Here is a 57671-nt window from a genome sequence, read left to right on the forward strand (position 1 = left end):
CCACGCAGCATTCATCCTCATATTTTCCGTGAGAGGTTTCCTTGCCTCTATTCTCTCATGACGGGCGGATTCGCTTCAAATTGACCGAGAATGCTGCATCAAAACCAATGGCTTAGGGATTCGCGCGCCTATCCCGATAGCCGGGTGCGGTGAATAGGGGCATTATTCGCCGCATCCCTCGCGGTGAATAATCTTGCATTTTGCGGCGAATAGAGCCTATAATCGCCGCAGAAGGTGCGGTGATTATGACGTATATCTATGAACAAGCCGATTGGCCCAACCTGCGCTGGAGCGACGAACAGCTCGCCCAGCGACTTGCCGCCGTGCGTCACCGTCAAGGGCGACTGATCGGGCATATGGAGGCACTAGGCTTCCCCCTGCGCGAGGAAGCCGTGCTGCAAGCCCTCACCGAAGATGTCATCAAATCCAGCGAGATCGAAGGCGAGGTTTTGGACCGCGAGCAAGTGCGTTCCTCCATCGCCCGCCGCCTCGGTATGGACATAGGCGGATTGGTTCAGGCTGATCGCAACGTCGAAGGCGTTGTCGAAATGATGCTCGATGCCACCCAGAACTATGCCGCGCCGCTCACCGCCGAGCGGCTGCATGACTGGCACGCCGCCCTGTTTCCGACAGGGCGCAGCGGCATGAGCAAGATCACCGTGGGCGCTTGGCGCACAGGCGTCGAAGGCCCCATGCAAGTTGTATCTGGGCCGATTGGCCGCGAGCGCGTCCACTATGAAGCGCCAGAGGCCGAACGCCTTGACGCCGAAATGACGCGCTTTCTCGAATGGTTCGAAAGCGCGCAGCCCGACCCCGTGCTAAAGGCGGGCGTTGCCCACCTGTGGTTTGTCACCATCCACCCCTTTGACGACGGCAATGGCCGTATCGCCCGCGCCATCGCCGACCTTGCACTGGCGCGCGCGGAAGGTACCGCGCAGCGGTTTTACAGCATGTCCGCGCAGATCAGGGCCGAGCGCAACGCCTATTACGACATGCTGGAATCCACGCAAAAGGGCGATACCGACATCACGCCGTGGCTGCTGTGGTTCATCGGTTGCCTTGACCGTGCTTTCGACGGTGCGGAAACCATCCTCGCCAGTGTTATGCGCAAAGCGCGGTTCTGGGAGTCGGTTGCAACCCAGCCGCTCAATGAGCGCCAGCGCAAGGTCATCAACCGATTGCTCGATGGATTCGAGGGCAAGCTCACCAATGCCAAGTGGGCGGCGCTCACCAAGACGTCGCCCGATACGGCGCTGCGCGACATCAACGATCTCGTCCAGCGCGGCATCTTGGTCAAGGAGCCGGGGGGCGGACGCAGCACCAGCTATGCCCTTGCATCTGGCACCATTGACAAACCAGCGTGATGAAGCCCTGATATTGCCGATGATAGGTCGCCATCCGCACCTTACGGGCGCGGCATCCCATAGTTGTCACTTTCTAAACAACGCACCGACGAGGGGGTGATTTCGGGTTAGTCGCCAATTTCTCCGCAACTTCAAGTCATGGCCGCGTTCAGTCCATTACGGCCTCTTGATGGGTCGTTTCTGGCACAGCCCCGCCGTTCGTCAATCGCCTGCGCTTCCGCGCCTCTCGCTGCGCTTCCGGCTTGTGCAGCTTGCACGTGTCGTGCGGGCTTCGCCCGACGTTGACCAACGGCTCGACGGGCCGCGCCAACTTCTCCCCATGAGGTCGCAGATGGTCTGCGCAAACCTCGACTTTGAGGAGAAATTCAATGACGACTGTTCAACAAAATTCACCCGCTTTCATGCTCTGGTGCGTGGAGGGTGACGGCAAGGATGCCCGCTGGACCCGCATCGGGGCTGCATGGCTGCATCAAGACGGCAAGGGCTTCAACATGCGCTGCAACGCGATCCCGTTGCAGGGCCGCTTGGTCGCTCGCGCCTTTGTCCCCAAGGCCGACCGCGATGCGGCGCAGGGAGAACTGGTATGAGCGCGCCCCTTCAAACCGCATCGCGCATCCGCGAGCTGAATGACCTGTTCCGCACTTGCTTCATCGGTGGGCGCGTCCTGATCACCGAGGGCATTGTTGCCCTCGGTGACAGCTTCACCAGCGGCTGCGTGGAGGCGGTGCAACGCTTCACCGATTTCAGCGCCGATAACGACCCTTACGGTGAACACGACTTCGGCTGTGTCACCGTCGATGGCCGCAAGGTCTTTTGGAAGATCGACTTGTATGATCCGGGCCTTGTCAAGATCGCATTGAACGGTTCCTTCTGTTGACGCGTTGGGGGCCCCACACGCAATGCTCAAGGATTGGCTTCATTCGTTCCGAGGTCAGCTGATGCACTATCCGTGCATAGACTTGTATGATCCGGGCCTTGTCAAGATCGCATTGAACGGTTCCTTCTGTTGACGCGTTGGGGGCCCCACACGCAATGCTCAAGGATTGGCTTCATTCGTTCCGAGGTCAGCTGATGCACTATCCGTGCATAGACTTGTATGATCCGGGCCTTGTCAAGATCGCATTGAACGGTTCCTTCTGTTGACGCGTTGGGGGCCCCACACGCAATGCTCAAGGATTGGCTTCATTCGTTCCGAGGTCAGCTGATGCACTATCCGTGCATAGACTTGTATCCGGTCGCGGCCGTTCCCGCGCACCATAATCCGTATTCATATCCCCGGATCGAGCAAAGGCGGATGCGGACCAAACTACTACTGGGCGTTTTCAGGCGCCATCAACTTTCCCGGTCACGCATCACACCAATCCGCGTCGCCTTATCGAGCCTGTTGCAACATAGGCATCAGGCGGCGCGGAGCTCGGCACCTTGAGGGACCAGACCGGTCTCCACAAAGCGCCAAAGCGCGATCAACAATTTTCGGGCGAGCGCAACGATCCCCACCTTTGCCGCGCGAGCGCCGTTGCCTTTGAACCGGTTGCGATACCAAACGGTCAGTTCGCTACTTGGCTGATATTTCAACCAACACCAGGCAAGTTCCACCATCTGCACACGTGTGCTTCGGTTACCGGCTTTGCTGATGCCCTGATCACGCGACACGTCGCCGCTGGCGAAGGGCGCCGGAGCTAACCCAAGGAAGGCCGCGACGTGTCGTCGGCTTTCGAACTTTCGGCAAAAAACCTCAGCAACCAACATTGCCGCGCTGTTCGGACCAATGCCCTTCAGCTGCTCAAGGCGAACCGCTTTCTCTCGGCATGGGAAGGTAGACTCCTCATGGAGCACAACTTCAGCGCGGTCCCGCTCGATGTCCTTGATCTGATCGTTGAGCAACGCGAGCCGTTCGAAACAGCGCTCAATTTGTCGACGAAGGTTTGGTGGCAAAGGCCGCCCATCGCCGGTGCGCATGTCGTCGAGCTGTTTTGACCAGTCACCGCCCTTGATGGCTTTGACAGATCGTATGCCCTGTAATGCAAGTAGCCCCCTGATCCGAGAGATAATTCGGGTGCGCTCGTGCACGAGATCGCCGCGCTCCCGCATTACTCTGCGCGCGTCCTCCTCCTCGGGGGAGGGCACGTCCACGACACGGCACACGCTTTTGTCGCCAGCGAGATAGGCTTTGAGGATTCCGATCATTGCTTCGGCGTCGATCCGGTCGGTTTTTGCGCGCCTGCCTCGCCGCGACACGAGGAAGCTGGCGGGATCCAGCACATATGTATCGATATCGTTCGACCGCAGTAGCCTTGCGAGCCAGAAGCCATCATATCCAATCTCGAAGCACAGGCGAATGGCGGCAGGTTCACCGATACGATCAGCGGCCTTGCACTCAAGATTGCGAAGGTGACTGATCAGTGCCGCGCTGTTCCCGGCAGGAATTGTCCGTAGCGAAGGCTTCGCGGCTCCTGGCGAGAGCGAAGCAACAAGCCAGTTGCGCTTGCTGAGCTCAACGCTGACAATGACAGAAGTCTTGGGGCAGTAATCTGACGACGAGTTCTCCATTTAGCGTTCTCCGTGGGGTTTGACGGAACAACGGCATAGCCGATCCGGCCTGCATAGGATCTACTATGACCGCGATTGCCGCTATGGCTCCGAGTGTCCGGCCGATCCTGCCCAGACCACCCGCGTGCTGACCATCATGCTGGCCAGTGAATACTAGGCCAGCGCGCGCCGCCGGCCATGTCGGCGGCGCGCCGCTATGGTTTTTCTAATATTTATCATACCCATACAAAAAGTTTCACCGCCTACGCGGCAGAATCATATAACATTATAGCAATAGGTCTGCTTCAGCAAAATAGGGGGTAGGTGTGGACAATAACAGTTCTCTAAGTCTGAATTCGGTAAGCCAATTTAAAAAGGGCGATTTGCAAAATGCCTTTGCAAGAGCCGCGTCCATTTCTGCTGGTGTTGCCGTATTAGGGTTTTCCGTAGTTTTGGCAGTTGCTGCATCTACAGCAACGTTGCCAGGCATTTTAGGAGCTACCGCAATTGGCTACGTAGGTGGCGAACTTGCAGGTAAAGTGGCAAAGGTGACCTATAACAAACTTCGGCCAAAAGATCCCTGATACATTTCCATGTGATTATAATTGCGCGCCGCTAGCCTCGCTATCGGCGCATTTCATTACTGAAAATTCGTCGCTTGTTATCTCGGACCCTGCGGGGGACGCGGGCGTTGCGCGAGGCGGGCCAGAGCCTGCTCGACGTGGCGCAGTGAAACGTGAACGTCAGAGGTCAAGAAGCGAGACTGCGGGTTACGGCGCAGATCGCTCAGCAGGCGACCGTATAGAGCGCGGAGTTCCTGTTCGTTCATACCGACCAGCTCGGCGGGGGTGATAAACTGCGACATGGCTTTTCTCCCTGTCTTGAGCCGCGACCATCGCGGGCCTTCATGGCAGACAGAGAGCAGGGCGTTCGCGACTGCCGCACCGATGGCTTTGCCTCGGTCGAAACGTCAGTGGAGAAGCCTTTAGGCTTGCGGCGTGAAAGCGCGAATCCCCTGCAAGGATGCCCATGACGAAGGCCTCGCATGGCTTGGGCGACGGGAGAAACCGTGCCGCCTGTTGCCCCGCAATAGAATTGCTTGAACAAACACGGAAATGACGCTGAAAAGGACGCCTGAATCTTATGCGTTAGGAACTGCTTGAATCGCGTTGTTCGTCTTTGGCTGTTGATTGCCTTTTGCCTTGCCTGGCCCGCTGCCAGCCACGCCCAAGACCGTGCACAGATCACGCGCCAGATTGCAGGTGCTCTCACTGAAATCGCCCTGATCGAGCGCGAGCGTGCGCGGCCCGATGTGGCCGACGATTTCGCAGCGTTCATGCTGACGACCAACCGCCAGCGACTTGCTGAAGGTTACGCGCAGGCCGATCACTCTGGGCAAGGCCGTGCCATTCGGCAAGATGCCCAGCGCACGGCCAATCGCATTATCGGTGCGACGCCGCGCACCGATTACCTGCGCTATTATCCCGATCCTGTTCGGGTGCGCGCCGACATAGACGCTGACGCAGGAGCCACCGGTGTTGAACGGGAAGGCCGCAAGGCTGGACGCTTGCTGATGCTCGAAGGCTCGCTTGCTGGATTTCAGGGCAACAACTGGCAAGCGGAGGAGAGGTGGCCACCAGACGTGGCGCAGCGTGCGCGCATCTACCGGCTCCATTTTTACGATATCCGAGACAGAGTTGAGCCGCAATTAGAGCCGATCAGTGAAGGATGCTCGCGCCTCCCATTCACCCCCTGTTTGCGGCGCACCTTTCACGAAACGCGCGCGCGTTACCGGCACGATCTTAGCCGGGCGCAGGAAACGGCCTCGCTGTATTTCCCGACCCGCTTTCACGCGCGCTTCGTCGATTCAACCGGCATTGGCGGCAGCCGCGAAGACTACGAGCGATACCAAGCCGAGCAGCGCACCGAGCGTAAGCAGCAGGAGGAATGGCGTTCCGCTCAAGACCCGACGTGGCGCAGCATCAAGATCGGGCTGATCGGCTTCGTCATCATTATGGCTGTTTGCGGCTTGATGATCTGGTTGTCGCGTGAAGGGAACAAGGGAGGCGGGACGAGCGGTAACTACGGCACCGCAGATTTCGCCAACCCGCTGACGCCGAAGTTTGACGACAGCGTTTTCAGGGGCGTGTTCTTCGGCCCCGCCGCCCACCCGAACGTCAAAGGCTCAATCTTTGCGCCCGTGGTTTCCGCGCCGGAATCCCACGCGCTGATTGTGGCACCGTCCGGCACCGGCAAAGGCACCAGGGTCATTATCCCCACGCTGCTCTTATACCGAAGCTCTCTGATAACCATCGACCCGAAGGGCGAGAATGCGGCGATCACCGCCCGCTACCGCCGCGATCAGCTCGGACAAACGATCCATATCGTGAACCCGTGGGACGTGCACGGTGCGCTGTTCAAATCCTACGGTTTAGACAACGCTACCTTCAATCCCCTCGATGTTCTGGACCCCAAGGATCGCAATATCGTCGGTATCGCCAACAGCATTGCCACCACTATCTGCCACCAAGGCTCGGTCAACGACAGCTTCTGGCAGGACAATGCCAACGCCATGCTGGCGGGCATCCTGCTTTATGTCGCGGACGCCCAAGACCCAATCCGCGAACCCAAGACCCTTGCGCATGTCGCGGACATCGTGAGCGGCGGCGAGACCGCAGCCGATCTGCGCAGCACCCTGTTTCCCAAGATGGTCGCCAGTTCATCCTATCGAGGGGCCATGCGCAAGCTCGTCGGGCGCTTCGTGCAGATGGACGACAAGACCTACAGCGGGGTGATTGCGCAGCTTTCGAAGTCGCTGCAATTTCTGGCGGACGACCAGATCGCCGCCGCAACCGACCATTCCAGCTTCAACCTGGCCGATTTGGTCAATGGCCGCACCACCCTCTACATCGTCATCCCCGATGACCAGATGCAGGCACAGGCCATCTGGTTGAAGCTGATGGTCACTGCCGTGACCCAGACCTTCAAGCGCTATCGGCCAGCCGCGCAAGGGGTGCGCGGCATGTTCCTGATCGACGAGTTTCCTGTCCTCGGGCGTGTCGATAGCATCGTGACCGACATCGCTTTGGTGCGCGGGGCTGGCCTTGACGTGACCCTGATCGTGCAGGGGCTGGACCAGCTTCGCGCCCTTTATGGCGCGTCCGCTGACACCATCATCGGCAACTGCGGCTACAAGTGGTTCTGTAACATCAAAGACCTGCAAACCGCTGATTACGTCAGCAAGGCTCTCGGCCAGATGACCGTGCGCACCGTCAGCGAAACCGTAAGTTCCGCCAACGGGCACACCTCCCGCAGCGCCAGCTACGGCGAAATGGGGCGCGCCCTGTTCCTGCCCGACGAGCTGCTCTCGATGGGCAGGCAGGTCGCTTTTGCCTTCCAGCCGAAGGGGCGGCCTTACTACGTCAAGCCGCTCGACTACTGGCATATGCACGCGTTTTTCAGCTTCCGCGTTGCCGGTATGCCCGATCTCAAGGCCTACGATAACAACCCGTTCCACCAGCAAAACCACTATGGCCAGAACGACGGTGCCAAGGGCGGCAGCAGCGGCGGTGGAGGTGCGGGAGCCGGTAGCGACGGTGGCACATCTTCCCAATCGCAAGGCCGCATGGATAGAGCCGAAGCCCTCGCCATGCTCGGCCTTGATGAAGGCGCAAGTGCCGATCAGGTCCGCGAGGCCTACAAGAACCTGATGGCCAAACTGCACCCGGATCGCGGGGGCACCAATCGTCTCGCCCAGCTCCTCAACGAAGCCCGCGACCTCCTGCTCGGAAAGAAGAAATAGACGTCGCTCACGCGACTCAGCTAATGTGTCACTTTAGCCCAATGACGCAGCCCGTTAATTTTGTTAACGATTTCTGCGCAGTCCTCTGTTATGCTAATAACAGGAGATGCAAGCCATGTGCGGACTAACCGTCCACACGGGAACCTGACGGTTCCGGCTTGGCAAGGGGTCTATTCTACCCCGTTGCATCCCCACGACCAATGGGAGCCTTCGTGCCCCCGTTGGAACCCCCAGAGCAGGAGCCTTCCCGCCCCTGCACCCTGGACAGGGCCGCTGCCATCGCCGCCACAGGTGGACATGACATCGACCCCGCCAAAGGAGATTTCATTCTCCCTTGGAAACCCATGACCGCTGATTGCAGCGGCCACAACCAAAGGGCTTTCATGCCCCTTGGAACCCTGACCGGAGCTTTCGCGCCCCGGACCACGAGCAGGAGCCTTCATGCCCCTGCACCCTGACGAAGGGAGGGAGGTTACCCCTCGATCCCCGGCGTATTTGTTGTCGGGGCTGTAGGAGAGGCCACATTATGGCCAACGACGAGCAAACGCCGCCGCGCGAACCTTCGCCCGGCACCCGGCGCAAGTCCGATAAACGGCAGCGCACGGAAGTCCTTTTTGCTCGCGTCACCCCCGACGAAAAATCCGCCTTTGCCGCCCGTGCGGAACGCGCTGGCATGGCATCCGCCGCCTTCATGCGCGCGCTAGCATTAGGCGATGCAGGCCCGCGCGCGCGCCGCCGCCGCCCCGTCGAACATCAGGCGCTGATCCAAACGCTCGCCGCCCTGAACCGCGTGGGCAACAACCTCAACCAGATCGCCCGCAACAGCAATCTCGGCATCGACATCGGCGTCCCCGAACTGCGTGACGCGCTGCAACAATACCACGCGGTGATTGCCGCGATTTACGACGCCCTCGGTATGGAGCCTGCCCGTGATCATCAAGGGCAAGAGCCGGGCTGGCCCTAGCCAGCTCGCCCGACACCTTGGCCGCGCCGACACCAACGAGCGCGTCGAAATCCTGCAACTGGATTCCGCTGGCACGACCGAGCAAGCCTTCCGTGACTGGCAAACCTACACCCTCGCCACCAAGGGCAAGCTTGGCCTTTACCACGCCAACATCGACCCCGATGCCAAGTATGACATGACCCGCGACCAATGGTTGCGGGCGGTCGAGGTCTTGGAGGAGGAGCTTGGCTTGCAAGGCCAGCCCCGCGCCATCGTCATGCACGAGAAGAACGGGCGCGAGCATATCCATGTGGTTTGGGCACGCACCGACATGGACACCATGAAACTGCGCTCCGACAGCATGAATTACCAAGCCCACGAGCGCGCCAGCTTGCGCCTAGAGCAGGAGTTCGGGCACGAGCATGTTCCCGGCAAACACGCCAAGCGTGATCGGGAGGCCCAGCCCGAGTTTCCCACCGCCGAGGCACAACACGATGAATGGCAACAGGGCGAGCGCGGCGGCATGAACCACCGCGAGCGCAAGGCGCAGGTGAAAGGACTATACGAGGCCAGTGACACCGGCCCAGCCTTCAAAGCTGCGCTTGAAGATGCCGGATATGTCCTGGCGCGCGGCGACCGCCGCGACTTCGTGATCCTCGACACGGACGCCAAGGTCCACAGCCTTGGCCGTCAGCTTCCCGGCGTGACCGCCAAAGACCTTCGCGCCTTCATGGCCGACATCGACCCCGATAGCCTGCCCAGCGTCAGCGACGCACGCGCCGCCATGCGAGAGAATGCGCGAGCAGAGCCAACCCCAGACCGGCCCCAACCTGACCCGCCCGCGCAAGAGCCACAGCAGGATTCACCTGCGCCAGACGACACCGAGGCCGATCGCCAGCGCATCGACACGCTTCGCCAAGCCATTTTGGCGCGCCACGGCGCGGAGCTGAAAGAGCAGGAACTGCGCCACGCCCGCGAAGTGATCGAGTTGCAGGCCAGCCAGCAAGCAGCCGCCGATAAGGCCATTGAGTCCTTCTCGAAGGAGCAGGCACGGCGCACGATCACCGAGCGCCCACAAGAGCCGGGCGGATTTGATCGCCTGTGGCGCAGCATCCGCGAGACTGTGAATGAGGAGGCGCGCATCCAGCGGCTCGCCGATGAAGCACGGCAAGCCCGTGACGCCGAAGATCGCCGCTCCGATGAAATCCGCATCATGGTCGGCGGGATGCAGGTCGCCCAGCGGCAGGAGATCGACGACCTCATCAAGCGGCAGGGGCAGGAACGGGCCGACTTGCTGGACGAGCACGGCAAAGACCTTGACCGTCGTATTGCCGACGAGCAGCGGGCTATCGCGCTTGAGCGCGAGTATGAGCGCCGCCGCATTGAGGCCCAGACACGCCAGCGCGACGGGCCGGAGCGCGATGACCGCGCACGCTGACAGGCTCGCGTTTCCTGCAATCAAAACCGGGCCTGCTGATAAAGCAGATTGCCAGCCTCGTGCCTCAAACCGCCACTGCGGTATCGCGTTTTGCGCGCAGCATGGCAGCCGCCATACTGCCGAGCCTTGTTTCACGGTTCATGGCGGTCGCGCGGCGCGAAAAGAAAAGCGACGACGGCAAGGGCAGCGCGAGCCATAGCGAGGCCACATCGAAGTTCTTTGGAGCATCCGGCAGGACCACCAGCGATGCCGCTGATGGTGCAGATTTTGGTTCGATGTTCCTGGCACCCCCGATGGCACCGCGACCCAGCCCAAGGCCGCGATCCATCCGCCGCTTGCGGGCACGTTTCCGTGCCCGACACTTCATGAAGCCGCTGTGGATGCAGTAGTCAGAACGTATGAAAATTATTGTCCTACGACCAGAATATCTAAGGAATTTCCACTTGGGTGCGACGTGCTGAATAGCCCAGAGATTGTCCCGTTAGCCGTGGCACCGTCGAGCCGACCGCCAAAGTAGAGATCATCTCTTGTAGTGTTCTGGAACACGAACGTTGTGGCTGCCGCTCCGGTAATCCCGTTGCAAAGTGCGCCCGTTCCAAACGCCCCTCGTGATGTCTCTGGCGCCACCTGAATACTGTTCATGGTAATGAACGATGTCCCGGCGAGATTGCGTAGCTGGGCTGTCGCATCGCAGTATATCTCGTAGGTCGTCCCATTGACGCCGCCGGAAAGACGGACAGCACCGGCAGTGCCAGAACCACTACCCGCGAAATCGCCTGCATAGGTAATGCTACCGTTCGTGCCAATGCTGGCTTGATCACCCGCACCGACAGTTCCGCCGACTTCGATGTCTGCAAAGTCCAAGTCAGCAAGCGGCGTGAGGGTCAGTGGCCTGATGAAATTGCTGCTGAAATCGACCGTGACCGTTATCTCGACGGGTGGACCGCCCCCTTGCTGTCGAACCTTTATCTGAAAGCGGCCATTCGGGTGATTGCTCAGTCTGTAGTTGCCACCCGCGCGCACGTTGTTGGCTGCTAGATTGGCACCAATGTAAATCGTGCGTGCGGATGCCGCTGCGGGAAGGGATACATCGATCACATTGTTGTCGATCCCGTTGCATGTTGCGCCAACACCAGGACCACCAGTGTTGGCGCTCCCGAGAACAACGAATATCTGGAAGTTCTCGATGTCGAGGTTACCGCCAGCGCCACCCACGTTGCGCGCAGTCTTGTCGCGCTGGCAGCTAATGAGGGTACGCCTTCCGACGGTCCCATTGATCAGAACCTGTCCAGGCGTTCCGCTCGGACCGCCTGAATATCCTCCGGGATAGGACATCGAGCCATTGGTGCCGATCCCCACCGTGCCGCTGGCAGCGGCAGGGGCTTCAATCGTGGGCATGTCCAGATTGACTTGCGTTACCGCAAGCTGGGCGTTGACCGCCTTTGGCAGCATAGGAAGTAAAGAAGCGATGAGAAGGAATGAAAGACGACCCATCGTCTAATCTTAGACAAATAACTGCATTTCTGCTATCATCTATTGATGGACATGGTGCCCGTGCGCACTATGTTTAGCTGACAGCGGTGCCCTTCCCAAGAATTGGGAAGGGCATTCGTTTTCCTTATTGCAAAAAAACGGGATCATACATGGGCGACATCATTGCGCGACGCTTGGGCAATTTCATGGTCTTTGAAGGTGGACACCCGCAAAAACCCCTCGCGTTTGGGGCCATGATCTGATTCACTCTGTGCATTGGACGGAGAGGTTTGATGCACTCACGCAGCCTGTTTTCGCTGGCGGAGCACCTGGAGCGGCTGAGCAAGGACGGCGACCCGCTGGAGGTTTTGGCGGGCACGGTGGAGTTCGAGCGTTTCCGGCCGCTGTTGACCAAGGGCCTCGGTTATAGTGACGGCGCCAAGGGCGGCCGGCCAGCCTTCGATCCTGTGGCGATGTTCAAGGTACTGGTGGTTCAGGCGCAGCATAATCTGTCGGATGCGCGGATGGAGTTCATGATCCGGGATCGGCTGAGCTGGATGCGCTTCTTCGGCTTCGACCTTGGCGGCGCGATGCCAGACGAAAACACCATCCGCCACTATCGCAACCGGCTCACACAGAGCGGCACGCTCGAGGCTTTGATGCAGGCGTTCGAGCAGCAACTGCGCGAGGCGGGATATCTGGCGATGGGCGGTCAGATCGTCGATGCCACGCTGGTGCCCGCGCCCAAGCAGCGCAACACCGAGGACGAGAAGGCCGCGATCAAGGCGGGCAAGTCGGCAAGGCAGATCTGGCGCGGCAAGCCGAACAAGGCGCACCAAAAGGATGTCGACGCGCGCTGGACGGTGAAGATAGGGGGCAAGGTCCGCCATCGTCCCGATGGGACGCCGCTGCCGCAGATCGCCACGCCGGTGTTCGGCTACAAGTCGCATATCAGCATCGATCGGCGCTACGGCTTTATCCGCAAAGCAACCGTCACCTCGGCAGCCGACAGCGACGGGCGCCAGTTGCGCAGGGTGATCGACACGAGCAACACCGCTGGCGATGTCTGGGCAGACAGCGCCTATCGCAGCAGCAAGAACGAGGCATGGCTCAAGGCCAACATGCTCAAGAGCCGCATTCATCGCCGCAAGCCCAAGGGCAAGCCGATGCCCGAGCGCATGGCGCGGGCCAATGCGGCAAAGTCAGCGATCCGGGCACGGGTCGAGCATGTCTTTGCGCACCAGAAAAACCGCTATGGCCTGTTCATCCGCACCATCGGCATTGCCCGTGCTCAGGCCAAACTCACGCTCGCCAACCTCGCCTACAACTTCGACCGCCTGATCTTCCACGAACGGCGCGCAGCCACGGCATAGGTGCGCCCGAAATCCGCAGCAGCGGATGAAAAGCCCATCAAAACCAGCGCAAAAAGGACAATCTGTCCGCACAAACGGTCATCCTGTAGGCATCATGCCGCACCGCGGCCAATCAAGTCGCCAAAATCACGGTTGTTGCGGGTGTCCAGGTGTCACCGCCCCGGCGCGGACATGGCTCGGCTCGCTCTATGGCGACAACATCGTGCAGTTCGACCTGATTGCGCACCAAGCTATGGCTCAGAAGTTCCTGCGGGATGCGCATTCCGCGCGTCTCAAAATCGCTGAGGCCGTTGTTATCGACACGGACCCTGTTGAGCACTGATAGCACCTATCCCGCCAAAGCCACTCTGACGGGGAGGCGACAATCCCACTTGTAGGCTAAGCGGCGGATCACGCAAACACCCAGCGGGTCACGACTTGCTGCCCAATCTGCGGATTTTCTAAGCCAATCACGCGACCCCAAGCTGAATGACAGCCACGCATTTGCCCTATCGACTTTTCCATAAACTTGGTGCAAGTCGGTGCAAAGGGGTGCATATTGGCGAAGGCACTGAGACAAAAGCGGTTTACCGTCTCCCTTGACGTTGAGGACTATGAGTCCTTGCGCGCCATTGCCCACAATCATCGCCCGCCGCTCAAGCTGCAATACGTCGTCAACGTCGCCGTCAAAAACCTGCTTGAGCGCCAAGCCGCCAAGCAACTGACCTTCCCGCTGGACGACTAGCGTGTGAGCGGGCTGCGATTCATTGACCTCTTTGCAGGGCTTGGTGGCTTCCACCAAGCCCTTGAGCGTTTCGGTCACACCTGTGTGTTCGCGTCGGAACTCGACCCGGCCCTTGCCGATCTTTACGAGTTGAACTTCGGCATCCGCCCGCATGGCGACATCCGCGAAGCCTTCGCGTCGGTGCCAGCACACGACATTTTGTGCGCCGGATTCCCCTGCCAGCCGTTTTCCAAGGCTGGCGACCAACTCGGGTTCGATTGCCCCCAATGGGGCGACCTGTTCGATTACGTGCTCAAAATTCTCGACACGCATAAGCCCGCCTATCTGCTGATCGAGAACGTCCCCAACCTTATTCGTCATGACGAAGGCAAGACGTGGACCAAGATCAAAACCCGGCTGGAATCGCTCGATTACACCGTCGATCTCGGCAAGCTCTCGCCTTTCATGTTCGGTGTGCCGCAAGTGCGCGAGCGGGCCATCATCGTCGGTGCGCGCAATGGACTTGATGATTTCGCCTGGCCCGAGGCCACGCACCGGCTCGATCAGGTGTCCATCACCAGCGTGCTCGACAAGAACCCCAATGACGCGCGCCCGTTGGGACCGCGCTTCATCCAGTATCTCGAAACATGGCAGGAATTGCTCGACGCGCTTGCCCGCGACAAGGAGCTTCCCTCGTTCCCGATCTGGGCAATGGAGTTCGGGGCGACCTACCCGTACCGCGACCAGACGCCGCACGCGATCGGATTTGGCAACATCGAGAGCTTCAAGGGCGCACTCGGGCGCTCGCTCAATGTCCGTCGTCAGAACATTTGGCACAACTCGCGGCGTAAATTAGCGGAGTGCGGGCCTCGTCAGGGGCTGGATTTTAAGCGGCGAGCTTGCGGTGTTGCAAGCGCCGATATTCGATGGTCTGTCGTTTGATCCTTTCACGCTGTTTGATGATGGCTGGTGCCCTGCCGAAGTAGGCGTCGGCGGGCGTCACGTTGTTCAGGCTCTCGTGGTAACGTTGATTGTTGTAGTGCTCGACGAAGGCTTCGATCTGGGCCTCGAGGTCGCCGGGCAGGAAGTAGTTCTCCAGCAGGATGCGGTTCTTCAGAGTCTGGTGCCAGCGCTCGATCTTGCCCTGGGTCTGAGGGTGGCACGGTGCACCGCGCACATGACTCATCTGCTGAGCTTCGATGTATTCAGCCAGTTCGCCAGCGATGTAGCTGGGACCGTTATCGCTGAGCAGCCTGGGTTTGTGCAGCACGGTGGCGCTGTCGCAGCCCGAGGCAGCCAGCGCCATGTCCAGCGTGTCGGTGACGTCCTCGGCCCGCATGTTGGTGCACAGTTTCCAGGCGATGATGTAGCGCGAGAAGTCGTCGAGCACGGTCGACAGGTACATCCAGCCCCACCCGATGATCTTGAAGTAGGTGAAGTCGGTTTGCCACATCTCGTTCGGCCGGGTGGTCTTGGTGTGGAACTGATCGGCGGCCTTGATCACGACATAGGCCGGGCTGGTGATCAGATCATGGGCCTTCAACAGGCGGTAAACCGTGGCTTCCGACACGAAGTAGCGCTTCTCGTCGGTGAACCGCACCGCCAGCTCGCGCGGTGACAGTTCGCTGTAGTCCAGGGCCATCTCGACGATCTGGTCCTGGATATCATCGCCGATGCGGTTCCACACCCGGGTCGGCGCCGACGGCCGATCCTCCAAGGCCTCCGGGCCGCCTTCGAGGAACCGGTCATACCAGCGGTAGAAGGTCCGACGGGCGATGCCGAGCTGGTCCAGCGTGCGTTTGGCGGGCAGGTGCGACTGCTCGACGATCCGGATGATCTCGAGCTTCTCCGAGGCGGGATACCTCATTCGTCGTCGCCCCCATCCGCGATCATGCTTTTTTTGAGCAGGCGGTTCTCCAGGGTCAGGTCGGCAACGCATTCCTTCAGGGCGCGGGCTTCGCGGCGCAGATCCTGCACCTCGCCAGTGGTCGCGGCACGGGCGGTGTCGCCGGCCAGGCGGCGCTTGCCGGCTTCCATGAACTCCTTCGACCAGGTGTAATACAGGCTCTGGGCAATGCCTTCCTTGCGGCACAGCTCGGCGATGCTGTCCTCGCCGCGCAGGCCATCCAGCACGATGCGGATCTTGTCTTCGGCCGAGAAGTGCCGGCGGGTTGCACGCCGGATGTCCTTCACCACCCGCTCCGCAGGGGCCTTGGTCGGCGATTTTGCATTGGAGGATTTGGGCTTCATCTTCGTTCCTTCGTCACTACGACGAAGCCCAAATCCTCCTTAAATCACAACCTCAAATCTGTGCCATTGGTGCTGACGGGGAGCACCACCGCTATACCAGAGGCACTCCGCTACTATGTCGATTATGACGCGATGGCGCGAGACGCCGAACTCAATGGCGACCTATTCACCATCCAGACCGCACATGATGCTGTTCATGTGTTTGCGGGGTGCTGACCATGACCCAGCCCCAAATCTACCGCTTCCAATGGCAAGGCATCGAGATTGAGGCGATCTATAGCCCCATCAAATGGGGCGTAATCGCCCATCTTGAAATTCGCAGCATCAAGCCCGAGTGCGCGCCGCTGCCAATCACGGAAACAGGTTACAAATCCCACTTCCATCCTTGCGGCACCGTTGAAGCCAACGGGGGCGACGTAGTGGCGCAGATTAACGCATGGCTAGACGAGGAGGCGACAAAGCCCGAGTGGCGCGCCTATGTCGCCAAGAGCCGCCAAGGCGAACTGTTCTAGAGAGGGGAAACCCGCGTCCAAGGCGCGGCTTTCCCTTCCGCCCCAAGCCCCGGAACCCCTCCCGAGAATCGCGGCACAGCCGCTTCACGATTTTGATGTCGATAGACGGCGGGCGGAACGAGAACGATTCCGCAAATTTTTCTGCACAGTTCCTACACAGGCAAAAATCGCTGATTTTTGCCGATATATTTCAATGCTTTATTGGAATCCAAAGATTTACGGCGGGTGAAGGGAATCGAACCCTCGTCGTAAGCTTGGGAAGCTTCTGCTCTGCCATTGAGCTACACCCGCGAGGGTTGCGCGATTGGCACAGCTGCGCGCGACGGTCAATCACCTCCGTCAGCGGGCCGATTCGCAGATCGTTTCCATCGCCACGAAGGTCGAAGTGCTGGCGACGTGCGGGAGGCTCGAGATTTTTTCGCCGAGCACGATGCGATAGCGGCGGATGTCGGGGGTGCGGACCTTGAGCAGATAGTCGAAGCTGCTGGCAATCATATGGCATTCCTCGACTTCGGGAATCTGCCGCACCGCAGCATTGAACCGTTTGAGCGCCTCCTCGCGCGTGTCCGACAGCTTGACCTCGGTGAAGGCGACATGGTCGAGCCCGACCTTGGCGGGATCGACGATCGCGCGAAAGCCGGTGATCAACCCGCTGTCGACGAGGCGCTTCACCCGCTGCTGGCACGGCGTTTTCGACAGGCCGACCCGTAGCGCAAGCTCGGTGAAGGTGATCCGCCCGTCGCGGCCCAGAATCGCCAGGATCTTTCGATCGAACTCGTCCAGATCGACTGCATTACGGCTATTTTTCATTTTATTCGACCATCTGATGCCACAAACTTGGTCGATTTGCACATTGCTGCGATCGAAACAAGTCGGATCGCCGTGCGACGATATGCTAAACCGGCGCCATGATCCACGACCCCGATCGCGCCGCAATCCGCGCCCTTGCCCGCCGCAGCGAAACCGATATCGTCGCCGAGCTGCGCGCCGCCCTCGCCACCTCACCCGCCAGCGTCGCGGCGGTGACGCAGCGCGGGCTGGAATTGATCCGCAAAGCGAAGGCCGAGGGCGAGCGCGAGACGCTCGTTGCGCAGCTGATGAACCGCTATCGCCTCTCGACCGAGGAAGGCGTCGTGCTGATGTGCCTGGCCGAAGCGCTGCTCCGCGTCCCCGACAATGCGACCGCGAACGCGCTGATCCGCGACAAGATCGCCGGACGCCACTGGGCGGAGGGCGACGATGAGGACAGTCCGTTGATCGTCGCCTTGTCGGCGCGCGGCCTGTCGCTGGGGTCGGCGACGCTGATGCTCGACGCGATGGGCAGCAAGGCGAACCCGCTGACGCTGCTCAAGGCGATGATCCGCCGTTCGGGCGAGCCGGTGATCCGGCAGGCGGCGCTGGCGGCGATGAAGCTGCTCGGCCAGCAGTTCGTGATGGGCGAGACGATCGACGCCGCGGTCAAACGCGCCGACAAGGAAAAGGCCGAGCTTGCGAGTTTCGACATGCTGGGCGAAGCGGCGCGGACCGCGGACGACGCGGCGCGCTATCATGACAGCTATGCCGACGCGATTACCCGCATCGGAAAGGACGCCAAACCGGGCGATCCGCACGCGAACCACGGCATTTCGATCAAGCTGTCGGCGCTTCACCCGCGATACGAATATCTGCAAGCGGCGCGCGTACGCGAAGAACTGGTTCCGCGCGTCATCGAGCTCGCGAAAGCGGCGCGCGCGGCGAACATTCCGCTGATGATCGACGCCGAGGAAAGCGATCGGCTGGAACCGCATATGGATGTGTTCGCGGCGCTGATCGACGCGGGGATCGCCGACGGTTGGACCGGGCTCGGTATCGTCATTCAGGCCTATCAGAAACGCGCGCCCGCGGTGATCGACTGGCTTGCGAAGCGCGCGCGGACGCGCGGGGTCAGGCTGTCGATGCGCCTGGTCAAGGGCGCCTATTGGGATACCGAGATCAAGCGCGCGCAGACGCTGGGCCTCGGCGATTTTCCTGTGTTCACCGCAAAGCTGCACACCGACCTCAACTATATGCGCTGCGCGCAGCTGCTGCGCGGCCATCAGGATTGCATCTATCCGGCCTTTGCCAGTCATAATGCGATGACGCTGGCGTTTGTCGCCGAACTGTTCGCGGGCGCCGATTACGAGTTGCAGCGGCTGCACGGCATGGGCGAGGGCGCGCATGACGCATTGGTCGCGCTCTTCCCGCCGCCGCGCCCGGTGCGTGTCTATGCGCCGGTTGGGACGCACCGCGACCTGCTCGCCTATCTCGTCCGGCGCCTGCTCGAAAATGGCGCGAACTCCAGCTTCGTCCACCAGTTTTCCGACCCCGACGTCAGCGCCGAAGAGCTGGCGGTCGATCCGCGCAGCGTCGCCAGCCCGGCGTCTTCGAACATCGCCACCGGGCTGGCGCTGTTCGACCCGGCGCGGCGCAATTCGCGCGGTTACGATCTCGGCGATCCCGGTGTGCCCGAGGCGCTGGTCGCTGCAATCGGCGCCGCGCGGCGCAGCGACCGCATCGCAGCGCCGATCGTCGGCGGCGCGGCGCGAAGCGGCAGGGCCGAACCCGTGCGCAACCCCGCGACGGGCGCCATCGTCGGGCAGGTGGTCGAGGCCGATGCGGCGGCGGTCGCCGACGCGGTCGCCGCGGCGCGCGCGGCGCAAGGCAATTGGAGCCTCGCCGGCGGCGCCTTCCGCGCCGAACGCCTCGAACGCGCCGCCGATCTGCTCGAAGAGCATGACGCGCTCTTCCTCGGCCTCGCGATCGACGAAGCGGGCAAGACGCTCGTCGACGCGGTCGCCGAGGTGCGCGAGGCGGTCGATTTCCTCCGCTATTATGCCGCGCAGGCGCGCGCCGATTTCACTTACCCGGTCGCGCTTCCCGGCCCGACGGGCGAGCGCAACGAGCTGATGCTCGAGGGCAAGGGCGTCTTCGTGTGCATCAGCCCGTGGAACTTCCCGCTCGCCATTTTTCTCGGCCAGGTGTCGGCGGCGCTCGCCGCGGGCAACGCCGTGCTCGCCAAGCCCGCCGAGCAGACGCCGCTGATCGCGCACGCCGCGGTCGAACTGCTGCTCGAAGCCGGTATTCCGGGCGATGTGCTGCATTATCTTCCGGGCCGCGGTGAAACGGTCGGCGCGGCGCTGACCCGCCATGGCGACATCAGCGGCGTCGCCTTCACCGGCTCGACGGAGGTTGCCCGCGCGATCAACCGCAGCCTTGCCGGGCGCGACGGCCCGATCGCGACCTTGATCGCCGAGACGGGCGGCGCGAATGCGATGATCGTCGATTCGACGGCGCTTCCCGAACAGGTCGCGCGCGACGCGGTCGCCAGCGCCTTCCAGTCGGCGGGGCAGCGCTGCTCGGCCCTCCGGCTGCTGTGCGTGCAGGAAGATGTCGCCGATACGATGATCGACATGGTCGCGGGGGCGATGGCCGAGCTCAACATCGGCGATCCCTCGGTGCTGTCGACCGACGTCGGCCCGATCATCGACGAAGAGGCGCGGGCGAACATCGCCGCCTATGTCGCCGAAGCGCGCGCCGCGGGGCGCGTGATTGCCGAGGCCGGGCGGACGAGCCTGCCCGCGGGCGGCCATTTCGTGCCGCCCGTCCTGATCCGGCTCGACCATGTCACCGATTTGAAGCGCGAGATTTTCGGTCCGGTGCTGCATGTCGCGACGTGGAAGGGCGGCGAGCTCGACGCGCTGATCGACGCGATCAATGCGTCGGGTTACGGGCTGACGCTCGGCGTCCACACGCGCATTGATGGCGTCGCGGCGCACATCGCGGCGCGTGCGGCGGTCGGCAACGTCTATGTCAACCGCAACCAGATCGGCGCGATCGTCGGGTCGCAACCCTTTGGCGGACGCGGCCTGTCGGGAACCGGGCCCAAGGCGGGCGGCCCGCATTATCTGCACCGTTTTGCCGAGGAAAAGACGATTTCGACCGATATCACCGCGGCGGGCGGCAATGCGGCGCTGATGGCGGGGTGAGGCGCGCATGACCGCTCCCTCCCCGCCCTCCGGCCGGGAAACCGCGAGGCCTGATACAGAGTGGACGGCTGTCCCAGGCAATACGTCCGAAAGCGTCTCGCGGCATGGTGCCGCGGCGACCCTATGTTATGGTTGCCCCCCGCAGCGGCCCTATCATACGCCCTTGACGGCTTGACGCCAAGCCCGGCTATGCGCCGGGCACGCCGAGCAGCTGCGCCTGCGCCTTCAGGCGGCCCGCGGCGGCGGGGTTGGCAGCAATGCCGTCCTTCAGCGCCTGGGCCGCCTTTGCGGTTTCGCCCAGCGTCATGCGGCTGCGCATCAGCATGATCCAGCGATCGACGTCGGCGGGATTGGCCTTGAGCCTGGCCTCCAGCCCGTCGACCATGCCCTGGATCATCGCATCCTGCTGTCCCTTGGGGAGCCGTGCCGCGGCTTCCATATCGGCGCGGCTTGGCCCCGGAATCGCGCGCGCCGCGACGGGCATCTCGTTGGCGGTCAGCGGCCGCGCCTGCGTTGCGGCCAGCCGCGCCGCGACGTCGATCTTGTGGATCGCGCCGACCTGTTCGATCGTTCGGCGCAGGTCCGCTTCCCACGGCGCGCCCTGCGGCGTGTCGGCGAGCAGCGCGAACCAGTCCTCGATCGCGCCCGTGTGATCGCCGCCAATATCCTTTCTGACCGCGAGGAAATAGCGCGCGCGCGGGTCTTTGGCGTCGAGCGCGATCGCCTTGTCGAAAGCCTCGGACGCCGCGGCGGGCATCGCCTCGCGTTCGCTCGCCATCACCCGCGCTTCGCCGAGCGCCGACCAGAGCCCGGCCGATTCGGGCGAGAGCGCCACGGCCTTTTCATAAGCGGCAGCGGCGCCCGCAAAATCGCCAAGGTCGAACCTGGCGGCGCCGAGCGCGGTCCAGGCGTCGGCGCTCGCCGGTTCGCGCTGCACGCGCGCCTCCAGCGCGGCGAGCTGGTCGCCCGGCGCTGCGGCCCCTTCGGTCGCCTGGTCGGCGGCGGGCGCCGAATCGCGCCATATCGCATGGCCGATCGCCGCGACGAGCAGCACGAAGGCGGCGATCAGGATCGCGCGATTGGCGGCGCTCATCCCGGTCGCTTTTCCGGTCGTCATGCCGTTGGTCTCGCTCATTTTTGCTCCCCGCGAAAAATGGCCGGCGCGCTGCGCGCCATATTGCCTTTGTCCGGCGATGGTGTAGCCTTCGACCCACGAGGTCGGTCAACGACAAAATCGTCAGGGGTCGCACCGGCTTTCCCAGTCGTACAGGGGAGGGGTGCATGGCAGTTTCGGATCACGTCGATTTTGCGACGTTCATGGAGGGCGTGAAACGGCGCAACCCGGGGCAGCCCGAGTTCGTCCAGGCGGTGCAGGAAGTGTCCGAGGACATTTTCGACTTCATCGCCGACAAGGAAGAATATCACGCGCAGCAGATATTGCGGCGGATCGCCGAGCCCGATCGCGTCGTGTCCTTCCGCGTCTGCTGGGAGGACGACAATGGCAATATCCGCGTCCAGCGCGGCTGGCGCGTCCAGAACAACAACGCGATCGGCCCGTACAAGGGCGGCATCCGCTTTCACCCGAGCGTCACCGAAAGCGTGCTGAAGTTCCTGGCGTTCGAGCAGACGTTCAAGAATGCGCTGACCGGGCTGCCGATGGGCGGCGGCAAGGGCGGGTCGAACTTCAATCCCAAGGGCAAGAGCGTGCGCGAGATCATGCGCTTTTGCCAGAGCTTCATGACCGAGCTGTATCGCCACATCGGCGCCGACGTCGACGTTCCCGCGGGCGACATCGGGGTCGGCGGGCGCGAGATCGGCTTCATGTTCGGCCAGTATAAGCGCATCACCAACGAGTTCACCGGGGTGCTCACCGGCAAGGGGCTCGAATGGGGCGGATCGCTGATCCGCACCGAGGCGACGGGCTATGGCGCGGTCTATTTCCTCGCCAACATGCTCGCGGCCAAGGGGCAGGATCTGGTCGGCAAGACGGCGGTGATCTCGGGGTCGGGCAATGTCGCGACGCACGCCGCCGAAAAGATCGTCCAGCTGGGCGGCAAGGTGCTGACGCTGTCCGATTCGGGCGGCTTCATCCACGATCCCGACGGCATCACCCAGGACAAGATCGACTGGGTGAAGGCGCACAAGACGCACCGCCGCGGGCGGATCGAGGATTATTGCGAGGAGTTTAAGGGCGCGACCTTCACGGCGGGCAAGACGCCGTGGGGCGTGCCGTGCGACGTCGCGCTGCCCTGCGCGACGCAGAATGAACTGCTTGGCGAGGACGCCAGGACGCTGGTGAAGAACGGCTGCATCGCGGTGAGCGAGGGCGCGAACATGCCGACCAACCTCGACGGCGTGCATGTCTTCAAGGATGCGAAGATCATGTTCGCGCCGGGCAAGGCCGCCAACGCCGGCGGCGTCGCGGTGTCGGGGCTGGAAATGAGCCAGAACAGCGCGCGCCGCGCCTGGAGCGAAGGCGAACTGCAACAGATGCTGAAGGACATCATGGACGGCATCCACGCGCGCTGCCTGACCTATGGCGACCAGGGGGGTGGCTATATCGACTATGTAAAGGGCGCCAATATCGCGGGATTCAAGAAGGTTGCCGACGCGATGCTGGCTTTCGGGGTGGTGTAATTCGGCCCAGGGCGTAATAAGCGTCGGGTAGGGGAAAAGGGGTATTGCGATGACGGCGCACGCTGGGAAGGAGCGGAGCCATCGGCCTTGGGCGGCATGGGCCGCCCGTCTTCCCACGCGCGCGGCGTTTGCCGTACTTGCCGCAATGCTGTGCGCGCTGGCCATAGCAGCCTTTGTCTTCGCTTCCCCCGCGCGGTCGCAGGGCGAAGGCGCCGCGCGCTACACCGGCGTTGCCTCGTGCGCGGGATCGACCTGCCATGGCCGGATGGAGGGCGACGGCACCGTCGTCCGCCAGGACGAGCTGATGACATGGCAGGAACCCTCGACCCCCGGCGGCGCGCACAGCCGCGCCTGGGCGGTGCTGAACAACAATCGCAGCCAGTTCATCGCGCGCAATCTGGGCATCGGCGACCCCGCGAAGGCGCAGATGTGCCTTGGCTGTCACAGCACCGCGGGCACGTCGCGCGCCGTCCCGGCGGAAGATGGCGTTGGCTGCGAATCGTGCCATGGCCCCGCCGGCGGCTGGCTCGCGAGCCATTATGCCGGGGTCGGCACCAATTCCGATCCCGACCGCGAAATGCGCGACAAGCATCTCGCCAACCTGTCGGCAGGGCTGAAGAAGCTCGAGGATCCGGTGGTGCGCGCCGGCGTGTGCGTCGACTGCCACTTCGGATCGACCGCCGACGGGCAGTTCGTCACCCACCGCATCATGGCGGCGGGGCATCCGCGCATATCCTTCGAGCTCGATCTCTTCTCCGCGCTCCAGGCGCATCATCGGGAGGACGCGGATTATGGCTGGCGCAAGTTCGGCGCACCGAACCGGCGCACCGACCATGTCCAGATGTGGGCGGTGGGGCAGGCAGCCGCGATCGAACGCAGCCTGGCGCTGTTCCAGACGCGACGCGGGACCGAAGGGATATTTCCCGAATTCTATTTCCTCGACTGCCACAGCTGCCACCGCCGCATCTTCGATCAGGCAAAGCCGGTGCGCACCGGCCTCGACAATCCGGGCCGCAACCTGCCCGAAGGCATGCCGCCCTATAATGACGAAAATCTCATCATGCTCGCCGCCGCTGCGCGCATGGCGGCGCCCGCGCTTGCCGACCAGCTCGCGGCGCGCACCGCGACATTTCACAAGGCGATGGCGTCCGACCGGGCGAGCGCGGTCGCGGCGGCGGCCGAGCTGTCGCAGACCGTCGCGGCGCTGAAACGCGCGTTCGCGTCGCGCAATTTCTCGGGCGCCGACGCCTTCGCGATGGTCGATGCGATCGCGGCAAAGGCGATCCGCGAGCGTTATACCGACTATTCGGGGTCACAGCAGGCGGTGATGGGGGTCGATACTTTGCTGGGCGCGATGGTGTCGTCGGGACGCATCACCGTCGGCGCGGCGGCGGGGATTCGCGGCGACATCGACCGCGCCTATGCCGCGGTGAAAGACCCCAATGGCTATAAGCCCGCCGAGTTTCAGGCGTCGTTCGACAGCGCTGTGCGCGCGATCGGGGCGCTCAGGTAAGATGATGCGAAGCAAGAGGCATTTTTTCCGTTCTGTCGCCCTTGTGGCAGGCGGAGCGCTGCTGCTCGCTTCGTGCGGCGGCGGCGGGGGGGGCGGCACACCGACACCATCACCGACCCCGACCCCGACCCCCCCGCCGACCGGCGGGCTTTACACCCCGCCCGCGGCCGAATCGCTGAGCGTCGCCGACGTGCAGACGATCCTCGCCAATGCGATTTCGGAGGCGCAGGCGCGCGGCCTGCCGTCGGTCATCGCCGTCACCGATCGTGTCGGCAATGTGCTGGCGGTGTTCCGCATGACCGGCGCGCGCGCGACCGCGACGACATCGGCGGCGCCCAATGGCGACAATATCGACGCGCAGAACGTCACCTTCCCCGCCGAGGGCGGCGCGATCGCCAAGGCGGTGACGGGCGCCTATCTCTCGAGCGGCGGCAACGCCTTTTCGACGCGCACCGCGAGCCAGATCGTCCAGGAACATTTCCCGCCCGCGCCCACGACTGTCGGGCTCGAAAGCGGGCCGCTGTTCGGCGTGCAGTTCAGCCAGCTGCCGTGCAGCGACCTGTCGGCGCGGTTCGGCGCCGCGGGCCCTGCGGCGCTGATCGGGCCCAAACGCTCGCCGCTCGGCCTCGCCGCCGACCCCGGCGGGCTGCCGCTTTACAAGAATGGCGTGCTCGTCGGCGGCATCGGGGTGATGGGCGACGGCATCTATGGCAGCGACCCCAATATCCTCGACATCGACGACGATGACGAAGAGTTTATCGCGCTGGCCGGAACGCGCGGGTTCCAGCCGCCGGAAACGATCGTCGCCGACAGGATCGCGGTCGACGGCACGACATTGCGCTTTTCGGACGCGACCTTTGCCGGAGTGATGACGAGCGGCGGCGCAAGCTTCGCCAGCCTCAACGGCAGCGCGGGCAATCTGGTCGCCGTCATCGGCTATGCCAATGCCGCGATCACGGCGGGGGTCGCCTATGGCAGCGAAGCGTCGGGCATCCGCGCGTCGACCCCGGCCGAATTCTCGAACCGCGACGCCTTCATCCTGACCGACGGCAGCGGGGCGAACCGTTACCCGATCCGCGCGGGCACCGACGGCGCCAGCGTCGCCGCGCCGCTGACCGCGGCCGAGGCGCGCGCGGTGCTGGAGGAAGCCTTTGCCGTGATGAGCCGCGCGCGCGCGCAGATTCGCCGCCCGCTCGACAGCCGTGCGCAGGTGACGATCAGCCTCGTCGACACGCACGGCGCGGTGCTCGGCATCGTCCGCTCGCCCGACGCGCCGATCTTCGGCACCGACGTTTCCTTGCAGAAGGCGCGCACCGCCGCCTTTTTCTCGGGTCCGCAAGCCGCCGCCGAGCTGTCGGCCAACGCCAGCGCCGATGTCGCCGCCTTCGTTCCCGCGGTGCGCAGTTTCCTGAACGATCCCGCCGCGCTCACCGGCACCATCGCCTTTGCCGACCGTTCGGGCGGCAATCTGGCGCGCCCCTATTTCCCCGATGGCGAGGTCGGCCGCCCCCACGGCCCGCTGTCGCGCCCGATCGCGCAGTTCAACCCCTTCTCGACCGGGCTGCAATCGGCGCTCGTCATCGGCAACCTCGGCGCGCACCTCGGCTTCGTGTCGGGCGCAAGCCCGACCGACACACCGCAGCGCTGCACCACCCTGCCCGACGCCGCGCCGGGGCAGAACCGGCTCCAGAACGGCATCCAGATCTTTCCCGGATCGGTGCCCATCTATCGCGGCAACACGCTCGTCGGCGCGATCGGCGTGTCGGGCGATGGCATCGACCAGGACGATATGATCAGCTTTCTGGGCACGCACAATGCCGGCGCGCGCGTCGGCGGCATCGGCAATGCGCCCAAGGCGATGCGCGCCGACAATATCGTCGTGACGCTCGCCGACAGTCGCACGGTGCGCCTCCGCTATATCAGCTGCCCCTTCGCGCCCTTCCTCGATACGGCGCAGCAGAATGTCTGCGACGGGCTATAGGCGATGATGGCGGGGGGGAGCCTTTGGCCGGTGATCGCCACACTCGCGGCGCAAGGCGCGCCGGGCACTGAGGCACCGCCGCCGCCACCCGCGCCCGAAGACCCGTCGGTCGCCGTCGATGCGGCGCCCGCCGAGCAGCCGCCCGAAGAGCTGACCCCGCCGCCGCCACCGGTCGACTGGCAGGAAATGGTGCCGGACGATCTCGTCACCGACATGATCGAGGGTCGCCGCCGCCCCGGCTATCGCCCCGACCTGCCCGACGCGCTGTCCCAGGACAATGTCGGTGCGCTGCGCCCGCCGCCGCCGCAGGCCTTTCCGGGGATCGAGGACCAGCTGCCCGTCCCCGACCGCTGGCGCCTGATCGAGACATTGGGCGTCGTCAAGGAACGCTGGTTCGACCCCTATCACCAGAACACGCTGAAGGGTGACCGCGCGATCGATCCCGACAAGGTCAAATGGCTGCCGATCAAGGGCGACGACTGGTTCTTCGTCGCCAATGCGGTGTCCGACACGGTGTTCGAGCCGCGCACCTTTCCGATCCCCGTCGGCGTCCAGACGACCGAGCGGCCGGGCAGCCTCGACGTTTTCGGCAAGGATCGCAGCCTTGTCTTTGCGCAGACCTTCATCGGCGGCGTCGCGCTGATCAAGGGGTCGACCGCGTTCAAGCCGCCCGATGTCGAATATCGGCTGACGCTCGCCTGGCAGGCCAATTATGTCGACGTGCCCGAACGGCGCGTGCTCGACGTGCGCCCGTCGAAGGCGAGCCATCGCTACGACAGCTTCCTCGGCGTGCAGGAACTCTTCGTCGACAAGCATCTCGGCAACACGTCCGACCGCTATGATTTCTATTCCGTCCGCCTCGGCATCCAGCCGTTCCAGAGCGATTTTCGCGGCTTCCTGTTCAACGACAGCCAGCTTGGGCTCCGTTTCTTCGGCAATCGCGACAACAACCGCTTCCAGTATAATTTCGCGGCCTTCTGGCGGCTCGAAAAGGACACCAATTCGGGCCTCAACGACATCACCCAGACCCCGCGCGACGATTTTGTCCTGACGGCGAACCTCTATCGCCAGGATTTCCCGGTCGTCGGGCTGACCAGCCAGGTCAGCGTGACCTATAATATGAACCGCGAAAAGAAGGACGTGCAGATCGACCACAACGGCTTTCCGGTGCGCCCGGCGCTGATCGGCGATCTGCGCGGGCGCGAATATGACGTCGTTTACCTCGGCTACAGCGCCGACGGGCGCATCGGGCGGATCAACCTGACCGCCAGCTTCTATGCCGCGCTGGGCGAAGACCGGAACAGCTTTTTCACCAGTCAGCCCGCCGAAATCCGCGCGGGCTTCGGCGCGGTCGAGCTGAGTTACGATTATGACTGGATGCGCTTCCGCCTGTCGGGGCTTTATGCGACCGGCGACGGCGACCCCTATAACAAGACCGAGGGCGGCTTCGACGCGATCTTTGAAAATCCGATCTTCGGCGGCGCCGACACCAGCTATTGGATCCGCCAGACGATCCCCTTCGCGGGCGGCGGGCGCGTCATTTCGATCAACGGCCGCAACGGCATTTTGAACTCGCTGCGCTCGTCGAAGGAGGAGGGGCAGTCGAACTTCAACAATCCGGGCACAATCTTCATCGGCGCGGGCGCCGATTTCGACCTGTCGCCGCAGACGCGCGTCAGCGTCAACGCCAACCATCTGTGGTTCGAGAATACCGCGACGCTCCAGGCGCTGCGCGTCGAAGGCTCGATCCCCAAAGACATCGGTTTCGACCTGTCGGTCGCGGCGATCTGGCGGCCGAAAGCGACGCAGAATATCGTCGGGCGCCTCAGCGCCGCGGTGCTGCTCCCCGGCGACGGCTTCAAGGATCTGTTCGACAACAAGCAGCAGAACGACGCCTATGTGTCGATCCTCGCCAATGTGATTTTGAGTTTTTGAGATGGTGATGCGCAAACTCTTCGCCCTGCTGGCCTTTGTGACGCTCTGCGCCGCTTTCGGCGCCAGCGTCGGCCGCGCGGCCGAAGAGGAAAAGCCGCTCAAGATCAGCTATCGCTTCACCCCGCCCGCGCCGCGCGAGCAGAGCGACGCCGACGTCGCGGCGAAATCGGCGGGCTGTTACAGCTGCCACACGCAGACCGACCAGCCGTCGATGCACGCGACCCCGGCGGTCAAGCTCGGCTGCACCGACTGCCACGGCGGCGATTCGACCTCGCCCGCCGCCTTCGGCAAGCCCGAACTGGGTTACAAGAACCCCTACAATATCGCGGCGATGAAGGTCGCGCATCCGCAGCCGACGCTGCCCGGCGCATGGCACGACAGCTCGGCGAACCCGGTGCGCAGCTATACCTTGCTCAACAAGGAAGCGCCCGAATTCATCCGCTTCGTCAACCCCAGCGATTACCGCGTCGCGCGCGAGGCGTGCGGCGCGTGCCATATGGAGGTGATCGAGGCGACCGAGCGCTCGCTGATGTCGACCGGCGCGATGCTGTGGGGCGGCGCGGCGTATAACAACGGCATCATCCCCTATAAAAACTATATCTTCGGCGAGGCCTATACGCGCGGCGGCGATCCCGCGTGCATCCTCTCGCCCTCGTCGAAACTGACGCGCGAGGAATATGCCGAGGCGTGCAAACCCGCCTTTCCGTCGGACAAGATTCTGACCGATGCGGAGAGGAAGCGCGGCGCGCTCGCCCGCATGTATCCGCTGCCGCGCTGGAGCGTGATCCCGCCGGGCGACGTCTTTCGCGTGTTCGAGCGCGGCGGGCGCAATATCAACACGCAATTTCCCGAAATCGGCCTGCCCAACCCGACGGGACAGATCCAGCGGCTCGAGGAGCCGGGGCGCCCCGACCTCAAGCAATCGAACCGCGGGCCCGGCACCGGGCTGCGCGTCGCGATCCCCGTACTCAACATCCACAAGACGCGCCTCAACGATCCCTTCATGTGGTTCATGGGCACGAACGACCAGCCGGGCGACTATCGCCATTCGGGCTGCGCGGGTTGCCACGTCATCTATGCCAACGACCGCGAGCCGCGCCACAGCCTGACCTATGCCCGGTTCGGGCGCGACGGCGAGACGGCGACGATCGACCCGACGATCGCGGAAAAGAAATGGAAGGGCGGGCATGGCGACGACGCGCACGCCCCCGAAGATGGCCACCATGCCGGCGGCGGCCACGGCGCGCTGATCGACCCCGCCGATCCCGATGTCCCCGCGCGCCCCGGCCAGAAACCGCGCCGCGAATCGGGCCACCCGATCAGCCACGCCTTCACGCGCGCGATCCCGACGGCGCAGTGCATGACCTGCCACATGCACCAGCCCAATATCTTCCTGAACTCCTACCTCGGCTACACGATGTGGGATTATGAATCGGACGCGCCGCAGCTGTGGCCCGGCCCCGAAAACAGCGCGCCGCGCCCGCCGGGGATGAGCGACGCGGACTATCAGGCGAAATATAAGCGGCAGCGTTATCCGACCGCCGCCGAAGTGCATCAGGTGCTCGAACGCAATCCCGAAGGCGCCGCGCCGCGCGGGCTGTGGGCCGATGTCGAGTTCCTGCGCGACGTCTATGACGTCAACGATACCAACAAGGACACGCAATTCGCCGACTATCACGGCCACGGCTGGAACTTTCGCGGCATCTTCAAGCGCGACCGGAGCGGCAATCTGCTCACCGCCGACGGCAATATGGCGACTTGGGGCACCGACACCGCGCATATCGTCGATCCCGCCGACCCCGAAAAATGGCGCAAGAGCTGCGCGCATTACAGCGATACGAAAGAGCGCGACCTCTGCCTGCTGAGCGCCGATCCGGGGCGTCCGGGGGTCGAGGGCAAATTTGTGCCGCCGGGCCTGAACCCCGGCAAATCGGTGCATATGATGGACATCCACGCCGAAAAGGGGATGCAGTGCGCCGACTGTCACTTCGCGCAGGACGCGCACGGCAACGGCTATATCCAGGGCGAGGTCGCGAACGCGGTCGAGATCAGCTGCAAGGATTGCCACGGCACCGCCGACGCGCTGCCCAATCTGCTCACCTCGAACGTCGCGGCGCGGCCGCAGGGGACCAACCTCGCACTGCTGCGCAACCCCGACGGACGCCGCCGTTTCGAGTTCCAGTATAATGACGATGCCGAGGTGATCGGCCTCATTCAGCGCTCGATCGTCGATCCCAAGCTCGAATGGCAGGTCAGCCTCGTCAAGCAGACGGTGACGCCGGGGCCGCATTTCAACGCCAGGGCCGCGCGCGCCAAGCTGATGGCGCGATCGGGCAGCGACGACGGCAAATATGAATGGGGACCGGGGGTCGCGAAAGAAGACCGCGCGCACGGCGACGACAAGATGACCTGTTTCACCTGTCACCTCAGTTGGACGACGAGCTGCGGCGGGTGCCATTTGCCGATCGAGGCGAACTGGAAGACCAGGATGCACCATTTCGAGGGTGAGGAGACGCGCAATTTCGCCACTTACAACCCGCAGGTGGCGCGCGACGAGATGTTCCAGCTCGGCCGCCACCAGCTCACCAAGCCCGGTGAGCCGGGCCCGAACGGCGAGGTGCGTGGCATCATCACCCCCGTCCGCTCGACCTCGGCGCTGATCCTCTCGTCAACCAACATCAACCGCGAGCGCATCTATGTGCAGCAGCCGCCGATCTCATCGGCGGGCTATTCGAGCCAGGCCTTTGCCCCGCATTTCCCGCACACGGTGCGGCGCCAGGAAACCAAGCAGTGCAGCGACTGTCACATCTCGGCCGCCGACGACAATAATGCGATCATGTCGCAATTGCTGCTGCTCGGCACCAATTTCGTCAATTTCGTCGGGCTGAACCTCTGGTCGGGGATGGAGGACGGCTTTCAGGCGACGCGCGTCACCGAATGGGACGAGCCGCAGGCGGTGATCGGTTCCTATCTCCACCGCTACGCCTACCCCGACTATTGGAAGCTCCACGTCGAACAGAATGGCAGGGAACTGAAAAACTGGGTGCGCGGCAGGATTTTCGACGCCAGGGGATCGGGCGAAACGCAGGCGCTGGAGGAGTTTGCGAACATCGTTCAGGACACGAGCGGCCGCGTGAACTGCCTGCAACAGCGCGGCGAATATATGTTCGTGGCGGAGGGCAAGGGCGGGTTCCGCGTCTATGACGTCGCGTCGATCGGCAACAAGGGCTTTTCCGAACGCATCGTCCGCGCCCCCTTCTCACCGATCGGCCACGACACGCATGTCCGCACGAAGAACGCCACCTGCATGGCGCTCGCGACGACGCAGCCGATCAGCGTCGCGCGCAACGAGAATATCGTCAAAAACTTTCCCGAAAATCACGAACAGGTGATGCACGATATCTATCGCTACGCCGTCATCACCGACAGCGTCGAGGGGCTGGTGCTCGTCGATGTCGACACGCTGGCCGACGGCGAGTTCCGCAACAACCGGCTGAAGCGCGCGCTGACATGGAACGAGGGCAATGTGCTCGCGGGCGCGCGGCACGTCACGCTCGCGGGCAGCTATGCCTATATCGCCACCGATGCGGGCCTCGTCGTGCTCGACCTTTCGATCCCTCTCCAGCCGAAGGTCACTGCGCAGGTGCCGCTGACCGATGCGCGCGCGAGTGCGGTGCAGTTCCGTTACCTCTGGGTCAGTGATGCCGAGGGGGTCAAGCTGTTCGACATCACGAACATGGCGCAGCCGGTGGCGGTGCCGTCGGGCACCGTGCGGCTCGCCAATGCGCGCAAACTCTATGTGGCGCGCACCTACCTCTATGTCGCGGCAAAGGCCGACGGCCTCGTCATCGTCGATGTGACGCGCCCCGCGGCGCCGCTCGTCTGGCCGGCGCTGACCTTTGACGGCGCGATGCAGGATGCCGAGGATGTGATCGTCGCATCGACCAACGCCTCGCTCTTCGCCTATGTCGCCGACGGGCGGAGCGGCATCAAGGTGATCCAGCTCACCAGCCCGAACAACCCCGGCCTCTATGGTTTCTCCCCCAGGCCGACGCCCCAGCTCATCGCCTGGGCCAAGACGCCCTCGCCCGCCTTGGCGCTGTCAAAGGGACTCGACCGCGACCGCGCGGTCGACGAAACCGGCGGGCAGATGGCGGTATTCGGCCGCCTGGGCTCGCGTCCCTTCACGCGGGCGGAGATGGAGAAGCTGTTCCTGAACAGCAAGGGGCTGGTCTACAAGGTTCGCGACGAGGTCGACGAGAATGCGTGGCGACCGCCGCTGCTCTACGCGAATTGAAGGTGCCGGCCGGAAGCGACCGATTGCGGACTCGGCGCTCCTCCTCGGAACGGGGAGGGGGACCGCCGCGAAGCGGTGGTGGAGGGGTCGAGACGGTGCGTCATGAGGAGAGGTTAGGGCCCCTCCGTCAGCCCTGCGGGTTGCCACCTCCCCGTTCCGGGGCGGAACGGCCGCGCCGACCGCTCCCCACCCCAACGCCGTCACCGCTATCCCGCCTATAACCGCTCGGCCTGCACCACGCTGTCCGACGCACGCAGCGCCGACAATATGCGCATCACATGCTGGACGTCGCGCACCTCGACGACGACGTCATAGGTGTGGAATCCGCCCTCGCGGTTCGACAGGCGCAAATTGGTGATATTCGCCATATTGGCGGCAAGGATGCCCGACATTTCGGCGAGCGTGCCGGGTTCGTTCAGGATGACGATGCACAGCCGCGCGCTGCCGCCCTCGCTGTCCTCCTGCCACCTGAGGTCGATCCAGTCGGCGTCGACCCCGTCGGCCAGGCTGGGACAGTCGATGACATGCACCTCGATCCCTTCGCCGGGGCGCGCCAGGCCGACGATGCGATCGCCGGGCACCGGATGGCAGCAATCGGCGAGCTGATAGGCGACGCCGGGCGTCAGCCCCGCGATCGACACCGCCGCGCCCTGGACCAGCTTGCCGGGCTTGGTCTTCATCTCGGCGGTGATGCCGGGGACGAGCGCCTCGAGCACCGCGTCGTCGGTCAGCCGCTGCTTGGCGATCGCGATATAGAGCGCGCTGTCGTCTTCGAGCTTCAGCCGCGTCAGCGCGGCGGCGCGCGCCTTGTCGCCAACCTTGTTGGGCAGGCGGCGGGCGATCTCGTCGTACATCTTGCGGCCCAGGGCGGCGAGTTCGACCTTTTCTTTCGAGCGGACGTGGCGGCGGATCGCCGCGCGCGCCTTGCCGGTCACGGCAAAGCCCAGCCACGCTGGCTGCGGCGTCTGCTTGTCCGACGACAGGATTTCGACCGTATCGCCATTGGCAAGCTGCGTGCGCAGCGGGACGAGCCGCCCGTTGACCTTGGCGCCGACGGTCCGGTCGCCAAGCCCGGTGTGGACGGCATAAGCGAAATCGACCGGCGTTGCGCCCTTGGGCAGCTGGTGCAGACTGCCCTTCGGGGTGAACGCAAAGATGCGATCCTGATACATCGCGATGCGCGTGTTTTCGAGCAGTTCGTCGGGATCGTGCGTCTGTTCAAGGATTTCGATGAGGTCGCGGATCCACCCCGCCTGCCCGTCGGGGCCGCTGCCGCCCTGTTTATACGCCCAGTGCGCGGCCAGCCCGAACTCGGACTCCTGATGCATCCCGACGCTGCGGATCTGGATTTCGATGCGCATATTCTGCTGGTGCATGATCGTCGTGTGCAGCGACTTGTATCCGTTGCGCTTGGGGGTCGAGATATAATCCTTGAACCGGCCGGGGACCATTTTCCACTTGCGGTGGATCAGCCCCAGCGCGGCGTAGCAGTCGGCGTCGGTCGGGGTGACGATTCGGAAAGCGATGATGTCGGTCACCTGCTCGAAGCTGACGTGGCGCTCCTGCATCTTGCGCCAGATCGAATAGGGATGCTTCTCGCGCCCCGACACCTCGGCCTCGATCCCCGCGGCGGACAGCAGCTCCCTGAACTCGCGGCTGATCGCCGCGACCTTGTCCTTGCCCCCCGCGGTCAGCTTGGCGAGGCGGCCGGTGATCGTCGCATAGGCTTCGGGCTCGAGCTCGCGGAAGGCGAGCAGCTGCATCTCGCGCATATATTCATACATGCCGATCCGCTCGGCGAGCGGCGCATAGATGTCCATCGTCTCCTTGGCGATGCGCCGGCGCTTGTCGGGGTTCTGGATGAAATGCAGCGTGCGCATATTGTGCAGCCGGTCGGCGAGCTTGACGAGCAGCACGCGGATGTCGTCCGACATGGCGAGCAGGAACTTGCGCAGATTCTCCGCGGCGCGCTCATTCTCGGTCTGCGCCTCGATCTTGCTCAATTTGGTCACGCCATCGACCAGACGCCCGACGTCGGGACCAAACAGCCGCTCGATCTCCTCGGGCGTTGTCAGCGTATCCTCGAGCGTGTCGTGGAGCAGCGCGGTGACGATCGTTTCGCTGTCGAGATGCAGGTCGGTCAGGATTCCCGCAACCTCGACCGGGTGGCTGAAATAGGGGTCGCCCGACGCGCGCTTCTGGCTGCCGTGCTTCTGCACCGTGAAGACATAGGCGCGGTTGAGCAGCGCCTCGTCGACGTCGGGATCATAAGCGCGCACGCGCTCGACAAGTTCATATTGCCTCAGCATCCTCCTCAATGTCGCCCTTGGCGCGCATATTGCAATGCGAAACTTGCGTGCGTCTGGCCGAAGACGTTAGCAACTTTGGTAAAGCGCGTTGGAAGCATCGTGCGTCGCCGCTAGGACGGTCGGCCATGGGGACCGAAGCTCTTGATTCGACGGCGTCGCCGCGCGTGTCGATGGTCATGCCCGTGCACAATGGCGCACGCTGGCTGGCCGATGCGATCGAATCGGTGCTCGCCCAGGATTTCACCGATTTCGAGCTGATCCTGGTCGACGACGCCTCGACCGATGCCTCGCCCGCGATCATGGCCGATGCCGCGGCGCGCGACGCGCGCGTGCGGCGCGTGCGGCTCGACGCCAATGTCGGCCTGCCCGCGGCGCTCAATCACGGCTTTGCCGCGGCGCGCGGATCGCTGCACAGCTGGACGTCCGACGACAATCTGCTCCGCCCGCATATGCTGACGCGCCTCGTCGCGACGCTCGACGCGCATCCGCGCGCCGACATCGTCCACGCCGATTTCACGCTGATCGACGATATGGGTGCCGAACTCGGCTTGTCGCGCGTCGGGCCGGTCGAGCGCCTGCTCTACGGCAACAATATCGGTGCCTGCTTCCTCTATCGCGCGCATGTGACCGAGGCGCTGGGTGGTTATGATCCTCATCTCTTCGGGGTCGAGGATTATGATTTCTGGTTGCGCGCGGCCCAGCGCTTCACCTTCGTCACGCTGCACGAGGATCTCTATGTCTACCGCAAACATGGCGGCAGCCTGACCAGCCAGCGCGCCGACCATATCCAGGCGCTGACCGCGGAAATCGTCGAGCGCGCGCTTCCCGCCACGCTCCCCGCACGCAGCCGCAGCGAAATCCTCCTCGGCCTCGCGCTGCGCAGCCAGCGACGCTGGCGCCTCGACCTCGTCGGTCGTGCGCTCCGCGTGCATCCCGCACCGGTCATCGCGCGGCTGCCCGCGCTGGCGCGCTGGTCGCTCGTCGTCGCGCGCAACCGTCTCGCCACCTGACGCGCCGCCCGCTTCCCGTTGCGAAATGCAACGCAGGGCCTATATTTTTTTGGCACGGACGGCGATTTTACGTTAGGGCTTGGCCATGGGAAAATTACGCGAAGTCTTGAACGATCTCGATGGCGGCAATTGCGCGCTGCCGCTGGCGCTGGAAGCGATGGGCGAACGCTGGTCGTTCATGATCCTGCGCGCGGCGTTCAACGGCGTCCATCATTTCGAGGAGTTCCAGCAGGAGCTCAATATCGCGCGCAACATCCTGTCGAACCGGCTGTCGAAGCTGGTCGATCATGGTATCATGGCGCGCGAGGTGATGGCCGAGGACCGGCGCAAGGTGCGCTATCAGCTCACCGAAAAGGGCATCGACCTTTTGCCCGCGATGATTGCGCTTCGCCAATGGGGCGAAAAATGGGGCGCCGGCGTGCCCTCGACCCCTGTGCTCGTCGATGCGCGCGACGAACAGCCGATCGGTCCCGTTCGACTGACGGCGCACGACGGCCGCGTGATCGGCTACAAGGAACTGTTGTGGAAACATCGCTCGGAGCTTCAGCCGCTCGGCCAGGCGCGTGTGCGCGCCGACGGGCCGACGGCGTCGGTCGCGGCCGAATGATCCGCCGCTGCGCCGTCCGCCTCGTCGCGGGCGGCCATTGACACCTGCCATCGCCCGGACCCCCATGCCGCTGTTCCGCCTGACCTCGCCCGGTCCCTTTTTCGACAACAAGGTTCGCGCCTTCTGGAACCTCCAGATCCTTGGCTGGGCGGCGTGGCTCGGGCTGCGCGGCGTGTCGGGGCTCGCCAATGGACAGGCGTTCACCTTTCTGATTCCGCAGGTGATTTCGGCGATCACCGGCTTTTCGCTGACGCTGATCCTGTCGGTCTGTTACCGCGCGCTCATCAATCGCCGACCGCTTTTGATGTGGGGGGTCAGCTTCGGGCTGGCGGGCCTCGCGACCGCGCTCTGGGCGTTCATCGACGCCTGGGTCGCGCAGATCCAGAATCCGGCGAGCGAGGCCGGCTTCACCAGCCTTCTGCTCGGCGCGGTCTACATCGACGCGACGTCGCTCGCTGCCTGGTCGGCGCTCTATTTCGCGATCAACTATTTCCTCCAGCTCGAGGAACAGAATGATCGCGTGCTGCGGCTCGAGGCGCAGGCGGCGTCGGCGCAGCTTGCGATGCTGCGCTACCAGCTCAATCCGCATTTCCTGTTCAACACGCTGAACAGCATTTCGACGCTCGTGCTCTTGAAACAGGCCGAGCCGGCGAACGCGATGCTGTCGCGTCTCTCGGCCTTTCTCCGCTACACGCTCGCCAACGAGCCGACCGCGCAGGTGACGCTGGCGCAGGAGATCGAGACGCTGAAGCTTTATCTCGACATCGAAAAAATGCGCTTCGAGGATCGGCTGCGGCCGCATTTTGCGATCGACCCGGCGGTGGCGCGCGCGCGCCTGCCCTCGCTGCTGCTCCAGCCGCTCATCGAAAACGCCATCAAATATGCGGTGACGCCGCAGGAGGACGGCGCCGACATCACCATTTCCGCACAGCTGGCCGGTCAAAATGTCCGGATCACCGTGTCCGACACCGGCGCGGGATTGTCAGGCGACCGCACCGACCCCACCACGGGCGTTGCAACGGAATCGACCGGCGTGGGTTTAGCCAATATCCGGGACCGCCTGGCGCAGGCTTTTGGCGACCAGCACCGGTTCGACGCCCAGGCGGGCGCTGAGGGCGGCTTCACGGTGGTGATCGAGTTTCCGTTCCAGCCCGATGGGCAAGCAAGAATTGGAACCGAAGGCACATGACGATCAGAACCATCCTGGTGGATGACGAAAAATTGGCGACCCAGGGCCTGCAACTGCGGCTCGAGGCGCATTCGGATGTCGAGGTGGTCGACACCGCCCAGAACGGTCGCGAGGCCATCCGCAAGATCAAGACGCATAAACCCGACCTCGTCTTCCTCGACATCCAGATGCCGGGTTTCGACGGATTTTCGGTGATCCAGGGATTGATGGAGGTCGAGCCGCCGCTCGTCGTCTTCGTCACCGCCTTTTCGGATCATGCGATCCGCGCCTTCGAGGCGCAGGCGGTCGACTATCTCGTCAAGCCCGTCGAGCCCGAACGCCTCGCCGACGCGCTCGACCGCGTGCGCCAGCGGCTCACCGAAAAGCGCGGCGCCGCCGAGGTCGAACGACTGAAGACGGTGCTCGCCGAGGTCGCGCCCGAAGCGGTCGAGGAATATGGCGCCGATGCCGTGCCCGACGCGCCGTCGGCCGACCGCTATGAAAAGATGATCAACATCAAGGATCGCGGGCAGATTTTCCGTGTCGACGTCGACAGTATCGAACGCATCGACGCCGCGGGCGACTATATGTGCATCTATACCGCCGACAACAGCCTGATCCTGCGCGAAACGATGAAGGATCTGGAAAAAAGGCTCGACCCGCGCAATTTCCAGCGCGTTCATCGCTCGACGATCGTCAATCTGAGCCAGGTCAAGCAGGTGAAACCGCACACCAACGGCGAATGTTTCCTCATCCTCGGCTCGGGCGCGCAGGTGAAGGTCAGCCGCAGCTATCGCGACGTGGTCGCGCGGTTCGTGCATTGAACAAATCGTCGCCCCCGCGAAGGCGGGGGCCGCTGGCAGCCTTGCGCTACGCCGATAGCGGCCCCCGCCTTCGCGGGGGTGACGATTGTTAGAGCGTTTTTCGACCATTTTGGGTCACCGTGACGGAGCCGATTTTGGCCCAGTGCAAGGCGCGAGGAGAGGCGCGATGCGGACCATCGTGCCCGACGAGCAACGCAGCAATGGGCCAAAATCGGCCCGCCCCTTCGGGGTTGCGCTGTGAAGCCCGCCGGACTTCGTCGCGGGTCTTGCACGGGCTTCCGGCCCACGCAGCGCCCCGCTCCTCGCCAGCGGGCTTCACAGCGCAATCACGGCGATCCAAAATGGTCGAAAAACGCTCTAAAGCTGGTGCCCCGTGCGGTCGCGCTTGGTCGCGAGATATTGTTCGTTGTGCGGATTGGTGGGCAGCGCGAGCGGGATACGCTCCACCACCTCGACGCCCTCTCTCTCCAGCCGCGCGACCTTTTCGGGATTGTTCGTCATCAACCGGATGCGGGGCACATTCAGCAATTTCAGCATCCGCGCTGCAATCGCGAAGTCGCGCGCCTCGATGGGGAAACCGAGCCGGAGATTGGCATCGACCGTGTCATAACCCTGGTCCTGGAGCGCATAGGCGCGCAGCTTGTTGACCAGCCCGATCCCTCGGCCTTCCTGCCGCAGATAGAGCAGCACGCCCCACGGCGCATCGGCCATCGCATGGAGCGCGGCGTGGAGCTGCGGCCCGCAATCGCATTTGAGGCTGCCGAGCACGTCGCCGGTCAGGCACTCGCTGTGCAGGCGAACGACCGGCGGATTGCCGTCGCGTTTGCCGATGACGAGCGCGACATGGTCCGACGCCTCTTCGGGCGAACGGAAGGCGACGATTTCGGCCGTCTCGCTCGCCGCGACGGGCAGCCGCGCGCGCGCCGCGATGTCGAGCCGCGCCGGGTCGAGCAGGGTGGCGACATCATCGGCGCTGCACATGGTTTCGGCTTCACCCGCCGCGCCGCGCACGAAGAAGGCGGGGAGCAGACCCGCGTGGCGCGCCATTGTCATCGCCGCCGCGGCGGCGGCGTCGCCGCCCGTCGCAACGGTGTGGAACGGGCCTTTCAACGGGTTCGCAAGGTCGAGCGCGGGGTCGGCGATCGCGAGCGCGGCCGCGATCCTATCGGCGGCGCCTGCGAGCCGCACGGGGCCGGGCGTCGCCGCCGCGCGCTGATTGGTGAGCTTGAGGGTCACCGCCCGCTCGCCCGACAGCAGCACATCGCCGCTCGCAAACTCCGCTAGCGTGCCATCGCGCGCACTTTCGACCGCAAGCAGGTCGAGCGCGCCGTCGGCGCCGGTGACGCGCAGCGGCCAGCCGCGGCGCAGCGCGTCGATCGCGCGCGCCGCCTGCCGGGCGCCGCGGTCCTGCGCCGCCGCGCTCAAAAGGCGAACTCGGTGATGAGGGGGATATGGTCCGACGGCCGCTCCCAGCTCCGCGCCGGCTGGACGATCCGGTGCGCGACCGCCCTGTCCATAAGATCGGGCGTCACCCACATATGGTCGAGGCGGCGGCCGCGATTCGATGCTTCCCAGTCCTTCGCGCGGTAACTCCACCAGGTATAGAGCGGGGTCGGCGCGGCGATGAAATGGCGCCCCAGGTCGACCCAGTTCGACGCCGCCTGCAAGCGGCCAAGCGTTTCGACCTCGACCGGCGTGTGGCTGACGACGTCGAGCAGCGCCTTGTGGTTCCACACATCGCTTTCGAGCGGCGCGACGTTGAAATCGCCGGTGAGCACCGTCGGCGTTCCGTCCAGCGCGCCCGACCAGTCGGTCATGCGCGCCAGAAAGTCGAGTTTCTGTCCGAACTTCGGATTGAGCTCCCGATCGGGAATATCGCCGCCCGCGGGAATATAGACATTGTCGAGTCGCACGCCCGACGGCAATGTGACGCCGATGTGGCGGGCCTCGCCGTTTGCCTGCCAGTCATATTTGCGCACGTCGGCCAACGGCACCTTGCTGACGATCGCGACGCCGTGATGCATCCGCTGGCCGTGGGTGACGATGTGCCGATAGCCCAGCGCCTCGAACATCGTTTTCGGGAACAGGCCGCATTCCACCTTGGTTTCCTGTAGGCAGAGGATGTCGGGCGCCTCTTCGCGAAGCAGTTTCTCGACGATGCCGATGCGGGCGCGGACGCTGTTGATATTCCACGAAGCGATGCTGGTGCGAGTCATGCCGGTGGCTCTATCGGTGCGCGGTGCCGTTCGCAATGGCTGCGGCCGTGCAGGGGAGGCGCGGGAGCGGACGTTGCGATCCTCCCCGGCACGGGGAGGGGGACCATGCGAAGCATGGTGGAGGGGTACGCGGTGTCGAGCGCGGCGTATGACCTCCCGTACCCCTCCACCACCCTGCGGGTGGTCCCCCTCCCCCTGCGGGGGAGGACCAGCAACGACCGCTTCTCACCCCACAACGGCCACAGAAAAAACGCTGTCCTACATGGCCCGGCTGTGCCAGCCTTCATCCCGGTTCTTTCAAATGTGGACAATGCGCTCGCAACCGGGCGTGGGAACCGGGACGTCAATCGCGCGCGACCTGCGCGCCGGGCGCGGCCAATCGGCGGCCGCACAAGGCTGACCTTTCCTGACTTTTGGGTGGATTGCGCCGGGACCGCGCCGACCGCTCCGCGCCCCGAAGCGCACATCCGGCGCCTGTCCGGCGGATACATTAAACCCCCGTCCCAGGGGCGGTGGAACGGGGGTTCAAGGTCAGCGTTCGTCACGCTCTTGAATGAAGGTGCCGGGCAGCCCGGGTGGGGCAACAGGGGGAAACCCAAATCCGGGGGCCGTGTTGGCGCCTTCGAGTGTTGGAATAGCCCTTCTTCCCTGTCGCCAAGCTGAACGAAAAACGCCGCGCCGCGGCCGCATTTGCCGTTCGTCGATGGCTGACGTCGGTTGGTCGGGCGATTGATCGCAACGGAATCAACCGAAGCTCGGCGGCCCCTGTTCGGGTCAGCGCCCGCGGCGATTGGGCCGCGGGTCGGTCCAGCGGAACGCCGAATCGGCAACCGCGACGTTGAAGCGCTGGTTCGAAAGGTCGATGCGTGTCCGGTTGTTCTGCGAATCGAGCGCGACCCAGCCGCGCAGGCGCAGCCCCGCGGGCGCCGAAGCGTCGCGCACGAACACCATGGTGATCGTGCCATATTCGGGGCGATCGGGATCCTTCACCTCGACGCTCAGCACATCCTTGTTGCCCGTCGGCAGCAGCCGCGCATATTTCGCCAGGTCGCGATCGGGGTCGAGCAGCGCGCCGAGCGGCGAGTTTTTCACCGGCCAGCTCTGCACCTGCCGCACCTCATAGTCGATCACCGTCAATCGGCTGCCGTCGCCGACGATCAGCATCGGCACGCCCTTCTGATACTGAAAGCGGATTTTGCCGGGGCGTTTGAGGGTGAGCTTGCCCGACAGGCGCTGGCCATTGCGGTCGGTCTGGACAAAATCGGCGGTCATCGTGTCGGTCGCCTTGAGATGCGCCTGCACCGACGACAGCGCGTTCGCGGACTGGGCGATCGCAGGGACGGTGAGGGCAAGTCCGACGGCGGCCAACGGGGTCAACGTCCAGGCGGCAAGGCGGGTCAGATTAATCTTGGTCATTTGGTTCTCATATCTCTTTTCGATAGATCGCTTCTCGCAACCGGGCATTGAACCCGCCGTGAATTGTTCGCTCATCTCACCGTCATTCCGGCGCAGGCCGGGATCTCGCCGGTGCATGCGAAGCGCGAGGTCGAGTCCCCGGCCCGCGCCGGGACGACGACTCGAGGAAGGCGAGGCGCTCCCCTACCGCGGCTGGCCATATTGGTCGGTGAGCACGTCGCGGCGACCGACATGGTTGGGCGGGCTGACCAGCCCCTCCTCCTCCATCCGCTCGATCAGGCGCGCGGCGCTGTTGTAACCGATGCGCAGCTGGCGTTGCAGCCAGCTGGTCGAGGCTTTCTGGCTTTCGGCGACGATCTGGCACGCCTTGGCATACATGCGGTCCTCGGCGCTGTCGCCGCCCGTGGGCGCGCCTTCGAGCGCGAAGCCGCCGTCCTCGGGGTCTTCGGTGACGCTTTCGACATAGTCGGGGCGCCCCTGTCCCCTCCAGTGATCGGCGACCGCGCGCACCTCGTCGTCGGATACGAAGGGACCGTGGATGCGCGTGATCTGCTTGCCGCCGGGGACATAGAGCATGTCGCCCTTGCCCAGCAACTGCTCGGCGCCTGCTTCGCCCAGGATGGTGCGGCTGTCGATCTTGCTGGTGACATTGAAGCTGATGCGCGTCGGCAGGTTCGCCTTGATGACGCCGGTGATGACGTCGACCGAAGGGCGCTGCGTCGCGAGGATCAGGTGGATACCCGCCGCGCGCGCCTTTTGCGCGAGGCGCTGGATCAGAAACTCGACCTCCTTGCCCGCGGTCATCATCAGGTCGGCCAGTTCGTCGACGACCACGACGATCTGCGGCAGCGGCTGGTAATCGAGCGTCTCTTCCTCATAGACCGGCTGGCCGGTATCGGGATCATAACCCGTCTGGACGCGGCGGCCCAAGGACTTGCCCTTGGCGAGCGCGGCGCGCACCTTGTCGTTATAGCCCGCGAGGTTGCGCACCGACAGCGACGACATCATCCGGTAGCGGTCCTCCATCTGCTCGACCGCCCATTTCAATGCGCGGATCGCTTTCTTGGGCTCGGTGACGACGGGCGCGAGCAAATGCGGAATATCGTCATAGACGCTGAGTTCCAGCATCTTGGGATCGATCATGATCATCTTCACCTGGTCGGGGCCCAGGCGATAGAGCAAGGAGAGGATCATTGCGTTGAGCCCGACCGACTTGCCCGACCCGGTGGTGCCCGCGATCAAGAGGTGCGGCATCGGCGCCAGGTCGGCGATCATCGCGTCGCCGCTGATATTCTTGCCAAGGATGATCGGCAGCGATCCGCTGTGATCCTGAAACAGCGCGCTGCCGATGATTTCGTGCAGCACCACCGATTCGCGGTGCGCATTGGGCAGTTCGATGCCGATCACGGTGCGGCCGGGGATCGGCGCGATGCGCGCCGACAGCGCCGACATGTTGCGCGCAATATCGTCGGCCAGGTTCGACACGCGGCTCGCCTTGGTGCCCGGCGCGGGTTCCAGCTCGTACATGGTGACGACGGGGCCGGGGCGCACCGCGGTGACGACTCCCTTGACCTGGAAATCCTCGAGCACCGATTCGAGCAGCCGCGCGTTGCGTTCGAGCGCCGCCTTGTCGATCTGTCCCGCGGGCCGTTCGGGCGCGGGGGTGAGCAGGTCGATCGACGGCAATTGGTAATGGGTGAAGAGTTCGGTCTGCGGCTTGGGTTTCGGTTTCGACGGCACGGCGCGCTGCACCGGTTCGGCGATCTCGGGCGGGGCGCGGTCGACGGGTTCGGCGACGGCGCGCGGCCGCACCGCGCGATCCAGGAAGCCGGGCGCCTTTTCGGTCTCGCAGGGCGCGGGGCGTCCGGGTTCGACGACGCGGTTGCTTGTCGCCGCGGGCAGGCGGAAGCGTGACGCCCAGCCCTTTTCCAGCCGCAGCGCGCGCCAGGCGAGGAACAGGCCGATCCCGACGAGCAGCAGGATCGTTGCAAAGCGAATGAGCGCAGCGGCGGGCTCGCCCGCGCTGGCAAAGAGCGGCGTGATCGCGCCGCCGACGAGCAGCGCGATGATCCCGCCCCAGCCCGCGGGCATCGGCGCGCCGGTCGCAGGCGCCCAGAGCTCGGCGCCCAGCCCGACGAACAGGATGCCGACAAAGCTGTACGACAGCTGGCGCGGCCAGTGCGGCTGCGGTTCGCCCTTCCACATCCGCCACGCAAAGATCGCGAGCAGCGGCAGCAGGAGGACGATACCGATACCGCCGATCGACAGCCCGATGTCGGCGAACCACGCACCGGCATTGCCCATCCAGTTCGCCGCGGTGCCGTCGGCGGCGGTGTTGAGCGCCGCGTCGGTGCTGTCATAGGTCGCGAACGCCAGCGTCAGAAACAGCGTGAACAGGCCAAGCCCCGCCGCCGCCGCGATCACGATCGACCGGGCGATGCTCTGGCGGAAAACGGTGCGCCAGTCGGCCTTTGCGGGTGCGGCCTTGCGGCTTGCCATGCTCTCTTGTCGTCCCTGATGGAGTCCCGCCGCGATATGCGCATGGGGCGGAGTCGCCGTCAAGCGCGGGGCGGGACGGAGCTGTGGGTCATAGAGGTTCGCGCAGCGACGCGGAGGCGCGGAGAGGGCTTCCCATTTCCGTTCGCCCCGAGCTTGTCGAAGGGCCGTTCTTTCTTCTCTTGGCATCAGCGAGAAGAATTATGCTTCGACACGCGCAGCACGAACGGTATTGAGAGAATCTCCGCGCCTCCGCGTCTCCGCGTGAACCCGATATGAGCGGAGGCCGCTTTCCATTCCGCCAGTTGCCGTCTAGTGCAGGGCCATGATCGACATCCAACGCAGCGACGTGATCATCTCCGGCGGCGGGCTCGTCGGGCAGACGCTCGCGCTCGCGCTCGCGCATCACGGCCTGTCGGTTCAGGTCGTCGACCCCGCCGATCCGGTTGCCACCATCGCGCCCGGCTTCGACGGCCGTGCCTCGGCGATTGCCAGCGCCACGTGGCAGATGTTCGAGGTGCTGGGGATCGCCGACCGCCTCGTCGGCCATGGCTGCCCGATCCGCGCGATCAAGGTCGGCGACGGCGCCCCCGACGGCGGCCGCGGCGGCGACCTCGATTTCGTTACCCAAGCGGGCGATCCGCCGCTCGGCACGATGATCGAAAACCGCCGGCTCCGTATCGCGCTCGCCGCGGCGCTCGCCGATGCGCCGCTGGTGCGGCTGATGATGCCCGCCACCGTCGCCGCGCGCACGATCGACGCGCATGGCGTCACGCTCACCCTCGCCGACGGAATCCGGCTCGCGGCCCCGCTGCTGGTCGTCGCCGAAGGCCGCCGCTCGCCGACGCGCGACGCTGCGGGCTTTCGCATCGCGAACTGGTCCTACCACCATCATGCGATGATCGGCGCCGTCGCGCATGAACGGCCGCACGGGAATGTGGCGCACGAAATCTTCTATCCGTCGGGGCCTTTCGCGCTGCTCCCGCTCGTCGACGATGCCGAGGGGCGGCACCGCTCGGCCTTTGTCTGGACCGTGTCCGAAAAGGATGGCCCCGGCTTTGCCAAGCTTGGCGACCGCGGTTTCACCGCCGAACTCGAAAAGCGCGCGGGCGGAGTGCTTGGGCCGATGCGGCTCGTCGCGCCGCGCATGGCCTATCCGCTCGGGTTTCACCACAGCGCGTCGATCGTCGCCGACCGCATCGCGCTTGTCGGCGACGCCGCGCATGGCATCCACCCGATCGCGGGGCAGGGGCTGAACCTTGGCCTGCGCGACGTCGCGGCGCTGACCGAAGTGCTCGTCGACGGCGTGCGGCTCGGTCTCGACCTCGGCGATGCCGCGCTGCTCGCGCGTTACCAGCGCTGGCGCGGGCTCGACAATCTGATGGTCAGCCTCGCGACCGACGGGCTCACGCGCCTGTTCGGCATTCCCGGCCGCGCTGCCGCCGCGGTGCGCCGCACCGGGCTGGGCACGGTGCAGCGCATGCCGGTGCTCAAACGCTTCTTCATGGACGAAGCCCGCGGCGAGGCGGGCGATCTGCCGCGGCTGCTCGCGGGCACCGATATCTAAGTATTTCCACTAAGGCTTCAAACAGCCCGGCGCTAAGCATGACCCCCTATCCCGATCGCGCGGCACCACGCCGCGAGCAGGATGGGGGAAGGCCATGTCGGCGAAAAGCGACGCACTCGAAGCAGCGGTATCCGACTATATCCACGCCCGAACCGCGCTGGATGCCGCGCCGGGCGCGCGCGCTCGGGCCCGCGCCGACCGCAGTTTCGCACGCCTTGTCGCGCTGCTTGGCCCCCGCATCCGCTATTTCACCCGCGTCTATGGCCTTTCCGACGTTGCCGAGGACGCGGCGCAGGTCTGCGCAATCGCGCTCCACCGCGCCGCCGAACGCTATGAGCCACGGCGCGCGCGCTTCACCACCTATGTGAACTGGCAGTTCCGCGCCGAGCTTCAGGCGCTCCGGCACCGCCTGCATGGCGATCAGCGGAGCGGCGGGCGGCGGTGCGCGGCGACGCTGCCGCTCGATGCGCTACAGGCGAAGGGCGCGGACGACTGGCTCGCCGATATCGAAGCCGAACCGGCCACCGAACGGGCGGCCGCCGACCATCTCGCCGCACGCGCCGCCGACCGGCTGGTGCGCGACTGGGCAGACCGCCGCCGTTCGGCGCTGCGCGGTCGGCGTGCCCGCGTCGCCGCGCGGCTCGATGCCGAATGTGCGCTCGTGCGCCGCCATCTCGCCGGGGATGAACCGCCAGATCGCCTGCGTGAAAGCGACCGGCATGTCGTGCGCCGCGCGATCGCCGACATCGCGCGCCACGCGGCGCCGCAGCGCGGGCATTGATCCCGGTTATTGCAGCGTCGCGCGCCCGTCGTCGCTGTCGAAGCGGCCGAAAAACTGCATCAGCTGGATCACCAGCTCGGCGCGCGCGTCGATAGGGGTTGCCTCGAGCAGTGCCTGCTTCGCTGCGGCGTCGAAGGGCGCAACCTGCGCGATGCCGTTGACCAGCGTTGCATCGTCGAGCTGTCCGACCGATTCCCAGTCGACGACATAGCCTTGCCGCGCGGCGAAACGCTTGGCCTCGCGTTCGAGGCTCGCGCGTTCGATGCTTGCCAGCACCGCGTCTTCTTCGGCCTCGAGTTCGATCTCGGCCTCGACCTGCCGGAACGGCGTCGTGACATCAAGTTCACGGCGGACGCGAAAGCGCGCGACGCCTTCCAGAACCAGGTTGAAACGCCCCTCGTCGAGCGCCTCGACATCGACGATGCGCCCGACACAGCCGACGTCATAAAGCGCGGGCGGTTCGCGATCCTCTTCGCCGGGGATCTGGCGCGGCTGGATCATCCCGATCTGGCGGTCGCGCGCCAGCACCTCCTGCACCATCGCCGAATAGCGCGGCTCGAAGATGTGCAGCGGCAGGTGCAGCCCGGGAAACAGCACCGCGCCGGTGAGCGGAAAGATCGCGATCCGCTGGATGGTCAGGGGCGCGGCCGCGCTCATCACCCGAACAGGATCAGCGACAGGCGGCGGCGCTGCGCCGAAACCCAGGCGTCCTCCAGCCCGACCGCCTCGAACAGCGCGAGCAATTTGGCGCGCGCGGCGCCATCCTGCCAATCGCGGTCGGCGGCGATGATGTGAAGCAGATTGTCGGCGGCGGCATCGCGCTGCGCCGCGCCGATCTGCGCCGCGGCGAGGTCGAAGCGCGCTTGATGATCGTCCGGATTTGCGGCCACCGCGGCCTCAAGCGCCGCAAGCTCGCCCGAATCGGGGGCATCGGCCGCCAACGCCAGCGCGCTTTTCGCCTGCGCGATCGCCGGATCGGCGGCCATCTCGGCGGGAAGCGCATCGAGCACGGCCTGCGCGCCCGCGATGTCGCCTGCAAGCAGCATCGCGCGGATCAGGCCGCCGTGCGCGGCGGCATTGTCGGGCGCGATCTCGGCGATCTGGCCAAAGATGCTCGCGGCGCGCGCGCCATCGCCTTCGGCGAGCACGCGCTCGCCCATGTCGAGCAGCGGCGCGATTTCGACCGCGCGATCCTTGGCGGCGCTTTCGATCGGCAGCTGCGCGAGCAACTGGTCGAGCATCGCTTTCAACTGGCTTTCGCTGCGCGCATTGGTCAGGTTCGCGACCGGCTGACCCTGGAAAATCGCATAGACGGTGGGAATCGACTGCACCTGGAACTGGCTGGCGATAAAGCGATTCGCATCGACATCGACCTTCGCCAGCACGACGCCCTTGTCGGCATAGTCGGCGGCGACCTTTTCGAGCACGGGCGCCAGCTGTTTGCACGGCCCGCACCATTCGGCCCAGAAGTCGAGGATGACGAGGCTGGTCATCGACGGCTCGACGACGTCGCGGCGGAAGGCTTCGACGGCTTCCTTGTCCTGCGGATTCAGACCGAGAGTGGCCACAAAGGGGGTGCTCCTGTTTCGATTGGCGCCATTTCCGCGCGGACGGAAAGGACTCATGCGTCGCTTATGTGGGATTTGCGGACGATATGCCAACCCTTCGGCGAAAATGCGCAATCAGGGCTTGCCGAGTCAAAAGGCCGGTGCTAATCGCCCGCCTCACCCGCTGGCCCCACCCGGACGCCAGCCGCCAGAGCGGGCGTAGCTCAGGGGTAGAGCACAACCTTGCCAAGGTTGGGGTCGAGGGTTCGAATCCCTTCGCCCGCTCCAGTTTTTCCAGATATATCAATATGTTCTAACGCCACTTCATTGGCGTCCACGGCGCGGTTTGGCTTGCGGTGTCCACCGGGCGTCCACCAAACAGTGCATTTCTGGCGCACAAATAGCATTTTTCGGCGGGAGGAAGTGTCCTCCCTGGTCGAAGCCGCAACGCGTCTTCTCCTACCCACCTCAGCGGGGACACCCCGCAACGCCCCGAGAATCGGAGCGGGGCTGGTGGCGCGCACGGTCCCGCGCGCCGTTCCTGCGCGCTCCTGTGGGCGCGGCGTTTGACGAGGAGGCCCCGCACGCACTCTGCCTCCGGCGGTCTCCTTTGCATGTGCAGGCCTGGAAAGCCGACAAGCCCCGCCTTTCCTCCTGCACGGGCAAGATAGCGATGACCACCTCCCATCAGGGTGCGGTTTCTTTTCTTGGTAATCTCGCTGGCCGCTCGCGCGACGCCCAGCATCAGCAGGTAGAGTGAGAGGATGGCGGGCTTCGCCGTGACGGGATGAGGGTCGAGAGAGAGGCTCCCGGCCGCCCGTCGTGGAGGTTTCCCCATGAATATGCAGGTTCTCGATGCCCACCGCGATGCGAGTGGCGGCTACAAGGTCGATGTCTCGCGCGGCCAGCGGATCGGTCGGGTTTCGTCAGAATGGTTCTCGCGGCCCGATGACGAGCGGTTTCTCTCGCTTGGCGATCTGGCCCGGTCCGTGCGCGGCCGTTCCGAGCGCAGCCGGACCCGCGTCGTCGAAAGCGCGCTCATCCATGTCGAGGCGAACCGAAACGATCCCGAGCATTTGGCGCTGATCCTGCCCGGCGCCGATGCGCCGGTGACACCGACCCATTGGAGCTTCGGTCAGCTGGCAAGCCAGGTCGGCGCGCCCGCCGCCTATTTGCGCCAGCTTCCAGCACCGCTCGCAGCGATCAACCTGCAATATGGTCTGACCTCGAACCGGACCGAGCAGATCAAGACGCTCGAAACCGACAAAGGCAGACTTGAACTGCGCGCAGTGACCGGCCCCGATTATGGTCGGATCTACGATCACGAACTCGTAGAAGCTGTGCAGAAGATCGCTGGCAACGGCACGGGTGATACACGCTGGAAGGTGCCGGGCGTGCTCGATTGGTCGACCGGAACCTACAATCCGCGCGTCGACATCTCGAAGGACACGACCACGCTGTACGCTTCAGATCGCGACGTGTTCCTGTTCTTGGTCGACGACCTCAACCCGATCGAAGCAGGCCACCTGCCCGACGGATCGCCCGATCTCTTCTTCCGCGGCTTCTACTGCTGGAACTCCGAGGTCGGGGCGAAGACGCTGGGCATGGCGAGCTTCTACCTCCGCGCCGTTTGCCAGAACCGGAACCTGTGGGGCGTGGAGGACTTCGAGGAAATCAGCATCCGCCACAGCAAGTATGCCGCGAACCGCTTCGCGCACGAAGCCGCACCGGCGCTGGAAGGCTTCGCCAACTCCTCGCCGCTGCCCTTCGTCAACGGCATCAAGGCGGCGCGCGAACGCATCGTAGCCCGGACCGACGAGGCTCGCAGCGACTTCCTGCGAAACCGCGGCTTCTCGAAGGCCGAGACCGGCAAGATCATCGAAACCGTGCTGGCCGAGGAAGGTCGTCCACCCGAATCGATCTTCGACTTCGTGCAGGGGATCACCGCGCTGGCCCGCGACAAGGCGCACCAGGACGCCCGGCTCGACATGGAGGGCAAGGCGAAGAAGTTGCTCGACCGGGTCCACTGAGCCCGGACCATCCGGGTGTTTTTCCATCGCGGCGCTGCTCTCTCCAGAGTGAGAGGGCGGCGCTTCGCTTCGTGACGGGTCGAGGCCGAGAGAGAGACTCCCGGCGCCCGTCATGGAGAATTGCCATGACCAAGTCTGTTCCCAAGCTCGTGCTCAGTTCCTCGCGCGACATCCCGTTCTCGCAGCTGGTGCTGAGCCAGAAGAACGTCCGGCGCGTGAAGGCGGGCCTCTCGATCGAGGACCTTGCCGAAGACATCTATCGCCGCACCCTGCTCCAGAGCCTCAACGTCCGCGCCATGCTCGATGATGATGGCCGGGAAACCGGTCTGTTCGAGGTGCCGGCCGGTGGTCGCCGCTTCCGCGCGCTCGAGCTGCTGGTGAAATCAAAGCGGATGGCCAAGGACCAGCCCGTCCCCTGCGTGGTGCGCGAAGGCGGTATCGCCGAAGAAGACTCGCTCGCCGAAAACGTCATGCGCGAAGGGCTTCACCCTCTCGACCAGTTCCGTGCCTTCAGCGCGCTGGTCGAGGCAGGGTTGTCCGAAGAGGACATTGCTGCCCGGTTCTTCGTCTCAGTCTCGACCGTCCGGCAGCGTCTGCGCCTCGCTACGGTCGCGCCCAGCCTGCTCGACGTCTACGGCGAGGACGGCATGTCGCTCGAACAGCTCATGGCCTTCTCGGTCACCGACAACCATGCCCGCCAGGAGCAGGTATGGGAACAGGTGAACCAGGGTCAACACGTTCCCGCCTATCACATCCGCCGTCTGCTGACCGAACAGGCGATTGCCGCCACCGACCGCCGCGTGCGGTTCATCGGCATCGACGCCTATACCGAGGCGGGCGGCTACGTGATGCGCGACCTCTTCTCGACCGACGACGATGGCTGGCTCCAGGACCCGGCGCTGGTCGAATTGCTGGTAAACGAAAAGCTCAATGAGGCAGCACAGGAAATCGGCGCGGAGGGCTGGAAATGGGTCGAAGCCGCGATCGACCTTCCTTACGGCTGCGAGCGCGGCAAGCGCCGGATCACCGGCGCGACGGTTCCGCTGACCGGAGACGAACAGGCACGTCTCGATGCGCTGGTCGAGGAATACGACGCCATCGGCGAGGAATACCGCGATGGCTGCGACCTGCCCGACGAGGTCGATGCCCGACTAACCGAGATCGATGCCGAACTGACGCCGCTCACCTCTCGCCCGGTGGGTTATGAGCCGGATGAGATGGCGCGCGCTGGCGTGTTCGTCTCACTGGCCCACGACGGTCGGCTCCGGATCGATCGCGGCTATGTCCGGCCCGAGGACGAACCGGTTGTCGAGGACCAGGGCACTTCGGTCGATGTCGAAGCAGGCCAGCAGGGAACCGGCCCAGCGATCAGCGTTGGCGGTCAGGTGCAGGATGAGCAACAGGGCGAGGACGACGACGATGCCATCCGACCTTTGCCCGACCGGCTCGTCTCCGAGCTGACGGCCGTGCGGACGGTGGCGCTGCGCAATGCTCTCGCCCAGGATCCGCAGGCCGCATTCATTGCCGTGCTCCACGCACTCACCCTGTCGGTGTTCCGTTCGCACGGCACCCATGGCTGCGTGCAGATCGGCGTCACCCAGGCCTGGCTCGGCAACGTTGCCCCGGACCTGCGCGAATCCCCGTGGAGCCTGGCGATCCAGGAACGGCACGAGCAGTGGGCGGCGCGCCTGCCCGACGAGGCTGGCGCGCTGTGGGATGCGCTGGCGGCACTCGCGCATGAAGACCAGATGGCGCTGCTCGCCCACTGCGTCTCGCTCGGCGTCAATGCGCTGTTCGAACCGGTCAAGGGCTACGGCGGGCAGATTTCCGCACACGGCATTGCTTGCCGGATCGCCGCGGCAGATGCCCTGGCGTCGGTCGTCGGCCTCGACATGGCCGAGGCAGGCTGGACCCCCACAGTCGACAACTACCTCGGCCGCGTGACCAAGCCCCGCATCATCGAGGCCGTGCGCGAAGCCAAGGGCGACGCGACTGCTGTGCTGATCGAGCACCTGAAGAAGGGCGACATGGCTCGCGAGGCCGAACGGCTGCTCGAAGGTACCGGCTGGCTACCCGAACCGCTGCGGTTGCCGGTCACTGAAGCTGCCGAGCAGGAAGCGCCTGACACTGACCTGCCCGACTTCCTCAATGATGAGGATGGCGAGTTCGATCCGTTGGCGATCGCCGCCGAATGAATCGGTGCGCGGGGCGGCTCCGGTCGCCCCGCCTGCCATCCCCTCAAGCTTTCAAAGGAGCCACGCAATGGCTGACTATTTCACGCCCACGGTGGTCGATCCCGTGATTCCGCTTTCGGCGATGTTGCCGATCGAACGGATGTTTCTTGCTCAGGTATTCACCGAAGAGCTCGTCGGCGAGGCCGCGTATTATTTCAGCGAAGAAGGCGCGTGCGACCTGATCTCATTGCCAGCCGCTGAAGTCCGCTCCGCCCTCGATGCGGCCTCCTCCGAGACCAGCCGCTTGGCGCAGAAGCTGATCGATGAGCAGCATGACGCCATCCTGGGCGAGGACGACATCGAACTCGACATGGCAGGAGACCTCTGGCCCGACGTGCTGCAGGATATCGTGCGCCGCTCGCCCGACCTTCAGGAACTGACGGTCGCCATGGCCTTCACTTGCTCAAAGATGCGGCCCGACGGATTTGGCGGCCTCGCCATGCTGATCACTGCCAGCACGATCCGGTCTGAATCGACTCATACATTGTTCGACCGCTTCTACAAGGAAGCCGCCACCAACGGGGAGATCCGTCATGGCGATTCCTGACTATGCCCGCGCCAACTTCCAGACACTGCTGAAGGCAGCCCGGGATGACAACCTTGCGCTGATGGAGTGCACCGAGATCGGCAGCGGCGAGACCCGCTATGTCCTCTGTGCAGTTGGCCGCGATGGCGACGCCTATGTGATGACTCCATTTGGTCATCTCGCCCCCGGCAACCCTTACGAGGCCTACATTCCGCCCGCTTGAGCGCGGCCAGGCATCACCACAACTCCAATCGAAGGATCCTGACATGACCAACTCGCCACTGGCGGGTGCCGCCGTGCGCCCGCTTGCTTCCGCTCGTCCGGACCAGACTGCCCGCTTCATCATTGCAGCCGCCCAGGACTTACTCGGGCATCTTGCCGCCGGTCGCCGGATCGAGGCTCCCGCCATTCGCACCGCCATGCAATCGGCCTTTGGTGCAAGCGATGCCAGCGGGGCCTGGGACTGGAAGACCGCCTACGAAGCGCTCGAAATCGCCCATTTGCTGTTCCTGCGCCGCTATGGCCCTGCCATCCACGCCAAGACCGCCGACCCGTTCGAACGGCTGAAACTTTTCGAACGGATTTCTCGCCTTACGCCCACCCAGACTCGGCGCAGCGAAGACATGGTGCAATACCAGCAGTTCTCGACGCCGCTTGGCCTTGCCTGGGTCGCAGGGTTCGCCGCGAATTTTCAACCGGGCGATTTGGTGCTGGAACCGTCGGCGGGCACCGGGTTGCTGGCGCTACAGGCCGAACTTGCCGGCGCAGGCCTCTTGCTCAACGAGGTTGCCGACACGCGGCTTGAACTGCTGAGGCATCTATTCAAGGGCACGAGCGTCACCGCGCACGACGCGGCGCAGATCCATGACCGCCTCGAACCCGGCCTGGTACCAAGCTGCATCCTGATGAACCCGCCGTTTTCGGCTGCGCTCGGCGTTGAGACTCGCGTAGCCGACGCAGCCTTCCGCCACATCGCATCCGCACTCGCCCGGCTCGCCGATGGCGGACGGCTCGTTGCGATCATGGGGAGCAACTGTGCACCAGATCATGCTGCCTGGCGCGGCAGCTTCATCCGGTTGCAGGAAACCGCTCGGGTCGTGTTCACCGCGCCGATCGCAGGCAGCATCTACACCAGCCACGGCACGACCTTCGAGAGCCGGTTGACGGTGATCGACAAGCTGCCTGCTGACGATCCCGGCGTCTTTCCGCAGTCGCATGAGATGGCCACCGACCTGCCAAGCTTGCTGCGAATGCTGGTCGATGCACTGCCAGCGCGGGCATCGGTTGCGGTCTTGCCTGCCATCCCGTCGACGGGAAAGATCGCTAGCGCTAGCCGCCGCGCCGCCGCTCCCAAACCTCGCCTTGTCGCCGTGCCGCCGGTTGAACCTGCCGGAGCCGTACTCGACTATGAAACCGTCGATTGGGTAGCGACCTGTAGAAGCCGCCTGACCGACGCCCTCTATGAGCCTTATGTGCTGCAATCGATCCGGATCGCGGGCGCGCAACCGCACCCGACCCGGCTCGTCCAGTCCGCCGCCATGGCCTCGGTCGCACCGCCCAAGCCCAGCTACCGGCCCCACTTGCCCGAGGGACTGGTCGAACGGGGTCACCTCTCCGACGCCCAGCTCGAATCCGTGATCTACGCGGGCGAAGCGCATAGCGAACATCTCGCCGGGAGATGGACCGTCGATGCCACCTTCGACAAGATCGAGGCCGCGCCCGACGATTGCGACACCGCTGTCCGCTTCCGTAAGGGCTGGTTCCTCGGCGACGGCACGGGCGCGGGCAAGGGGCGACAGGTGGCGGGGGTGCTACTCGACAACTGGCTCAAGGGCCGCCGCCGCGCGGTGTGGATTTCGAAGTCGGACAAGCTGCTCGAGGACGCCCAACGGGACTGGCATGCGCTCGGACAGGAGCCGCTGCTGATCCAGCCGCTCGCCCGCTTCCGTCAGGGCACACCCATCCGGCTCGAGCAGGGCATCCTTTTTACGACCTATGCCACGCTACGCTCCGATGCGCGTGAGAACCGGGTTTCAAGGGTGCAGCAGATCGTCGATTGGCTCGGCTGTAACTTCGACGGGGTCATTGTCTTCGACGAGAGCCATGCCATGCAGAATGCCGGTGGCGGCAAGTCAGACCGAGGGGATTCCTCGCCCTCGCAACAGGGGCGCGCAGGGCTGCGCCTCCAGCACGCTCTGCCCGATGCCCGCGTGCTCTATGTCTCGGCAACCGGCGCGACCACGGTCGAGAACCTCGCCTATGCGCAGCGGCTTGGCCTTTGGGGCGGCGCGGATTTCCCGTTCGACAAGCGCACCGATTTCGTGGCGGCTATCGAAGCGGGCGGGGTCGCGGCGATGGAAGTGCTGGCCCGCGACCTCAAGGCACTCGGTCTCTATGCCGCCCGCTCGCTGTCCTACGAAGGCGTCGAATACGAACTGGTCGAGCATCAGCTGACCCCCGACCAGGTCCGCATCTACGACGCCTATGCCGGTGCCTTCCAGGTCATCCATAACAACCTTGATGCGGCACTCGAAGCCTCGGGCGTCACCAGCAGCAGCGAGGGAACCTTAAACCGACAGGCAAAGTCGGCTGCGAGATCCGCGTTCGAGTCCGCCAAGCAGCGCTTCTTCAACCACCTCATTACCGCGATGAAGACGCCGACCCTGATCCGGGCGATCGAGCAGGGGCTCGCCGATGGCCACGCCGCCGTGGTGCAGATCGTCTCGACTGGCGAAGCCCTGCTGTCGCGCCGTCTCGCCGAGATCGATCCGGGCGAATGGAACGACATTTCTTGCGATGTCACTCCTCGAGAATACGTTCTGGACTATTTGGCGCACAGCTTCCCGGTCCAACTCCACGAGACCTACACCGATGGCGATGGCAACCTCGCCTCGCGTCCGGCCTATGACGATGCCGGGAATATGATCGAATGCCGCGAGGCCTGTCAGCGGCGCGACCGGCTGATCGAGAAGCTCGCAGCGATGGAGCCGGTGCAAGGCGCTCTCGACCAGATCGTCCAGCGGTTCGGCACCGACATGGTGGCCGAGGTAACGGGACGTTCGCGTCGCATCGTGCGCAAGGTCAATGCTGAAGGCGAGCGGTTCGTGGTCGAGAACCGGCCCGCCCATGCCAATCTCGCCGAAGCGCAGGCGTTCATGGAGGACCGGAAGCCGATCCTGGTCTTCTCTGACGCTGGCGGAACGGGCAGGAGTTACCATGCCGATCTCGGCGCGCGAAACCAGCGGCTGCGGCATCACTACCTGCTCGAAGCAGGCTGGAAGGCCGACACCGCGATCCAGGGGCTGGGTCGCACCAACCGCACAAACCAGGCGCAGCCCCCGCTGTTCCGTCCCGTCGCCACCGACGTTCAGGCCGAAAAGCGCTTCCTCTCGACCATCGCCCGGCGGCTCGACACGCTTGGCGCGATTACCCGCGGTCAGCGCCAAACCGGTGGCCAGGGACTGTTCCGCCCCGAAGATAATCTCGAAAGCCCTTATGCCCACGCGGCGCTGCGGCAGTTCTACCTGCTGATTTATGCGGGCAAGGTCGAGCACTGTTCGCTGGCGAACTTCGAGGCGATGACCGGCCTGTCGCTGACCGGTGGTAGCGGCTGCATCAAGGACGAACTACCGCCGATCACGACCTTCCTCAACCGGCTGCTGGCGCTCACGATTTCGATGCAGAACGTGCTGTTCACCGTGTTCGAGCAATTGCTCAGCGCCAGGGTGGAAAGTGCGATTGCATCAGGCAGCTACGACATTGGCCTCGAAACGCTGATAGCCGACAGTTTCTCTGTCACGAGCAGCGAGCCAATCTACGTCCACCCGGCGACCGGGGCAGAAACCCGGTTGCTTACGATCGCCATGCGCGAGCGCAACCAGCCGTTGACGCTCGACAAGGCGCTCGATCTGAAGCGCGAGCCGGGAGCGCGGCTGCTGGTCAATTCCCGGTCGAAGCGCGCAGCAGTGCAGCTTCCCGCGCGAAGCGTTATGCTCGATGATGGAGAGGTCGAACGTCGGGTCCGCCTGATCCGGCCGATGGAACGGCTGAACTTCGCACTCAACCAGCTGCCGGAGACAGCCTGGGCGGAAGTCGACGAGCGCACATTCTCCACAGTGTGGCAGACCGAAGTGGCGCAGGTTGAGGAGTTCACGACAAGCGAACTGCACATCGTCACCGGGCTTCT

Annotated in this window: 45 protein-coding genes and 2 tRNA genes (2 of these 47 running past the window's edge); 31 read left to right on the forward strand and 16 right to left on the reverse strand. The window is 64.4% G+C overall.

Annotation, left to right across the window (positions count from 1 at the left end):
- Positions 1-11, reverse strand: the start of a protein-coding gene (locus SPYCA_RS15835) for a hypothetical protein (RefSeq protein WP_120221750.1). It extends 313 nt beyond the left edge of the window; only the first 11 of its 324 coding nucleotides appear in the window; its start codon is at positions 9-11; the stop codon falls past the left edge of the window.
- A gap of 234 nt (positions 12-245) precedes the next feature.
- On the opposite strand from SPYCA_RS15835, the gene SPYCA_RS15840 reads away from it, so the two are divergent.
- From SPYCA_RS15840 to SPYCA_RS15850, 3 genes are all read left to right on the forward strand, one after another.
- Positions 246-1364: a Fic family protein gene (locus tag SPYCA_RS15840; protein ID WP_120221751.1), complete on the forward strand. Its 1119-nt coding sequence runs from the start codon at positions 246-248 to the stop codon at positions 1362-1364.
- Positions 1365-1732: 368 nt separating this feature from the next.
- Positions 1733-1951: a hypothetical protein gene (locus SPYCA_RS15845; protein WP_120221752.1), complete on the forward strand. Its 219-nt coding sequence runs from the start codon at positions 1733-1735 to the stop codon at positions 1949-1951.
- On the forward strand, positions 1948-2241 hold the full coding sequence (locus tag SPYCA_RS15850) for a DUF3768 domain-containing protein (RefSeq protein WP_120221753.1): 294 nt from the start codon (positions 1948-1950) through the stop codon (positions 2239-2241). The genes SPYCA_RS15845 and SPYCA_RS15850 overlap by 4 nt, the downstream gene beginning before the upstream one ends.
- 521 nt (positions 2242-2762) lie before the next feature.
- On the opposite strand, the gene SPYCA_RS15855 is transcribed toward SPYCA_RS15850, so the two are convergent.
- Complete coding sequence (locus SPYCA_RS15855) at positions 2763-3914, reverse strand: IS110 family transposase (RefSeq protein ID WP_066564845.1); 1152 nt, start codon at positions 3912-3914, stop codon at positions 2763-2765.
- 19 nt (positions 3915-3933) lie between these two features.
- Here SPYCA_RS15855 and SPYCA_RS15860 point away from each other — a divergent pair, with 19 nt between their 5' ends.
- Both SPYCA_RS15860 and SPYCA_RS19115 read left to right on the forward strand, forming a co-directional pair.
- A complete protein-coding gene (locus SPYCA_RS15860; protein WP_120221754.1) occupies positions 3934-4071 on the forward strand; it encodes a DUF3768 domain-containing protein in 138 nt (45 codons plus the stop codon).
- Between the two features lie 148 nt (positions 4072-4219).
- Positions 4220-4477 carry a hypothetical protein gene (locus tag SPYCA_RS19115; protein ID WP_146625165.1) on the forward strand — a complete coding sequence of 86 codons (258 nt, stop codon included), beginning with the start codon at positions 4220-4222 and terminating at the stop codon, positions 4475-4477.
- Between the two features lie 77 nt (positions 4478-4554).
- Here the strand turns inward: SPYCA_RS19115 and SPYCA_RS15865 are convergent, their stop codons facing one another.
- On the reverse strand, positions 4555-4758 hold the full coding sequence (locus SPYCA_RS15865) for a hypothetical protein (RefSeq protein ID WP_120221755.1): 204 nt from the start codon (positions 4756-4758) through the stop codon (positions 4555-4557).
- A gap of 294 nt (positions 4759-5052) precedes the next feature.
- On the opposite strand from SPYCA_RS15865, the gene SPYCA_RS15870 reads away from it, so the two are divergent.
- From SPYCA_RS15870 to SPYCA_RS15880, 3 genes are all read left to right on the forward strand, one after another.
- Complete coding sequence (locus SPYCA_RS15870) at positions 5053-7695, forward strand: type IV secretory system conjugative DNA transfer family protein (RefSeq protein ID WP_120221756.1); 2643 nt, start codon at positions 5053-5055, stop codon at positions 7693-7695.
- Between the two features lie 526 nt (positions 7696-8221).
- Entirely contained in the window at positions 8222-8659 is a 438-nt protein-coding gene (locus SPYCA_RS15875; protein ID WP_120221757.1) for a plasmid mobilization protein, read from the forward strand.
- Positions 8625-10076, forward strand: coding sequence for a relaxase/mobilization nuclease domain-containing protein (locus SPYCA_RS15880; protein ID WP_120221758.1), 1452 nt, complete (start codon positions 8625-8627; stop codon positions 10074-10076). Before SPYCA_RS15875 ends, SPYCA_RS15880 begins: the two co-directional genes overlap by 35 nt.
- 64 nt (positions 10077-10140) lie before the next feature.
- On the opposite strand, the gene SPYCA_RS19120 is transcribed toward SPYCA_RS15880, so the two are convergent.
- Positions 10141-10404 (reverse strand): hypothetical protein, encoded by a 264-nt coding sequence (locus SPYCA_RS19120; protein WP_146625166.1) that lies wholly within the window; start codon positions 10402-10404, stop codon positions 10141-10143.
- A 77-nt stretch (positions 10405-10481) separates the two neighbouring features.
- The gene (locus tag SPYCA_RS15885) at positions 10482-11570 is read right to left on the reverse strand and encodes a DUF4402 domain-containing protein (RefSeq protein WP_120221759.1); all 1089 of its coding nucleotides are present in this window, start codon (positions 11568-11570) and stop codon (positions 10482-10484) included.
- 272 nt (positions 11571-11842) lie between these two features.
- Here SPYCA_RS15885 and SPYCA_RS15890 point away from each other — a divergent pair, with 272 nt between their 5' ends.
- The 4 genes from SPYCA_RS15890 to SPYCA_RS15900 all read left to right on the forward strand — a co-directional run bounded on the left by SPYCA_RS15890 (position 11843) and on the right by SPYCA_RS15900 (position 14567).
- On the forward strand, positions 11843-12922 hold the full coding sequence (locus tag SPYCA_RS15890) for an IS5 family transposase (protein WP_120220341.1): 1080 nt from the start codon (positions 11843-11845) through the stop codon (positions 12920-12922).
- Between the two features lie 25 nt (positions 12923-12947).
- On the forward strand, positions 12948-13244 hold the full coding sequence (locus SPYCA_RS19125; RefSeq protein WP_146625167.1) for a hypothetical protein: 297 nt from the start codon (positions 12948-12950) through the stop codon (positions 13242-13244).
- 216 nt (positions 13245-13460) lie between these two features.
- The gene (locus tag SPYCA_RS15895) at positions 13461-13646 is read left to right on the forward strand and encodes a hypothetical protein (RefSeq protein ID WP_120221760.1); all 186 of its coding nucleotides are present in this window, start codon (positions 13461-13463) and stop codon (positions 13644-13646) included.
- 3 nt (positions 13647-13649) lie between these two features.
- A complete protein-coding gene (locus tag SPYCA_RS15900) occupies positions 13650-14567 on the forward strand; it encodes a DNA cytosine methyltransferase (RefSeq protein ID WP_120221761.1) in 918 nt (305 codons plus the stop codon).
- Here SPYCA_RS15900 and SPYCA_RS15905 read toward each other — a convergent pair.
- A protein-coding gene (locus SPYCA_RS15905) for an IS3 family transposase (RefSeq protein ID WP_085995949.1) occupies positions 14512-15875 on the reverse strand; the annotation gives its coding sequence in 2 pieces (ribosomal slippage) (positions 14512-15525 and positions 15528-15875; 1362 coding nt in all). The two genes, SPYCA_RS15900 and SPYCA_RS15905, sit on opposite strands and share 56 nt — an antisense overlap.
- A gap of 218 nt (positions 15876-16093) precedes the next feature.
- Here SPYCA_RS15905 and SPYCA_RS15920 point away from each other — a divergent pair.
- Entirely contained in the window at positions 16094-16387 is a 294-nt protein-coding gene (locus SPYCA_RS15920; RefSeq protein ID WP_120221762.1) for a hypothetical protein, read from the forward strand.
- Between the two features lie 220 nt (positions 16388-16607).
- Here the strand turns inward: SPYCA_RS15920 and SPYCA_RS15925 are convergent.
- Positions 16608-16678 (reverse strand) — tRNA-Gly (locus SPYCA_RS15925).
- 48 nt (positions 16679-16726) lie between these two features.
- The gene (locus SPYCA_RS15930) at positions 16727-17197 is read right to left on the reverse strand and encodes an Lrp/AsnC family transcriptional regulator (protein ID WP_120221763.1); all 471 of its coding nucleotides are present in this window, start codon (positions 17195-17197) and stop codon (positions 16727-16729) included.
- 98 nt (positions 17198-17295) lie between these two features.
- On the opposite strand from SPYCA_RS15930, the gene putA reads away from it, so the two are divergent.
- A complete protein-coding gene (gene putA, locus SPYCA_RS15935) occupies positions 17296-20391 on the forward strand; it encodes a bifunctional proline dehydrogenase/L-glutamate gamma-semialdehyde dehydrogenase PutA (RefSeq protein WP_120221764.1) in 3096 nt (1031 codons plus the stop codon).
- Between the two features lie 187 nt (positions 20392-20578).
- Here the strand turns inward: putA and SPYCA_RS15940 are convergent, their stop codons facing one another.
- On the reverse strand, positions 20579-21526 hold the full coding sequence (locus SPYCA_RS15940; RefSeq protein WP_232003365.1) for a tetratricopeptide repeat protein: 948 nt from the start codon (positions 21524-21526) through the stop codon (positions 20579-20581).
- A gap of 146 nt (positions 21527-21672) precedes the next feature.
- Between SPYCA_RS15940 and gdhA the strand changes: the two genes are divergently transcribed.
- From gdhA to SPYCA_RS15965, 5 genes are read left to right on the forward strand one after another with little or no spacing between them, the layout of a single operon-like run.
- Positions 21673-23028 carry an NADP-specific glutamate dehydrogenase gene (gene gdhA / locus SPYCA_RS15945; RefSeq protein ID WP_120221765.1) on the forward strand — a complete coding sequence of 452 codons (1356 nt, stop codon included), beginning with the start codon at positions 21673-21675 and terminating at the stop codon, positions 23026-23028.
- Positions 23029-23077: 49 nt separating this feature from the next.
- A complete protein-coding gene (locus tag SPYCA_RS15950) occupies positions 23078-24541 on the forward strand; it encodes a multiheme c-type cytochrome (protein ID WP_120221766.1) in 1464 nt (487 codons plus the stop codon).
- 1 nt (position 24542) lies between these two features.
- The gene (locus SPYCA_RS15955; protein WP_443029488.1) at positions 24543-26522 is read left to right on the forward strand and encodes a heme-binding protein; all 1980 of its coding nucleotides are present in this window, start codon (positions 24543-24545) and stop codon (positions 26520-26522) included.
- Positions 26523-26525: 3 nt separating this feature from the next.
- Positions 26526-28457, forward strand: coding sequence for a hypothetical protein (locus tag SPYCA_RS15960; RefSeq protein ID WP_232003366.1), 1932 nt, complete (start codon positions 26526-26528; stop codon positions 28455-28457).
- A 7-nt stretch (positions 28458-28464) separates the two neighbouring features.
- The gene (locus SPYCA_RS15965) at positions 28465-32754 is read left to right on the forward strand and encodes a hypothetical protein (protein WP_443029489.1); all 4290 of its coding nucleotides are present in this window, start codon (positions 28465-28467) and stop codon (positions 32752-32754) included.
- Positions 32755-32969: 215 nt separating this feature from the next.
- Here the strand turns inward: SPYCA_RS15965 and SPYCA_RS15970 are convergent, their stop codons facing one another.
- Positions 32970-35063 (reverse strand): RelA/SpoT family protein, encoded by a 2094-nt coding sequence (locus tag SPYCA_RS15970; protein ID WP_120221767.1) that lies wholly within the window; start codon positions 35061-35063, stop codon positions 32970-32972.
- Between the two features lie 125 nt (positions 35064-35188).
- Here SPYCA_RS15970 and SPYCA_RS15975 point away from each other — a divergent pair, with 125 nt between their 5' ends.
- The 4 genes from SPYCA_RS15975 (at position 35189) to SPYCA_RS15990 (ending at position 38672) form a co-directional block, all read left to right on the forward strand.
- Complete coding sequence (locus SPYCA_RS15975) at positions 35189-36073, forward strand: glycosyltransferase family 2 protein (RefSeq protein ID WP_172595106.1); 885 nt, start codon at positions 35189-35191, stop codon at positions 36071-36073.
- An 85-nt stretch (positions 36074-36158) separates the two neighbouring features.
- On the forward strand, positions 36159-36680 hold the full coding sequence (locus tag SPYCA_RS15980; protein WP_120221769.1) for a winged helix-turn-helix transcriptional regulator: 522 nt from the start codon (positions 36159-36161) through the stop codon (positions 36678-36680).
- 64 nt (positions 36681-36744) lie between these two features.
- Positions 36745-37869 (forward strand): sensor histidine kinase, encoded by a 1125-nt coding sequence (locus SPYCA_RS15985; protein WP_120221770.1) that lies wholly within the window; start codon positions 36745-36747, stop codon positions 37867-37869.
- Positions 37866-38672, forward strand: coding sequence for a LytR/AlgR family response regulator transcription factor (locus tag SPYCA_RS15990; RefSeq protein ID WP_120221771.1), 807 nt, complete (start codon positions 37866-37868; stop codon positions 38670-38672). The genes SPYCA_RS15985 and SPYCA_RS15990 overlap by 4 nt, the downstream gene beginning before the upstream one ends.
- 357 nt (positions 38673-39029) lie before the next feature.
- Here SPYCA_RS15990 and ribA read toward each other — a convergent pair whose 3' ends face one another.
- From ribA to SPYCA_RS16020, 4 genes are all read right to left on the reverse strand, one after another.
- On the reverse strand, positions 39030-40097 hold the full coding sequence (gene ribA / locus SPYCA_RS16000) for a GTP cyclohydrolase II (RefSeq protein ID WP_120221773.1): 1068 nt from the start codon (positions 40095-40097) through the stop codon (positions 39030-39032).
- A complete protein-coding gene (locus SPYCA_RS16005) occupies positions 40094-40888 on the reverse strand; it encodes an exodeoxyribonuclease III (RefSeq protein ID WP_120221774.1) in 795 nt (264 codons plus the stop codon). The genes ribA and SPYCA_RS16005 overlap by 4 nt, the downstream gene beginning before the upstream one ends.
- A 774-nt stretch (positions 40889-41662) precedes the next feature.
- Positions 41663-42304: a LolA family protein gene (locus SPYCA_RS16015; RefSeq protein ID WP_120222396.1), complete on the reverse strand. Its 642-nt coding sequence runs from the start codon at positions 42302-42304 to the stop codon at positions 41663-41665.
- 183 nt (positions 42305-42487) lie between these two features.
- Positions 42488-44803: an FtsK/SpoIIIE family DNA translocase gene (locus SPYCA_RS16020; RefSeq protein WP_120221776.1), complete on the reverse strand. Its 2316-nt coding sequence runs from the start codon at positions 44801-44803 to the stop codon at positions 42488-42490.
- Positions 44804-45125: 322 nt separating this feature from the next.
- Between SPYCA_RS16020 and SPYCA_RS16025 the strand changes: the two genes are divergently transcribed.
- Both SPYCA_RS16025 and SPYCA_RS16030 read left to right on the forward strand, forming a co-directional pair.
- The gene (locus tag SPYCA_RS16025) at positions 45126-46367 is read left to right on the forward strand and encodes an FAD-dependent monooxygenase (RefSeq protein ID WP_120221777.1); all 1242 of its coding nucleotides are present in this window, start codon (positions 45126-45128) and stop codon (positions 46365-46367) included.
- Between the two features lie 94 nt (positions 46368-46461).
- The gene (locus tag SPYCA_RS16030) at positions 46462-47148 is read left to right on the forward strand and encodes a sigma factor (protein ID WP_120221778.1); all 687 of its coding nucleotides are present in this window, start codon (positions 46462-46464) and stop codon (positions 47146-47148) included.
- Positions 47149-47154: 6 nt separating this feature from the next.
- Here the strand turns inward: SPYCA_RS16030 and SPYCA_RS16035 are convergent, their stop codons facing one another.
- Together SPYCA_RS16035 and SPYCA_RS16040 are read right to left on the reverse strand one after the other, a co-directional pair.
- Positions 47155-47805, reverse strand: a complete 651-nt coding sequence (locus SPYCA_RS16035; protein ID WP_120221779.1) for an LON peptidase substrate-binding domain-containing protein — start codon at positions 47803-47805, stop codon at positions 47155-47157.
- Positions 47805-48716 carry a tetratricopeptide repeat protein gene (locus tag SPYCA_RS16040; protein WP_120221780.1) on the reverse strand — a complete coding sequence of 304 codons (912 nt, stop codon included), beginning with the start codon at positions 48714-48716 and terminating at the stop codon, positions 47805-47807. Before SPYCA_RS16040 ends, SPYCA_RS16035 begins: the two co-directional genes overlap by 1 nt.
- A gap of 192 nt (positions 48717-48908) precedes the next feature.
- Here SPYCA_RS16040 and SPYCA_RS16045 point away from each other — a divergent pair.
- From SPYCA_RS16045 to SPYCA_RS16070, 6 genes are all read left to right on the forward strand, one after another.
- Positions 48909-48983 (forward strand) — tRNA-Gly (locus SPYCA_RS16045).
- Positions 48984-49531: 548 nt separating this feature from the next.
- Positions 49532-50725, forward strand: a complete 1194-nt coding sequence (locus SPYCA_RS16050; RefSeq protein WP_120221781.1) for a DUF932 domain-containing protein — start codon at positions 49532-49534, stop codon at positions 50723-50725.
- A 125-nt stretch (positions 50726-50850) separates the two neighbouring features.
- Positions 50851-52920: a ParB/RepB/Spo0J family partition protein gene (locus SPYCA_RS16055; protein ID WP_120221782.1), complete on the forward strand. Its 2070-nt coding sequence runs from the start codon at positions 50851-50853 to the stop codon at positions 52918-52920.
- A gap of 67 nt (positions 52921-52987) precedes the next feature.
- Complete coding sequence (locus SPYCA_RS16060; RefSeq protein ID WP_120221783.1) at positions 52988-53506, forward strand: hypothetical protein; 519 nt, start codon at positions 52988-52990, stop codon at positions 53504-53506.
- Positions 53493-53708: a DUF6117 family protein gene (locus tag SPYCA_RS16065; protein WP_120221784.1), complete on the forward strand. Its 216-nt coding sequence runs from the start codon at positions 53493-53495 to the stop codon at positions 53706-53708. Before SPYCA_RS16060 ends, SPYCA_RS16065 begins: the two co-directional genes overlap by 14 nt.
- Positions 53709-53751: 43 nt before the next feature.
- Positions 53752-57671, forward strand: the 5' portion of a protein-coding gene (locus tag SPYCA_RS16070) for a strawberry notch-like NTP hydrolase domain-containing protein (protein ID WP_120221785.1). 430 nt of this gene lie beyond the right edge of the window; only the first 3920 of its 4350 coding nucleotides appear in the window; it begins with the start codon at positions 53752-53754; its stop codon lies off the right edge, out of view.

The organism is Sphingopyxis sp. FD7 (genome assembly GCF_003609835.1).
Lineage (GTDB): Bacteria > Pseudomonadota > Alphaproteobacteria > Sphingomonadales > Sphingomonadaceae > Sphingopyxis.

What these genes read in the sequence shown, in the direction of transcription:
- SPYCA_RS15840 (WP_120221751.1), top strand. Translation starts at nt 246, where the DNA reads ATGACGTATATCTATGAACAAGCCGATTGGCCCAACCTGCGCTGGAGC.
- SPYCA_RS15845 (WP_120221752.1), top strand. Translation starts at nt 1,733, where the DNA reads ATGACGACTGTTCAACAAAATTCACCCGCTTTCATGCTCTGGTGCGTG.
- SPYCA_RS15850 (WP_120221753.1), top strand. Translation starts at nt 1,948, where the DNA reads ATGAGCGCGCCCCTTCAAACCGCATCGCGCATCCGCGAGCTGAATGAC.
- SPYCA_RS15855 (WP_066564845.1), bottom strand. Translation starts at nt 3,914, where the DNA reads ATGGAGAACTCGTCGTCAGATTACTGCCCCAAGACTTCTGTCATTGTC.
- SPYCA_RS15865 (WP_120221755.1), bottom strand. Translation starts at nt 4,758, where the DNA reads ATGTCGCAGTTTATCACCCCCGCCGAGCTGGTCGGTATGAACGAACAG.
- SPYCA_RS15875 (WP_120221757.1), top strand. Translation starts at nt 8,222, where the DNA reads ATGGCCAACGACGAGCAAACGCCGCCGCGCGAACCTTCGCCCGGCACC.
- SPYCA_RS19120 (WP_146625166.1), bottom strand. Translation starts at nt 10,404, where the DNA reads ATGGATCGCGGCCTTGGGCTGGGTCGCGGTGCCATCGGGGGTGCCAGG.
- SPYCA_RS15885 (WP_120221759.1), bottom strand. Translation starts at nt 11,570, where the DNA reads ATGGGTCGTCTTTCATTCCTTCTCATCGCTTCTTTACTTCCTATGCTG.
- SPYCA_RS15890 (WP_120220341.1), top strand. Translation starts at nt 11,843, where the DNA reads ATGCACTCACGCAGCCTGTTTTCGCTGGCGGAGCACCTGGAGCGGCTG.
- SPYCA_RS19125 (WP_146625167.1), top strand. Translation starts at nt 12,948, where the DNA reads ATGAAAAGCCCATCAAAACCAGCGCAAAAAGGACAATCTGTCCGCACA.
- SPYCA_RS15920 (WP_120221762.1), top strand. Translation starts at nt 16,094, where the DNA reads ATGACCCAGCCCCAAATCTACCGCTTCCAATGGCAAGGCATCGAGATT.
- SPYCA_RS15930 (WP_120221763.1), bottom strand. Translation starts at nt 17,197, where the DNA reads ATGAAAAATAGCCGTAATGCAGTCGATCTGGACGAGTTCGATCGAAAG.
- putA (WP_120221764.1), top strand. Translation starts at nt 17,296, where the DNA reads ATGATCCACGACCCCGATCGCGCCGCAATCCGCGCCCTTGCCCGCCGC.
- SPYCA_RS15940 (WP_232003365.1), bottom strand. Translation starts at nt 21,526, where the DNA reads ATGAGCGAGACCAACGGCATGACGACCGGAAAAGCGACCGGGATGAGC.
- gdhA (WP_120221765.1), top strand. Translation starts at nt 21,673, where the DNA reads ATGGCAGTTTCGGATCACGTCGATTTTGCGACGTTCATGGAGGGCGTG.
- SPYCA_RS15950 (WP_120221766.1), top strand. Translation starts at nt 23,078, where the DNA reads ATGACGGCGCACGCTGGGAAGGAGCGGAGCCATCGGCCTTGGGCGGCA.
- SPYCA_RS15955 (WP_443029488.1), top strand. Translation starts at nt 24,543, where the DNA reads ATGATGCGAAGCAAGAGGCATTTTTTCCGTTCTGTCGCCCTTGTGGCA.
- SPYCA_RS15960 (WP_232003366.1), top strand. Translation starts at nt 26,526, where the DNA reads ATGATGGCGGGGGGGAGCCTTTGGCCGGTGATCGCCACACTCGCGGCG.
- SPYCA_RS15965 (WP_443029489.1), top strand. Translation starts at nt 28,465, where the DNA reads ATGCGCAAACTCTTCGCCCTGCTGGCCTTTGTGACGCTCTGCGCCGCT.
- SPYCA_RS15970 (WP_120221767.1), bottom strand. Translation starts at nt 35,063, where the DNA reads ATGCTGAGGCAATATGAACTTGTCGAGCGCGTGCGCGCTTATGATCCC.
- SPYCA_RS15975 (WP_172595106.1), top strand. Translation starts at nt 35,189, where the DNA reads ATGGGGACCGAAGCTCTTGATTCGACGGCGTCGCCGCGCGTGTCGATG.
- SPYCA_RS15980 (WP_120221769.1), top strand. Translation starts at nt 36,159, where the DNA reads ATGGGAAAATTACGCGAAGTCTTGAACGATCTCGATGGCGGCAATTGC.
- SPYCA_RS15985 (WP_120221770.1), top strand. Translation starts at nt 36,745, where the DNA reads ATGCCGCTGTTCCGCCTGACCTCGCCCGGTCCCTTTTTCGACAACAAG.
- SPYCA_RS15990 (WP_120221771.1), top strand. Translation starts at nt 37,866, where the DNA reads ATGACGATCAGAACCATCCTGGTGGATGACGAAAAATTGGCGACCCAG.
- SPYCA_RS16005 (WP_120221774.1), bottom strand. Translation starts at nt 40,888, where the DNA reads ATGACTCGCACCAGCATCGCTTCGTGGAATATCAACAGCGTCCGCGCC.
- SPYCA_RS16015 (WP_120222396.1), bottom strand. Translation starts at nt 42,304, where the DNA reads ATGACCAAGATTAATCTGACCCGCCTTGCCGCCTGGACGTTGACCCCG.
- SPYCA_RS16020 (WP_120221776.1), bottom strand. Translation starts at nt 44,803, where the DNA reads ATGGCAAGCCGCAAGGCCGCACCCGCAAAGGCCGACTGGCGCACCGTT.
- SPYCA_RS16025 (WP_120221777.1), top strand. Translation starts at nt 45,126, where the DNA reads ATGATCGACATCCAACGCAGCGACGTGATCATCTCCGGCGGCGGGCTC.
- SPYCA_RS16030 (WP_120221778.1), top strand. Translation starts at nt 46,462, where the DNA reads ATGTCGGCGAAAAGCGACGCACTCGAAGCAGCGGTATCCGACTATATC.
- SPYCA_RS16035 (WP_120221779.1), bottom strand. Translation starts at nt 47,805, where the DNA reads ATGAGCGCGGCCGCGCCCCTGACCATCCAGCGGATCGCGATCTTTCCG.
- SPYCA_RS16050 (WP_120221781.1), top strand. Translation starts at nt 49,532, where the DNA reads ATGAATATGCAGGTTCTCGATGCCCACCGCGATGCGAGTGGCGGCTAC.
- SPYCA_RS16055 (WP_120221782.1), top strand. Translation starts at nt 50,851, where the DNA reads ATGACCAAGTCTGTTCCCAAGCTCGTGCTCAGTTCCTCGCGCGACATC.
- SPYCA_RS16060 (WP_120221783.1), top strand. Translation starts at nt 52,988, where the DNA reads ATGGCTGACTATTTCACGCCCACGGTGGTCGATCCCGTGATTCCGCTT.
- SPYCA_RS16065 (WP_120221784.1), top strand. Translation starts at nt 53,493, where the DNA reads ATGGCGATTCCTGACTATGCCCGCGCCAACTTCCAGACACTGCTGAAG.